Raw genomic sequence first — 48,052 nt, 5'->3', positions numbered from 1 at the left:
TCACTCTCACGCATCAAGATCTCGTCGCCCTGCATCGCCAACTCAAGACAGTTGGTGCCCGCCGCGTCGGTCGAGAACGAAGACTTCTGCCACTGAATATCCACTTCTCCCACGCCTTCATACTTGTTGAGCGATCTCATTGATGAAGTCACGCGACCGCACGGCGTCGAGCGACCTCTCCTCGGTCCGGTCCAGAACTGCTCGGAAATTTGCAAGGCGCGTCTCTGCATCAAGGAACGCAGGACCGTACGGGGTGTCCGTCTGGACCGTGTCGAGCTGTGGAACAGGCCCGCACGCATAGAGTGTCGCACTTCCAGCGTTCGGGAAGCCTCCTATGGAGAACGGAATCACGCGTACCCTCACGTTCTCCCGATCGGACTGCTTCAGCAGGTAGTCGAGTTGCGCGCGGGCGATCTTTCTCCCACCGAACTCCATGCGCAGTGCCGATTCGTGGATCAAAAAGGTGCACATGGGCGGGGTCGCCCGGTCCAGCACATCGCGACGCTTCAGCCGCAGTGACAGCTCACGACGCAGTTCGATGTCGCTCAGGGCAGGAACGGCCTCGGTGAACACCGCGCGGGCATAGTCCTCGGTCTGAAGCAGCCCAGGCATGTGCATGATCTGCACGGCTCGCAGAGCGCTGGCGTGGTGCTCAAGCTCGGACAGATCGAGAGCACCGACCGACAGAACCTCGCGATAGTCCTCCCACCACCCCTTTCTACGGTCCTCGGCCATGGCCGCCAACGCCTCGACGTACTCGGCGTCGGGGCAGCCGTAATGCGCGGCCCAAGTGCGTACACGCTCACCGCTCACCCCGAAGCGCCCCGACTCGATGTTGCTGACGGTCGTCCGGTCCGTGCCCAACTGGGCTGCGGCGTCAACGAGCGTGAGTCCGGCGCGCTCCCGGATCCTTCGCAGCTCCGCACCCAATCGGCGCTGCCGTGCGGTCGGCGCCTTCCTTGGTGGCATCGGTTCCCTCCTGTCGAGCCCTCAGTGTGGCCCGTATCCCCGGACAGAGTTAATCAGTAGCACCCTTTCGGGTTTCAGGTACTACAGGTGATACGCATACGCTACCGTCTCTCCCAACACCACCCAGCCACGACCGAGTTGGGAGACAGCGCCATGTCCACCACACCCCCCACCCCCACATCGCCAACCTCCTACCGCCTCACCACAGCCAACGCCCGAACCGCCCCCGGGGTACTGCGCAACCTCGTCGCCACGCTGCTGCGGTCCACCGGGCACGACGCGCTCGCCGAGTCGGCACGGCTCTGCACCAGCGAGGTCGTCACCAACGTGTACCGGCACACCCGTACGCCGCTCATCCACATGGAGGTCGCCGTCTCCGAGGCGTCCGTCACGGTGTGGGTGCATGACGATCTGCCGGGGGTGCTTCCGCTCCAGCCCGTCGGGAGGGATGGGGAGAGCGGGCATGGGCTCCATCTGGTGGAGGCGTGTGCCGATCAGTGGGGGAGTGCGGTGCGCGGCGGGCTGAAGGCGGTCTCGAAGGCCGTGTTCTTCACGCTCGACGAAGGCGGCAGAGGGACTTTGTGACTCACGTCCCCGAGCGCACGCCCAAACCTGAAAGCGGGGCTGCCCCGCCGACCAGGGGCAGCCCCGCTGCGCCGCCGGGGGGAGGTGTCGTGCGGGGGCCTTGCCATGACAGCCGTGGGGGTTGACCAACTGCCGGCGCCCCGCGCGTCCCGTCCCCTGGGTGGCAGGGAACAGCCTGCCGTGCCGGGGGTGGCGGAATGGTCGTGAGCGGGGAAGATCCGTACACCTACCGCTCGGGCGGCCCATACGTACGTACGCGGGGCGGGGGGCCGTAGGTCTAGCGAGGGCCTGCCAGCGCCGCGATCTCCGTCCTGGACGTGATGCCGAGTTTGGCCAGAATGTGTTCCACGTGGGCGTCCACCGTGCGCTTGGAGATGACCAGGCGCTCGGCGATCTCCCGGTTGGACATGCCCTGGGCGACGAGGGCCGCGACCTCGCGTTCGCGGCGGGTGAGGGAGTCGGCGGAGCGGAGGGGGGAGCGGGCCCCGGCGGGGGGAACCGGCTGGGGCGGGACCGGGATGTCCGTGTCCGTGCGGACGGCCTCCAGGATCTCCTGGCCCGACATCCGCGACCCCGCCTCCCGCCAGCGTTCGAAGTCCGCCGGGCCCAGGGCCGCGCGGACCGCCTTGTCCACCGCCTCCAGCTCCTCCAGCAGGCGGGGGAGCAGCGACACCGGGTCGCCGCCCAGGCGCCGGGCGTGCTGCGCGTATCCGAGCAGCCAGCAGGCCCGCACCGGGCGCCCGCGCTCGGCGGCGCACCAGGCCAGGCCCAGCGAGGCCAGCGCGGCCACCAGCACCTCGCCGATCTCGCTCGCCGCCTCCAGGCCGTCCCGGAAACAGCGCTCGGCATCCTCGTGATCGCCGCTCAGCCACAGGATCATCCCCTGGGTGCTCTGCGTCGACGCGTACAACTGGCGTTCGCCGACCCCGGCGAGGTACGCAAGGCCCGTGCGGCACAGCTCCAGGGCGCCCGCCGTGTCGCCGAGCACCGCCCGCAGCAACGCGCCCTCGTAGTGCACGACGCCGATGGCGAGGCCGTCGCCGGACTCGACGATCCGCAGCCGGTTGCGCTCCAGTTCGGCGAGGCCGTTCTCGACATCACCGCCGAACACGGTCATCGCGCCGAGATACGCGGCGGCCGACCGCTCCACCCGGTCCTCACCGATCCGCAGGGCCAGTTCGTGGGCGCGCGGGAAGCGGTCGGACGCGGTCTCCAGGTCCGCCATCCAGACGCCGAAGATGCCGGTCATCTGAAGGGCCCAGGCGCGTTCGGGGCAGTCCTGCGGTACGCGGCTCAGGCCCTTGTCGATCCAGTGCCGGCCCTCGGACAGGGTGCCCGCCGCCCGCCAGTACGCGCCCAGCCGGGTCGCCAGCCACAGCGCGTCCTTCGCCTGGGCGTCGTCCCGCGCGCAGCCCCACTCCAGGGCGGCCCGGATGTCGGCGATCTCCTCGCGCACCGCCCGGTGCAGCGCCACCTGCGCCGGGCTCAGGAACTCGTCCCAGAACCGGGCGACCAGGTGCTCGTAATGCGCGAAGTGGCGTTGCCGCACACCCGATCCGGCGTCCGGCGTGCGCTCCAGCCGGCCCGCGCCGTACTCGCGGATGGTGTCCAGCAGGCGGTAGCGTCCGCCGTCCTCGCCGATGCGCTGGACCACCGACTTGTCCACCAGGCCGATCAGCGCCTCGACCACCTGTTCGGCGCTCAGTTCGGCATCCGCGCAGACCCGTTCGGCCGCCGACAGTTCGAAGGACCCGGCGAACACCGAGAGCCGGGCCCACAGCAGGCGCTCCTCGGGGGTGCACAGGTCGTGGGACCAGTCGATCGCCGTACGCAGGGTCTGGTGGCGGGTGAGCCGGGTCCGCCTGCCGCCGGTGAGCACCTCGAAGCGGCGGTCGAGACGGGCGACCAACTCGGCCAGGGGCACCGCCCGCAGGCGTACGGCGGCCAGCTCCAGGGCCAGCGGGATGCCGTCGAGCCGGTCCACCAGCGCGAGGGTGCGTTCGCGGTCGGCGCCGGTGCCGGAGAAACCGGCGGTCACGGCGGCGGCCCGCTGCACGAACAGATCCGCCGCGTCCTCCCTGGCCAGCGGGGCGAGCGGTACGCAGTGCTCCCCCGGCACGTCCAGCGGCTGGCGGCTGGTGGCGAGCACGCTCAGCCCGCCCGCCTCGCGCAGCAGGATGTCGCAGAGCATCGCGCAGGCGTCCACCAGATGCTCACAGGTGTCCAGAACCAGCAGCAGCCGCCGTCCGCGCAGATGTTCCACCACCGCGTCCAGCGGGGTCATCCCCGGCTGTTCCGGCAGCTCCAGCACCCCGGCCAGGGTGGCCGGGATCAGCTCCGGGTCGCGCAGCGCGGACAGCTCCACCAGCCGCACCCCGTCCGGGTACCGGCCCGCGACCATCCCGGCCGCCCGCAGCGCCGTACGGCTCTTGCCGACCCCGCCGGGGCCCACCAGCGTGACCAGTCTCGACTGCTCCAACGCCGTGCGGAGCAGCGCGAGTTCCGCGCCCCGGCCGACGAAACTGGTCATCTCCACCGGCAGCTGCCCGCCCCGCCGCTGACCGAATCCGAACCCCATGCGACCCCCGATGCAGTCCATGCAGACCATCACAGCGTAGGCATACGGATGCCGAGCGTGAATGGCGTACGGGATGACGGGGTGGGGGAAGGGGCGCGAAGGTGACGGCGTACGGGTGTCGGCCCAGTTCAGGGGGCTGGGGCGGGTGGGGCAGGAGGGTGCGTGGCGGGCGGGGGGAGGGGGTCCGGAGTACGCCAGAACGAGTTCCTCCCGGACGAGTTCCTCCCGGACGGGAGTGCCGTACGCCGGGCGCGGTCCAGGTTCACCATCCGGGCGAACGGGACAGACTTCCCTTCCGTCTTCCCTTCTGTCGGACTCGCTGCGCAGAGGAGTTTGCGTGACCGTACCCCCCGTACCCCCCGTCACCTCCCCGCCCGATCCCTCCCCGCCCGATCTCTCGTCCAGGAACCCCGACTGGTGGCGGCAGGCCGTCGTCTACCAGGTCTATCCGCGCAGTTTCGGTGACGCCGACGGCGACGGGCTCGGGGATCTGAAGGGGATCACCGAGCGGCTCGGGCAGGTGGCCGCGCTCGGGGTGGACGCCCTGTGGCTGAGCCCGTTCTACCCGTCCGAGCCGGCCGACGGCGGGTACGACGTCATCGACTACCGCGATGTCGATCCCCGCCTGGGCACCCTGGACGACTTCGACGCGCTGGCGGCGAGGGCGCACCGGCTGGGGCTGAAGGTGATCGTGGACGTCGTCCCGAACCACACCTCGCATCTGCACATGTGGTTCCAGGAGGCGCTCGCGGCCGGGCCCGGCTCCCCGGCCCGGGACCGGTACGTCTTCCGGGACGGGCGCGGCGCGCACGGCGAACTGCCGCCCACCGACTGGCGGTCGGTCTTCGGCGGCAGCGCGTGGCGGCGGGTCCCGGACGGCCAGTGGTACCTGCACCTGTTCACCCCGGAGCAGCCCGATCTGAACTGGGACCACGCCGACGTCCGCGCCGACTTCCGCACCACGCTGCGCTTCTGGTCCGACCGGGGCGTCGACGGCTTCCGCGTGGACGTCGCCCACGCCCTCGTCAAGGATCTGGCCGATCCACTGCGCGACCTGGGCGATCCGGAGCTGAGCGCCGAGACGTCCCTCACCCACCTCCCGCCCGGCTCCCACCCCTTCTACGACCGCGACGAGGTGCACGAGATCTACCGCGACTGGCGGCGCGTCCTGGACTCCTACAGCCCGCCCCGGATGGCGGTCGCGGAAGCCTGGGTGCCGAACGCCCGCCGGGTCCACTACGCCCGGCCCGACGAACTCGGCCAGGCCTTCAACTTCGAGTATCTCCAGACCCCGTGGGACGCCGGGGCGCTCCGGCAGGTGATCACCGAGTCCCTCGACGCCGCCCGCGCGGCCGGTGCCTCCGCCACCTGGGTGCTGTCCAACCACGACGTGATCCGGCACGCCTCCCGCCTGATGCTCCCGCCCGGCACCGGCACCGACGACTGGCTCCTGTCCGGCGGGACCCGGCCGCCCGTCGACGAGGCCGCCGGTCTGCGCCGCGCCCGCGCCGCCACCCTGCTGATGCTCGCCCTGCCCGGCTCGGCGTACCTCTACCAGGGCGAGGAACTGGGCCTGCCCGAGGTCGCCGACCTCCCGCCGGAGGCCCTCCAGGACCCCGTCTGGGAACAGACCGGCCACACCCAGAAGGGCCGCGACGGCTGCCGGGTGCCGCTGCCCTGGACGTCGGCCGGACCGTCGTACGGCTTCGGCGCGGCCGGTTCCTGGCTGCCGCAGCCCGCGTGGTTCGGGCGGTACGCGGCGCAGGCGCAGGACGGGGTGGCGGGCTCGACGCTGGAGCTGTACCGCACGGCCCTGCGGCTGCGCCGCAAGCTGACCGAGGGCGAGACGCTGACCTGGGCGGCGGACCTCCCGCCCGCCGTCCTGTCCTTCGCCCGCACGGACGGCTGGCGCTGTGTCACCAACCTGTCCGCCACGCCCGTACCCCTGCCGCCCGGCGAGGTACTGGTGACCAGCGGCCCGCCGGCGGACGACGGACGGCTGGGGCCGGACACCACGGTGTGGCTGGGCTGAGCCCCGGCCGACGCGCCGACGCCCGCCACCGCGCCCGGATTCTCAGACTCCTCTCGTACCCTCCCCCTCGTCGGACCGGGGGAGGGTGGCTCTCATGGATCCGGCTAGGGGGACGAGTCCGTGTACAGCGTCATCGTCGTGCCTCCGGCGTGCGCCGCGCGCCCGGAGGAGCAGATCAGACTGGGTGTGGGGGAACGGCTGGAGTTCGGCCGCCGCCGGACGGGCGGGGGGCTGGTCATCGGGCACCCGGGGGTGCCCCGGATCGCCGGGGAGATCTCGGCGGAGGGCAGCTTCTGGCTGCTGAGCAACCGCAGTGAGCATCAGACGTACGTCGTGGAGAACCCGGAGGGCGCGGGCGAGCACATCAAGGTCGCGCCGGGCCGGGTGGACGCGCCCGTGCCGTTCGAGTTCTCGCGGGTGGTGCTGCCCGCGGCGGGCGATCTGCTCACCTTCGATGTGTGGGCGCCGCGCCAGGAGTTCCGCAGCGCGGCCCGGCACGGGCTGCCGGGACCGGTGACCGCGCCCGCGTTCACCCTGGACCGCACCAAGCGGTACTTCGCGGTACTGGCCGCGCTGTGCGAACCCCGGCTGCGCGGCGAGCCGCACGCCCCGCTGCCCGCGGTGGAGCAACTGGTGGAGCGGCTGCGCCCGGTGTGGCCGGGGGCGAGCCGCTCGGCGGTCTACTGGAACATCGACTATCTCGCGCTCAAGCTGCGGCTGCGTCCGGGCGCGGGCGTGGCGGAGCCGGGCCACCGGATCAACGGCAAGAAGGAGACGCTGGTCTCCCTCGCCCTGCGCTTCGACCTGGTCCGCGAGGACGATCTGGTGGTCCTGGCCGCGCCGACGCCGACGCCGACGCCGACGTCAACGCCGATGCCGACGCCGGAGCCCGAGCCGGAGGTGGTCCGGTGAGCGGTGGCGCGGCACGGCAGCCGGTCTCCGTGTCCGTCCCCCCGGGCTACCGGGTCGGGCCCTGGGAGGTGCGCGAGCGGCTGGCGGCGGGGGCGTTCGCGACGGTGTACGCGGCGCGGCCGGCCGCCCCCGGGGAGCACCCGGAGCGGCTGCCGGGCCGGGCGGCGCTGAAGTTCCTCCCGACCGGCACCCGCACCCCCCGCCAGCTGGGCCATCTGCGCGAACTGGCCGCCCGGGAGGTCGACTTCCTGGGCCGGTTGCGCTCGCCGCGGCTGATCCGGATGTACGACGCCCTGACCGTGGACGATCCCGGGCACCCCGAGATCGACGGCGCCACCGTCCTCGTACTGGAGCGGGCCGAGCGGTCGCTGGACGACGTACCGGAGCCCGGGCGGCCCGGTCCGGTGCTGGCGCAGATCTGTGAGGGGCTGGCGCAGCTGCATCACGCCGGGTGGGTGCACGGGGATCTCAAGCCCGCCAATGTGCTGCTGATGAAGGACGGTTCGGTGCGGCTGGCGGACTTCGCCATGGCGGCCGAGCTGGAGGGCACCCACGCCTACGCGCCCGCCTTCGCCACCCCCGACTACACCCCGCCCGAGCTGCTGTGGCCGGAGGTCGACGAGCGGGGCACGCGGGTGCGGCCGTCGGCGGACGTGTGGGCGTTCGGGGTGCTCGCGCATGTGGTGCTGACGGGGGCGTTCCCACTGCCAGGCGGCAGCACGCGGGCGCGCTGCGACGCGGCGGCCCGGTACGCGCGGGGCGCGGAGGAGCTGCGGCTGTCACCCGCGCTGCCCGACGGCTGGCGGGAGATCATCACCGCCTGTCTGGCCCGTGACCCCGGCGAGCGGATCACGGCGGGGGCGCTGCTGCGCCGGGTGGAGCCGGTCGCCGGGGTGGCCCGCTCGCCCCGGCTGCCACGGCTGCGCGGGCTGCCACGGCTGCGCGGGCTGCGGCGGCTGCGTGGCCCGTCGTGGCGCCGGCACCCGGTGCTGGCCGGGGCGCTGGCGACGGTCCTGCTGGTGGTGTCGGGCCTGGGCGTCGCCAGTTACGTGGCGCACCGCTCGGCGACGGCGTACGACGGCACGCCGGTGTACCGGTCGGTGCCGGTTCAGGGGGCACCGTCGGGCTACGGCTACGACCGCTGCCCGGCCGACAGCGTCTGCTTCTTCAGTGAGTTCGACGGCAACGGGGAGATGTGCCACTGGAGCGAGAGCGACCGGGACTGGCAGTCGGGGACGAGGACATGCGCGTGGGCGGCGACGGGCCCCGTGCGCTCGGTCTTCAACAACATCGCGGACACGCGGGAGCTGAGCGGGGTCGCGTACTACCGGGGCACCGACCACACGGCGGCGGGCTTCGACCGTGAGCGGACGGCCCAGCGCACCGGGTGCAGCGGTGTGAACAGCATGGGCAATCTGGCGGGCACGTACGCTCCGCTGTCGCACGAGCTGGTGAGCAGTTGCTCGTATCAGCCGTCGCTGTGGGGGGTGTTGCGCTCGCTGTGGTGACCGGGCCCCAGGGCCGCGCCTGCGCCTGCGGCTGCACCTGCGCCCAGCACGGACGCTCCCACCGGGGTGAGGGTGTGCAGCACGGCGGGGCCCTGGCGGCTGCTGGTGATCAGTCCGGCGTCGCGCAGGACCGTCGCGTGCCGGCTGGCGGCGGACGCCGACACCCCGGCGGCGCGGGCGATCTCGCCGGTGGTGGCGCCGTGCGCGACGGCCCGCAGGGCGGCGGCGCGGGCGGGGCCGAGCAGCGCGGCGAGCGCGGCGCGCTCACGGACGGCGGCGGTCGCGGGTGCCTCGTGCACGAGCGGATAGACGAGTACGGGCGGCAGCCCCGGGTCGGCGAAGGAGAGGGGCCGCTGGAGCAGGAAGTAGGAGGGCACGAGCAGGATTCCCCGCCCGCCGAGATACAGGTCCCGGTCCACGGAGGGCTGGTAGTCGGTGTGCAGCACCGGCCGTTCCCAGCGCGCCCATGGCCCGAGCCCGGCCAGCATCCCTTCCACGCCGCCGTCCCTGATCGCCCGCGCCCGCGCGGCCCGCTCGGCCTCGATCCGGGCGTGCACCTGATCCTCGTAGGGCGCTATGGCGGTGTCGTGGTACGCCCGCAGCAGCCGGACCAGGTCCTCGCGGGCGGCCCGTTCACCGAGCCCGGCCGCCCAGGCGGGCGCCCCGACGACGAGGTCGAGCGTGCCGATCTCGGCCCGCACGCGCGGTGCGGGCGCCGCGAGCACGGCCTCCAGCCCGGGGTCCAGGCCCTCGGAGGCGGCGAAGGGCGTCAGAAAGTCCGGAAAGTAGGCGGCCCGCGGATACAGCGGCAGCAGCACCCTGCGTACGGCCCGCTCCAGCCCCTGCCCACGCAGCCGCACCCGCACCGACCGGTACCACTCGGCGTGCGCCCAGCGCCCCTGCCGGGTCTGGAGCCGGTGCAGGCTGATCGCGATGTCCCAGAGCGGATCGGACACCGCACCCATCCGGGTCCGGGCCAGATCGGCATCGGTGAAATGGACGCGGAGCATCTGGCTCTCCCCCGGTGAACTGAGCCTTTGCGTTCAGCCGCAACAGCATGGCCGGACGGGGCCCGGTCAAGCAACAGTTGGGCCCGGCGGGCGCGGCACGCAGGCTGCGCCCGGGGGGCGAGTGCGGCACGCAGGCTGCGCCCGCCGATCGGTCGCGGCGCGCGAGTTGGCGTCCGCCGGGGGTTGGCGTGCGGGTGGCGTCCGCCGGAGGGTTGGCACGCAGGTGGCGTCCGCCGGGCGGTTGCGGCGCGCGAGTCGCGTCCGCCGGACGGTCGGCGCGCAGGTCGCGCCCGCCGGAAGGTTCCAGGGGCACGCCGCTCTCCGCCTCCACCACGGTGGCCGGAGGCACCACCCGGACAGTGGCGGCGCCCGGCGATCCGGGGGGAGGGCAGGGAGGCGTTCGGTACGGCATCCGGACACCGGCCGGGTCGACGACCCGAGCCAGGTGGTTCCGCGCCGCCGACGCCCGGTCCGCGCGGCGCCTTGGTCAGGCGCCGCGCGCCCTGTTCTGCCGGGTGGGCGGCCGGCTCGGTAGGTTCCTGCCGTGAGCGATACCGGCATGACAGAGATCAGACGCGCGGACGCGCCCGACGCGGCGGCGATCGCCCGCGTCCACATGATGTCCCGGGTGGCGACCATGCCGTATCTGCCCCCGCAGAAGCGCAGCCACGACCAGGTCACCCGGTGGGTCCGGGATGTCCTGCTGACGTCGTGCCGGACGTGGGTGGCGGTGTGCGGCGGAGAGATCCTCGGCTATGCCGCCCTTGAGGGGGACATGCTCGAACACCTCTATCTGCGACCGGAGGTCCGCCGCCGGGGCATCGGCACGCTTCTGCTGGACCAGGTGAGACGGCACAGCCCCGACGGGGTGTCCCTGCACGTCTTCCAGCAGAACACCGACGCCCGCGCGTTCTACGACCGCCACGGTTTCACGGTCCTCGACACCAGCGACGGCCACCGGAACATGGAGGGGCTGCCGGACATGACCTTGCGCTGGACGCAGGACTCCGACCCGACCGTCACCCCCACCCCCGGCCACACCCCCCGAAAACCCCTTTGCCGACCCCCCGCTCCCCCCGTACCGTCGTAACCATGCAGCAGGTACAGCCAGCCGTTCTCACGACGACGCCGGAGTCCGTCCCGGTGTGCTGACCGCTGATCCACGTGTCCGAAGCCCCGGGGCGAGTGCCCCGGGGTTTTGTCGTTCCCGGGTGCTCGCTCCACGCACCCAAGCGACAGGAGCCCGACATGGACGTAGAACCCGGCATGGACATGGACCCCGGCATGGACATGGAGAAGGAGCACCCCCAGGGGCACCCCGACCCCCACGATCACCGTCGCCTCGGGCGGCAGCTCGGCATCTTCGGTAGCGACCCACTCATCGGCGCCGGGCTTCCCTACTGGCTCCCGGACGGGGCGATCGTCCGGCACACCCTGGAGGAGTACGTCCGGGAGATCGAGCGCGCGGCCGGGTATCGGCATGTCTGCTCGCCCGTGCTCGGCAAACGGGAGCTGTACGAGATCTCCGGGCACTGGGCGCACTACAGCGAGGACATGTTCCCGCCCATGCGGCTCGGCGCCGAGGATCTCGTGCTGCGGCCCAGCCTCTGCCCGCACCACGCCCTGATCTACCGCTCCCGCTCCCACAGCTACCGCGAACTGCCCCTGCGCATCGCCGAGATCGGCGGCATGTTCCGCTCCGAGCTGTCCGGCGTGCTCGGCGGGCTCACCCGGGTCCGCGCCATCACCCTCAACGACGCGCACATCTTCTGCACCCCGGAGCAGGCCGCCACCGAGGCCAGGGCGGCACTCGAACTGATCGGCCGCGCCTACGCCGACCTCGGTATCCGCGCCGTACGGCATCGGCTCTCGCTGCCCGGGGAAGGGGGCAAGTACGTCGCCGACCCCGCGCTCTGGCGGCAAGCCACCTCGCTGCTCGAAACCGTCCTCGACGGGATCCCGTACGACGCCGTCGAAGGGGAAGCCGCCTTCTACGGGCCGAAGATCGACGTCCAGATCGCCGACCGCGCCGGACGGGAGTCCACCCTGTCCACCGTGCAGATCGATTTTCATCAGCCCGCCCGGTTCGATCTCCACTACATCGGCGCCGACGGCGGAAAACACCGGCCGGTCATGGTGCACCGCAGTGTCATCGGCAGTGTCGAGCGCGCCGTCGCGCAGCTGCTGGAGGTGCACGGCGGGGCCCTTCCCGGCTGGCTCGCGCCGGTGCAGATGGTCGTACTGCCGGTGAGCGAGGGGCAGGTCGAGCAGGGGGTGCGGCTCGTGGAGGAGGCCGGCCGCCTCGGGCTCCGCGCCGAACTCGCCGGGCCCGGCGACGGGAGTCTCGGTGCCCGGATCCGGGCGGCGCGGCTGGTGCCGTACCAAGCCGTCATCGGGGAGCGGGAGGCGGCCGAAGGGCTGGTCGCCCTGCGAGTGCGGGACGGGCGGCGGGACGGGCCCTTGCCCGGTGGGGAGTTGCTGCGCCGGGTCGGCGCGCAGGTGGCCGCACGGGGTACCGGGCTGTGGGACAGGATGTCGTAGTCCGCCCAGCGGCCCGCACGGGCCCGCAGTGAAGGAGTCCGCGTGACCGGTCAGCCCATCCCGGTGATCATCGACTGTGACACCGGCGTCGACGACGCCCTCGCGCTGCTGTTCGCCGTCCGGCACCCGGGGCTGGATCTGCGGGCGGTGACCTGCGTCGCCGGGAACACCGACGTCGACGGCGTGGTACGCAACACCCTCACCGTCCTCGAACAGGCCGGCGCCCCCGACATCCCCGTGGCGCGCGGCGCCGCCCGTCCGCTCATCGAGGCCGCCCGCTCGGCACAGCATGTGCACGGCGCGGACGGGATGGGGGATCTCGGGCTGCCCGCGCCCACCCGTACCCCCGCCGGCCTCGACGCGATCGGTCTGCTGCGGCGCGAGATCCTCGCCTCCCCCCGGCCCGTCACCCTCATCCCCACCGCCCCCCTCACCAACATCGCCCTGCTGCTGCGCACCCACCCGGAGGTCGTGCGCAACATCGAGCGGATCGTGTGGATGGGCGGCGCGGTGGCCGCCGGGAACGCCACCCCCGTCGCCGAGTTCAATGTCTGGCACGACCCGGAGGCCGCCGCGATCCTGCTCACCGCCGGGGTGCCGATCACCATGTACGGGCTCGATGTGTTCATGCGGGTGGTGGTGCCGGGGGAGGACGTACGGCGGTTGCGGGCCAGCGCGGAGCCGGGTGCGCGGCTCGCCGGGGAACTCCTCGCACACCGCCCCTCCGCCCCGGACCCCGACGGCGACGACCCGGCGGGCGGGCTCGGCGACGCCGGGGCGGTGTGCGCGGTCGCCGACCCGGGCGGGATCACCACCCGGCGGCTCCCGGTCGAGATCTCCCTCGCCCCCGGCCCCACCCGTGGCCAGACCATCGTCGACCTGCGCACCCGGCGCGGCGAGTCCGAACTCCACGAGGGTGAGCGGCAGCAGGCGCTGGTGGATGTGGCGCTGGAGGTGGAGGTGCGGCGGTACGTGGATCTGTATCTGACGGCTGTGGAGGGGTGGGGGGAGAGGGACGGGGAGTAGGGGCTCCGCCGGTCGGGGAGGCGTCGACGGGCAGGCCCCGGGGCTCCCCGCCGTCGCCTCCCTCACCCGGACGGACCGGGCTCGCTGGTGGGCGGGCGGCGGTGGTGGTGCCGTGGACAGGAACCGGAACAGGCAAAGGGCAGGAACCGGAACCCCTGGAGGCACCCCCGATGAACCGTGTCCCGCCCGTCCGGCTCCCCGTCGCCCCGCTCATCCTCGGCGCCGCGCTCGGCACGACCATCCTGCTGGTCGCGAGCGGCTGCGCGTACCAGGAGACGGCGCCGCCCCGCCCGTATCTGACCAGCGCCCCGGCGGCCCGGCCGTCGCCCCCCAAGCCCTCCGCCAGTCCCGCCGCACCGGCCACCACCCCCGCCCTGACCGACGCCCAGGCCCAGGCCGCGCTGGTCACGGACGCGGACCTGGGGGAACCCTGGACGCCGACCCAGGGCGCGGCGACCTGGCGCGACGGGTTCCTCAAGGCGACCGCGACCGCCCCGGACTGCCACCGGCTGCTCGACGCGCTGTACGCCGACGATCTGCTCGGCAGCCCCGCGCGCGCCGCGATCGGGCTGGACGACGAGTACGACGACGCCCAGCTCCGCTACCGGATCAGCACCCGGCCCCCCGCCGACGTGGACCGCGCACTGGCGTGGCTGAAGGGGCTGCCGCGCACCTGCGGCACGTTCAAGGCGGTCGGGCCGCGCCGCGAACCGGTCATGGTGACCGTCGCCGACGCGCCCCTGCCGGAGGCGGGCGACGCCCGGCAGGGCCTGCGGGTCACCCTGACCCGGGGCGGAGAGGGGGATGAGGGCGAGGGCGGTGAGCCGGTCACCCTCACGCTCGACGTGGCCGCCGTCCGCGTCGGCGACGACGCCCTCACCGTCACCAACGGCGGCCTCGGCGAGATCCTCGACGACAGCACCTGGGCGGCGGTGGAACTGGGCGCGGAACGGCTCACGCAGGTGCGTAAGCAGGGGCGGGTGCAGGTGTGACCCGCGCGCCCGGCGGCACGGGAGTGCGCGTCACACCGGCGGCTGTGCCGGTGCCGGGCCCAGCGTCGTCGTCCCCGGCGCCGTACGGTGTCCCAGCCCCGTCCGGTACGCGTCCAGCGCCGCTTCCACCCGGCCCGTGCGGCGCAGCAGATCGCCCAGCATCCGGCACAGGTCGGCGAGGTCACCGGCCGCGCCCGCGCGTTCCAGCAGGCTGAGGGCGCGGACGTAGTGCTCCTCGGCGGCCTCGGTGTCCCGGGCGTCCTCGGCGATGATGCCGAGCAGCCGGTGCGCGGCGGCGGCGTGCACGGCGCCGCGCTCGGAGGAGAGATCGCCGAGCACCTCGCGCAGCAGCGCCGCCGCCTCCCCGGACTTGCCGCGCCGATGCAGCACGTCCGCCAGCTCCACGGCGGCCTGGCTGCCGTACAGCGCGGCCCGGGTGGCCGACAGCATGGTCAGCGCCTCGCGCAACTCGCCCTCCGCGCGCTCCAGTTCACCGTTCTGCGCACACACATACCCGCGCATCCAGTGGCAGTTCGCGAGTTCGGTACGGAGCTGGAGCTGGCGGTACATCTCGGCGGCCTTGGCGAGCGAGGCGTCGGCCTCGGCGATCCGGCCCTCGGCGAGCAGGGTGCGGGCCACCTGCCGGTGCATCCGGGCGACCAGCGCCGGGTCCCCGGCCTGCGGGGCGACCGCCAGCGCGAACTCGGCGGCCTTGGCGGCCCGCGCGTGGGCGCCCATGTCCATGTACGGGCCGATCACGCTGGCGTACAGCAGCAGCAGCGCGTCCGGGTCGTGCAGTCCGCCCCGGTTCAGCTCGTCGAGGGTGGACTCCAGGAGGTACACGGCGTAGCGCAGTTCGCCCGCGAGGTAGTGGGAGATCGCCCGGCCGCGCAGTGCGGGCACCCGGGCGGGCAGCGGCTGATCGGCGTCGGTGAGCACCTGCTCCGCGCGCTCGAAGTGGCGCCGGGCGGCCACTATGTCGCCGGTGTCCAGGCCGCACTCGCCGAGCCCGAGCAGCGCGGTGGCCTGCTCGGCGGTCAGCGCGTGCGCCCCGGCCTCGGCGAGCAGCGCCAGGTACTGCTCGGCGGCCTCCTCGGCGGCGCCGGTGGCGAGCGTGCGCTGCGCCTCGGTCAGCCGTAGCCGCAGATCGGTGGCGAGGCGGGCGGGGCGGCCGGTGGCCAGTTCGTCGAAGCCGACGCCGAGCCGCCCGGCCAGATGCCGCAGCGCCTCGTCGGAGGGGCGGACCCGGCCGGCCTCCAGGGTGGAGATGTAGGCGGGCGTGTAGGCGGGCTCGGCCAACTGCCGCTGTGTCAGCCCGCGTTCGTGCCGCAGCCGCTGCACCCTGCGCCCGATGGTCTCGGGGTCGTCGCGGTTCGCCATGCGTTTAATGATGCCAGTAAGTCCAGTTACCTATACGGCACTTGAGGTCGCCCGGGGGGCGTCGCGATACGCCGTCCGGGCATCGGCGCTATGCCTTCCGGGTCGCCGGAGTTATGGCGCAACTCCCCATGTTCCCCTTCCGGTTGAGCCTCCGCAGGCCCTAAGTTGGGAACGGCATTAAGGGGGCTTAACCCGCCGCTGTCACCCTCGGTGCCGCCACCCCCCAGTGCCACCCCCCTGCGAGGTTCCCGTGCCCGGACCGCCATCCGCCCGCGACGGACGCCCTCCCGCCCGCTACGCCCGCGCCCTGACCGCGGCCCTGCTGGCCGCCGCCGCCCTGGTCACCGCCGCGAACGCAGGACCGGCGAAGGCGACGCCGGACGGGGACCGGGTGACCCAGTCGGTACGGCCTTAGAAACCGACCGCCATCACCTGGCTGGTGAGCCGGCACGGACCGCTCACGGACGTCGAGGACACCTCGGACACCGCTTGACCTTCAGGCTGGTCGAACCCCCACGATGACGGGGTGCCGCACGACGACCTGATGCCCATCGGCCCCTTCGCCCGCCGCAGTGGCCTGACCCCCAGCGCCCTGCGCTTCTACGCCGACTCCGGGCTGCTGCCACCCGCCCGGGTCGACCCCGTCACCGGCTACCGCCACTACGCCCCCGACCAGGTGCCCCGGGCGACCACGCTGCCGGCTCGGCTCGTTCGAGGCCGCCGAGGACCAGATCACCGCCGCCCGCAGGCACGCCCCCGCCCTCCCGCCGGACGCCTACGGCGACCTCCTCCGCACGGCGATCGACCAGGTCACGGAGGCCATCACCCGGCGGGACACCACCAGGCGGACCTCCGCCCCGGGACCGTCCGACACCGACGGCTGGACGCCCTAGCCCGGTGCCGGAGGTCACGCCTCCTGCAACTGCTCCAGCTGCCGCCGCACATGGTCCAGGGCGCCCGCGCGGCGCCCCGGCACCCGGCCGCGCAACTCCGCGAGCGCGGACCCGAGTTCCCGGGCCCGCGCCGCGTCACGAATACGCCCCCACTGGTGATGCGCCCGGTCGACGGCGGCCTCGACCGCGGGCGCGTCCACCGCCTGCCCCGCGCCCAGCCGGGCCGCCGCCACCGTCAGCCAGGTCCGGCAGCTGCGCACCGGGTCCCCGGCGAGCATCGCCAGATCGGCCCGCACCTCGGCCCAGTGCAGCGTCTCGTCCGACACCGCCCCGTGCGCCCGTAGCGCCGCCTGCTCCCACTGCGCCGCCAGCGCGTCGGCTTCCGTGTGCCGCCCGGCCCGTACGGCGTCGGCGAGCGCGGCGTGCGGATCGCCCCCGGCCGGACCACCCGTACCGAGCACCACCCCCACCCCCTTGTCGCCACTCTCCTCGGCGACCCGGGCGAGCGCCTGCTGGTGCAACTGCTCCAGCGGCGGCCGGTACCCGCCGCGCAGCAGCGTCGCGACGGCCTTCAGGTACGACGGCTGCCCGACCGTACGACGCCCCGGCGGCGGCGCGATCCGCCCGTACACGGCGTGTCCGCTGCCGCAGTCCAGGGGCTGGGCGCGCAGCAGCTCCCAGCACTCGCTGTCGGCATGCAGATCGAGGAGGAGGGTGGTGCTGCCGGGGGTGCGCAGCCGCAGTTCCTCCCGGAACCAGTGCCAGGGGAAGGCGGTGTAGCGGACGCTCGCCGGTGTGGTGCGGGCGAGCGCGAGATGCGGGAGCCGCTGGCGCCGGTCGAGTTGCAGTTGCCCGGCGACGAACACGGTGAGCGGGTCGGGCAAGGCGGCGGCGGCCCGCAGCCGGGTCAGCACGGCCTGCGGCTCCAACGGGTCGGCCAGTTCCACGACATACGCCGGATCCGCCCCGGCGAGCACGCCCGGCGCGACGGCCGACAGCACGGGCAGCACCCCGGCCGCCTCCACCAATCGCCCACGCCCCACCGGTGCCCCGGCGATCAGCAGCACGGTTCCACCCATGAGGCCCCTCCTCGACGATCACGTAACCCTCAGCACGGTAGCGCTCCCAGGACGGGGGGTGTCGGGGTACGGGTCCAGGTGCACCGGGTCGGTCAATGGCGACGCCGCGTTGACGCCGGCCTGCCCGGCGCGGGGAGGTGAGGGGAGGTGAGGAGGGCGCGTCCGCCCCGGAGATCAGCGGACGACGTCGAAGACCTGCTTCTGAAGGCCGTTGCCGTACGCCTCCTGCTCCACCAGCTTCAGGTGCTGGGTGTCCTTGTCCGCCGTGCTGAACAGGCGCTTCCCGGCGCCGAGCAGCAGGGGGAAGACGAGGAGGTGGTAGCGGTCGATCAGGCCCGCGTCCGACAGCGCCCGGTTCAGGGAGGCGCTGCCGTGGACGATGATCGGCCCGCCCTCGGTCTCCTTGAGGGCGGCGACCTCGTCGAGTGAGCGCAGGATCGTGGTGTCGCCCCAGTCCGGGACGAGGTCGGCGTCGGTGAGGGTGGTGGAGACGACGTACTTCGGCATCGCCTTGTACCCGGCGAACTCCTCCATGCCCGGCCAGACCGGGGCGAACGCCTCGTAGCTGACCCGGCCCAGCAGCAGCGCGGCGGCCTCCTCCTGCTCACGCCCCTTGATCTCGAAGGACTCGGGGACGAAGTCGATGCCCTTGAAGGTCCAGCCGGCGTTCCGGTATCCGGCCTCGCCGCCGGGGGCTTCCACGACGCCGTCGAGGGAGATGAAGGCGGTGCTGATCAGGGTGCGCATGGGGTCCTCCGTAGGTCGTTCCGGGTCACTCTCGGGCTCGGTTCTCCTCCAGCATCGTACCGACAGTTTTTTTTGTCAAGGAAGGGATAGTCGTCGGTGGGGTCGGGATGGCGAGGGTCAGGACGGTGGGGGTCAGGAGTCCAGCCCGGCGAGGAAGGCGGCGAGCAGGCGGTTGAACTCCTCCGGGCGTTCCAGGTTGGGCATATGGGCGGCGCCCTCGATGACATGCAGGGTGGCGTCGGGGAGGCCGGTGTGCAGGGCCTGGGCGTCGGAGACAGGGGTGAAGGCGTCGTCCGCGCCGACGATCACCAGGGCGGGGACGGTGACGCGGGGCAGGAGGGGCCGGTAGTCGGGCCGTTCGGCGCGGCCGAGGAGGGCGGCGGCGGCACCCTCGGACGGGGTCGCCGTCATCATGCGGTGGACGTGGTCCTTGACGTGCGCGGGGGCGTACGGCGCGACCATCTTCTCCAGCACCTCGTCGGCGTACCCGCGCATGCCCTCGTCCAGCAGCCGCCCGGCGGTCGTGCGCCGCAGGTTTCTGCCCTCGGCGGTGTCGGGGGCGGCGGAGGTGTCGGCGAGGACCAGGCCACGGACGCGGTCGCCGAAGCGGTCGTAGCAGGCGAGGGCGATCTGACCGCCCATGGAGAGGCCGACCAGGACGCATTCGGTGACGCCCAGGTGGTCGAGGAGATCCTCGATGTCCTGCGCGAACAGCGGGAGCGGGGTCTTGCCCAGGTTCACCGGGGAGGCGCCGTAGCCGCGCAGGTCGGGGGCGATGACCCGGCGGGACGGGGCGAACGCGGCGATCTGCGGGGACCACATCGTGCGGTCGAAGGGGTGGCCGTGGATCAGGACGAGGGGGAGTGGGACTTGGAGGGGGACGGGAACGGGAACGGGGACGGGGACCGGGGAATCGGCGCGGGTGAGCGCGGGATTTCCGGCGCCTTTGTCCTCGTATGAGAGGAAGGGTGCCATGGGACCGACCCTAGAGGGCGGGCTATTCTCGGTGCAATGAAATCTTTGCCCTCGGTGCAATGCGTTGGGCAGAAGGGGGCGGGGCAAGGTGGACGACTATCTACGGCTGGCCGATCGCATCGCCGGGGACATCGCGTCCGGGCGGCTCCAGCCGGGGCAGCGGCTGCCTCCGCAGCGGGCGTTCGCGCGGCGGCGCGGGATCGCGGCCTCGACGGCGGGGCGGGTGTACGCGGAACTCGTACGGCGCGGGCTGGTGGTGGGTGAGGTGGGGCGCGGCACCTTCGTACGGGCGAGCGCCCCGGCACCGGACGGCCGGGCGCTGACGGAGCCCGTGCGGTACGGGCACGCGCTCGGCGGCGGGGGCCGGGCCAGGCCCGTCAATCTGGAACTCAACTATCCCTCGGCCCCCGATCAGTCGGCCCTGCTCGCGCCCGCGCTGGCCCCGCTCCTGCGGCCCGACGTCCTGACGGAGGCGTTGCGGCCGGCCGCGCCGACGGGGACGCCGGAGGCGCGGGAGGCCGTCGCGGGGCTGCTGGGCTGTCCCCCGGAGCGGCTGCTGTTCACCGGGAACGCCCGGCAGGCCATCGCCGCCGCGCTGGCCACGCTGGTCCGCCCCGGTGGCCGGGTGGGCGTCGAACCCCTCACCTATCCGCTGGTCAAGGAGGTGGCGGGGCGGCTGGGGATCACGTTGGTGCCGTTGACGGTGGACGAGGGCGGGGTGGTGGCGGCTTCGGTGGCGGCGGCCCACCGTTCGGCGCCGCTGTCCGCGCTGTATCTCCAGCCGACGCTGCACAATCCGACGTCCCTGACGACGACGCCCGAGCGGAGCGATCAACTGGCGGACGTGCTGCGGGACTTGAGGATGCCCCTGGTGGAGGACCGGATCTGGTCGTTCCTCCGGCCGGACGCGCCGCCGTCGTTCGCCGAGCGGGTGCCGGAGCTGGCGTATGTGGTGGACGGGCTGTCCAAGCGGGTCGCGCCGGGGCTCACGGCCGGGTTTCTCGTCGTACCGGAGCGGCGGATGGAGAAGGTGGCGGCGGCCGTGCGGTCCGGGGGGTGGAGCGCGGGCCGGTTCGCGCTGGCGGCGGCCGAGCGGTGGATCGCGGACGGGACGGTGGCGCGGCTGGTCGCGGCCAAGCGGGCGGACGCGGGGCGGCGGCAGCGGATCGTGGCGCGGGGGCTGGCCGGTTTCCGCGTACGGTCCTATCCGCGCGCCTATTTCGCCTGGTGGGAGTTGCCGTCGGGGTGGCGGGCCGACGCCTTCGCCGGCGCCGCGGCGGCCCACGGGATCTCGGTGACTCCGGGCACCGCGTTCGCCGTGGACCCGAGCCGGACACCGGACGCGGTACGGCTGGGACTGGCGTCGGCGGAGGTGGGGGAACTGGAGTGGGCGGTGGGGGTGTTGGCGGGGGTGGCGCGGGGGGAGTGAGGGTCGGTGGGGGTGGGAGTGGGGGTGGGCTGATCCTGGGGGACGGAGGGGACCGTCGGGGGGCGGCGGCGTCGGAGGGGTGGCCCGAAGCGGCAGGCCAGGGCGACCGTGACGCCGAGGGCCAGGAGCAGCCAGGAGACCGTGCGCAGGGTGGCGGTCAGGGCGTCGTAGACCGCGCCCGCGGCGGGGGCCGGCACGCCCCGGGGCAGGTCGGCGAGGGTGAGGTGGCGGCCGAGGGCGACGGCGAGGGCGAGCAGCGCGCCGCCGAGGGCGATGCCGAGGGCCATGGCGAAGAGGGCGCGGCGGCGACGGGCGGCGAGGGCGATCCCGGTGACGGCGAGCGCGGCGGCCGTCAGCGGGAGCCAGACGGCGGCGACTTGCAGCACGTGGAAGCCCTTTCGGAGCGGGACGAGATCGGCGGCGGGCAGCACGGCGACCTCGGTGTGCACGACGCGGAGCCGGTGACGGCCCACGGTCACGTTGTCCTCGGCGAGCTGCCGCTGGACGGCGGCGGCGACGGGCGCGAGGTCGATGGTGACGGGGTCGTGGCCACGGCTGCGGCTGCGGAGCGCGTCGAGGACGGCGTCGTGGGTGGCCCGGTTGGCCTCGTCCCAGCCCACCTGGAACGCCTCGGTCCGGGTGAAGGAACGGACGGCGGCGCGGAGGAAGGGGGCCAGTTCGGCGGAGCCGGCACGGTCGGCGAGGCCGGTGCCGAGGGTGTCGGCGATGACGTCCTCCACGGCCGGGTCGGCGGCCAGCGGCGCCACCGTACGGACGTAGCGCTCGCTGTCGGCCAGGCCGTAGGTCACCCAGGTGGCGAGGGCCGCGAAGGGCACCAGCAGACAGGCCAGGGCGATCAGCGCGGCCGACAGGGCGCGGCGCAGGCGCGGGGGGCTCGGGCGCGGAGGGCTCGGGCGTCGCCGGCGTCTGGGGGACATGTCTCCAGGCAACGGGGTGGCGGTGGGGGGCGCGAGCGCTGTACGGCCGTACGGGCGAAGCGCGTTCACCGGACCGGGGACGGCGCTTGGCACGGCTGACCGCTCGGGTGATCGCTCGGGTGATCGCCCGGGTGATCGCTCTGCTGACCCTCGGGTGATCGCCCGGCGGTTCGCTCAACCGACCCGATGACCCTCGGCGTCCTCATGGGTGTAGTAGCGATAGAAGAGCACGACGAAGACGGTCGCCGCGATGACGAGGGACCACAGGACGGAGCGCAGGATGGAGGCGCCGGTCTCGCTGATGAGGAACCCGAAGGCGCAGCCGCCGAAGACGGACCACAGGACAGCATGCACTTCGCGCTTCAGGTGCGGGGCGAAGGTGAGCAGGGCGTGGCAGAGGACGGCGAAGACGAGGGCGGAGACGAAGCCGAGCAGGAGATTCCAGCCGGTGATGGCGTGACCGGCGCGGTTGTTGGCGGCGACCCAGTAGCCGTAGATGAGCCCGGTGCCGATGGGTATGGCCCAGCGGGCGACGGTGTGGGCGTGGGCACTGAAGACATCGGGCAGCCGGGTGCCCGAGGATGTGCCGGATGCGGACGCGGGTGCGGACGCGGGTCCGGATGCGGACGCGGATGCGGCGTGAGCCATGGAAGCGCTCCTTCCTCTCGCCCCCGACTACCAGGGCACACCTGTGCGGGGCGGCTGGCAAGTCCGCGGGGGGTGCGGTCGCGGGGCGGCGGCCGGATGCGCGGCGGGGCCGGGCGTGCTTCGCTGGCCCTATGAGGTCCGGGGGCGACCGGGCGCTGAGACCCGTGAGCGACGACGGGGCAGACCGGGGTCCGCTGGACCGGCTGCCCTGGGCGGGACGGTCGGGGCTGTGGCACCAGTACCGGGCGCTGCGGGTCCGCGGGTACAGCGTGACATGGGTGCCGCCGCTGGTGCTGCTGATCACGATCGTGCTGGTGGACTACTGGACGGGCACGGAGTTCCGGATCATCGCCTGGGTGGTGCTGGTGCCGGGGATCGCGGCGGCGCTGTGCCGGGTGTGGACGACGGCGGCGTTCACGGGGCTGGTGCTGGCGACGTATCTGTTCGTGGAGGCGGTGTGGCCGCAGCGGTTCAGTCCCCGGCTGTCCGACTTCACGCTGATCGCGATCGGCGGGGTGCTGGCGACGCTGGCGTGCGCGGTGCGGGTGCGGGGCGAGGAGCACGCGCTGCGGATGCGGGACATCCAGGAGACGGTCCGCCGCACGGTCCTGCGCGAGATGCCGCCCGGCTGGGGCGGGCTGGAGCATGCGGAGGTCTATCTCCCGGCGGACACGGAGGCGCGGGTCGGGGGCGACTTCTACGACATCCAGCCGGGCCTGTCCGGGACGCGGGTGCTGCTCGGTGATGTGCAGGGCAAGGGGCTGGGGGCGGTGGAGGCGGCGGCGGCGCTGCTGGGCACGTTCCGGGAGGCGGGGTATCACGAGCGGGATCTCGCGGTGGTCGGGGAGCGCCTGGGCATCCGCATGATGCGGCACCGGGGCCGGGTGCAGGAGCTGGGCCGGGAGGACGACGACCGGTTCGCGACGGCGGTGCTGCTGGCGTTCCCGGACGACGATCCGGGCGCCGTCCATGTGATCAACTTCGGCCATGAGCCCCCGCTGCTGGTGGGCCCCGGCGGGGTCCGCACCCTGCGCCCGGGCGGCGCCCTGCCCCTGGGCCTGGCCGAACTGGAACCCCCGTCGACGGCGAGACCCCTGACCGCGCACCGGGTGCCGCTGTCCCCCGGCGAGACCATCCTCCTCACGACGGACGGGGTGACGGAGGCCCGGGACACCGAGGGCGTGTTCTTCCCCCTGGAGACAGCGGTCACCCAGGCGATCACCAAGGACGCCCGCTGCGTGGAGCCCGCCCGGCTGGTGGCGGTGGTGCGGGAGGGGGTGCTGCGGCATTGCGGGGGGAGACTGGCGGACGATACGACGATTTTCGCTGTGCGGAGGGTGTGAGGGGCGGGGGGGATTTGGCGGCGGGGCCCTGGTGCGAGGCCAGCCCCTCAGCCCCCGTCGACGTCGACTGAGTCTGCCTGGCCGAACGGAGCGGGAGTCTGACCACCACGTCGGCAGGCGCACCATTCGTGGCACGCTTTCCGTGGCCGCCGGGCGAGGGTGAGCGCGAGGGTGACGGACCCGGCCCAGAGGGCGACGAAGAGCATCCCGGCGAGGGCGCACACGGCGGACACGCTGGCCTGGACCTTCACGAGGGTCATCGCGGCAGCCCTTCGTCGAGCCAGAATCGGCAGACTTTCCCGCCACCGGCGACCGGAACGACCTCGAAGCGCGAGGAGAGCGCGGCTACGAGGAGGAGCCCGCGCCCATGCTCGTCATCCTGACCCGGCTGCCGTAACTCCGGCACCGCCGGCGACCCGTCCCGTACGCCGACACTGACCGGCGAAGCCCACAGGATGACTTCGAACTGATCGCCCTCGGCGTACTCGACGGCGTTCGTGGCGAGTTCACTGACCAGCAGCGCACAGGTCTCGGCCTGTGCCCCGCCGGTCAGTCGATACGCCCGCCGAGCCCAATCACGGGCCGACCGCACGGCTTCCCGACTGCGCGGAAAGACGCTGCTCGCCACGATCGTGCCGTGCTCGTGGTCCTGATCTGTGCGCATGGCAGCCTCCGGGGCGCGGCCGTGGGGGGCCGCACAGGATGGATTACGCACCGCGACTGTCCATGCTCGGTGCGTGATGGAGAGTCCGTTACTTGCGTAGGTGCGCGCGCAACCTAAAGGCTGGAACTTCCCTCGCAAGGACTGCCCTGTGCACCCATCGCGCTACGCTGCGTGGGGCAACTGGCCACAGAAGGGAGGGGTGAACATGGCAGTCAACATTGCGACCATCGCCGCACGGGAGAGGTTCGGCCGGGATCTGAAGGGCGTCCGCGTCGCAACGCTTCTTGACGGCGAGCCAGTCGGACAGCGGCAGGTGGCCGACGCCTTGGGACACAAACACCACGACCGCTACTCACGCATCGAGCGCGGCGCGACCTGGCCGAACGCCCAGGAGTGGGACGTCATCTGCTCCTTCCTCGGGATGGACGAGGCGACGCGCGCCCGGCTCTCGAAGAAGCGCAAAGACGGCATGGCCAACAGCAAGGCGTGGTGGACCGCCTTTCAGGGCGAATTCCCGGCCAGCCTCTTCGAGTTCATCTCCTACGAGGACTACGCCGATCGCGTCACCACATGCGCGGGCAGCCTCGTCCCCGGCCTTCTCCAGACCCCGGACTACGGACGGGCCGTCACCGGCCGACTGTCCAGAAGAACCCTGTCGGAGGAGATGGTGGAGCGGTCACTGGCGCTGCGTGCCAACCGCCGACGCATCCTGGAAAGGCCCGATCCGCCGATGGTCGAGGCGGTCATCGGAGAAGCCGCTCTTCACCAAAGAGTGGGCGGAGCCAACGTCATGGTGGGACAACTCGACTCCCTCACCGAGGACATCAGACAGCGAAACGTCATCGTTCGTGTCATCCCTTTCAGCGCGCCCGCACCCCTCACCTACCTCTTCCACCTGTTCGAGTTCAACGGGACAAGCGAAGACCCGATCGCCGCGTACGACGGCGTAACGGGTATGTCCTTCGAGAAGGGCGCCAAGGAAGTCCGGGGCATCCGGTCGCTCCTGGACTCGGCGAAGGAGTTGGCCCTGTCCTCGCAGGACACTCTGGAACTCATCCAAACTCTCAGGAAAGAGATGGCCCGTGACCAAGACTGAGGCCCTCAAGGCCCTGATGAACCAGGACCTCACCCACGCTGCGTGGACGAAGTCCGCGCTCTCCGGCGCGGGCGGCCCCGGTGACTGCCTGGAAGCCACGCAGATAGACGGCGGCTGGGTCCTCCGCCACTCCCTCAACACCGACCAGAAGATCTGGCTGACCGACTCCGAGTACGCGGCCTACTGCGGCGGCGTCCAGGCGGGACAGTTCGGTCTCGTACCCCGTACCTGAGCAGGCGTACGGAGGCCCATCCAGCGGAATGGGCGGGGTGCTCGGGGATGCTCCGAGCACCCCGTCCGCGATGTTCAAGGTGACACCGATGGAGATCTGGACGGATCACCCCGCCAAGACCGCAGTCGAAGGGGTCGTTCGCCGCTACTTCGGCCTCCTCCGGGCCGAGAAGATCCCTGAGGCCGTACAACTCATCGATCACACGCCGGTCCGGCATGTGCTCCAGCGGCTGTGGGTCGGCTCGGTCGGAGCGAGCGTCGAAGGGGACGACGCCGATGACCGGCTTGCCGCCGACGAGTGGGAACGGGACCTGTCCTGGCTCGGCGAACTCACCCTCGGAGACTTCCACTGGGGCCACACCGGCAGCGGCTTCTACGTCCAGATCACCTACAACGCGCAGACGATCGAGGTGTCATTGGGCTTCTGGGTCAAGCCCACCGACACCGGCTGGGTCGTCTCGGGACCGTCCACCCTCTGGTAGGGCGCACGCAGGACCAGCACGACCCGGGCGCCGGCTGAATCTCCCGCTGCCGAACGATCACCCGCCGCCAGGTCGGTCGGTGCCGGGCGGCACCAGCGAGTCCGCCGCTCGGCGGATCAGCGCGCGGGCCCGTGCACCGTAGACCGCCATCTCCGCGAGCGCGGAGAACGTGTCGGCGTACATGGCGACCTCGCTGGGGGTCAATGTGAGGTGTCCGGAGACCAGCTCGACGTTGACCTGTGCTCTGTCGAAGATCCAGAAGCCCTCCACGGGCATACGCGATCTGCCGAGCCGGGTGGGCACGATACCGACGCCGATGTGGGGCAGAGCGCCGACCGTCAGCAGACGCTCAAGCTGTTCGGTCTGGGCCTCCGCGTCGCCGAACCCATGGCTCAGCACGGATTCCTCGATCAGAAAGGAGAAGGTGCGCGGAGCGTCGTGGAGGACGCATTGGCGCTCCAAAGGACGCGCCGGGCCTGCCGAACGCTCGATGACGGGGAAGCGGACATGATTCAGGTCAGCTTGTAGTCCTCGTGGGGAGTAGCCCGCTCCCAGACTGCGGTGAAGGCACGGGTCACCAGGTCCAGTACCGCGGGCTCTTCCCGCCATTCCCGGTCCACCACATCCCCGTCCCCGGAGAAGAAGGTGAACAGCACAGCCGACTCGTCGAACATCCACAGGTCGGTGCCGGACAGCGCGATGTCCGCCGCCACGCGCCGAGGGAGCCAGCGCACCAGCTCACCGGCCGCGATGTTGGCGAACGTCAGGTCATGCTCGTACCGGATGTAGTCGGTCACCGGTTCGGCGACGATACGGGCCCGGCGCATCACCACCCCACGGGCCGTCGTCTCGCCCACCACGTCCCGCCACGAGCCCCACCCGTCAGGGAGTTTCGCCGGATCGCCGTCGTAGCGGTGACCTGCCCGCCAGCGGGCGAACGCGGGGTCGTCCGGGGTATACCGGTCCCGCGTCTCCAGGTGGACCGCCGAGTGCCGCGCTCTCGCCAGTCCGTCACGTACGGGGTGCTTCACCCTGGCCGCCCTCGGGTCGCGGAAGGTACTTCCTCATCACTGCCGGAGCCCGGTGATCGTTTCATGGTCCGGGACGTCTGCGGAGTGTCCGGGAATGGAGCCGACCTGTTGGCACGCCTTCACCTCCGCCTCGGTCGCCCTGTACGACTGGATCAGCAGGTCTCCGGTGCTCTCGTCCAACCAGCTGGTCGGCGAGTCGTCCACCGGAGTGCTCGGGATGATCCCGAGGAAACGTAATGGCATGCCGCCGCCTCCCACTATCGCTGCGATTGCTCGTGATTGCTCGACCATCAACCCAGCGGGGTACGCCGTCAAGTACCGCCAATCAGCCGGATCCGCGCAGGTGAATCGGCCTGCAATCGCGTGCAATCCTCTCGGAGTTGACGGGCCGGAGTCCCTAGCGTTGTCGTCCCCGCCAACCGGAGTCAGAGAGAGACGACCATGGCCCCAGCCCTCGGACCGTGCGCCCAAGCCGACGCCGTACTCCGTCTGAAGGTCAAAGGGGACACGGCTGCTACCGCTACCGGGGCCTTCACCCTCCCGACCGAGTTCATGAAGCTCCGCGCCCAGCGCGACCCCGGGATCGACCACGCCCACTACCTCTCCGCAGGACCCTTCGAGGACGCGGACCGGACCGCCACCGACCTCACCGAGTACGACTTCGTCACCGGCCGGTTCACCGACCTGCCGTTCGTGCTCGGTCTCCGGGTGCCCCAGTGCCGTCAGGCGGTCGCCGACAGACGCGAGGGCGCGCGGCCCGTCTGGTTCTACGGGCTTACGGACACCTCCTGGGCCTGCGTGATGTTCCGCGACGGGCAGCGATCCGCCCCCGTCCGGCAGTCCGGGCCCCGGCGCCTGTGGGACGAGGTGACCGACGCCTACCGGTGGGTGGAAGGAAAGAGGCGCACCCGGTCCGGCCCGGCTGGGGCTCACGGTCGACGCGTACGGCGGCCAGCGCGCGTGCCTCGACGACCCGGCGTACGAGTCCTGGCCGGTCCATAGCCCCGGATGAGCCTCCCGCCCGCCAGACACCCCCACACAACCCCCATCCACACCCCCACGTCCTTGAGAGGGGCTACTGAGCAGTGGCCAGCGTCAGCTCCACGCTCGCTGCCACCCCACTACGAGCGGCTCACGCATCGAAACGAGGTGTCGTTGTCCTGCATCGCGGCGTTCGCCGCGTTCTGTAAGCAGGGCGCTGCCCGTTCGAACGGGCTGGTGAACGCCGAGCCCTTCAGTTCGTAGCGGTCGGCCTCCTCCTCCGTGGAGCACCACTCCCAGGTGTTGCCGCACAGGTCGAACACCCCGTACGGGCTGACGCCGGACTGGTAGCGCCCGACGGGAGTCGTCCTCCCTATCTCCGCTTCGGCGACATTGCACTTGGCGGCGGTGGGCTCGTCGCCCCAGGGGTACATCCGTCCCTTCGCGCCGCGGGCGGCCTTCTCCCACTGCCGCGCGGTGGGAAGGTGCTTGCCGGACCAGCGGGCGTACGCGACGGCGTCGTGCCACGTCACCCAGATCACCGGATGGTCGAACAGGCCCTCGGGGCAGCGCCCGTTCGTCCAGTGGCGCGGGGGCCGGTGTCCGGTGACCCGGACGAAGCGCTCGTAGTCCAGGTTGGTCGTCGGGTAGACGTCGATGTGGAAGTCGTCCAGCCAGGTCGCCGTGTTCCCGGGGCCGGACAGGAAGATGCCCTCCTCGACCGGCACCATGATCTTGCCGTCGACGGGGTGCTTGACGGCTCGCGGGTCGCGGCGTAGCAGGGTCTCGGCGCGCTCGTCGTGATCGGCCGCCGCCCGTTCGGTCAGGAGTGTCGCGAAGCGTTGCTGGACTGTAGCGCCGGCGCGGACGAGCAGGGTGTCCAGAGCCTCCTGATTGCCGGGGCGGAGGCTGATGCTCTCGCCACGGCATTCCCAGGTGGCCAGTTGCCGCTGGCTCACCGGGACGATGGCCGCGAAGTCCCGCCCGGTCATGCGCATGGCCGTGCGCAGGAGCAGGACTTCTCGGCCGGTCCACCTGGTGACCCCGCTCATGCTCGGCGCTCCTCTTCTCTACCTTCTCTACAGCTCCTCGCCCGGGATGGACAGGTACGTCTCGCGCAGGGTGTTCAGCGTCGGGTGTTCGGCCGTGAGCGGTGTGTCGTCGATGGCCGAGAGGGCGCGTACGCCGATGGAGGTGTTGGTGGCGAAGGCGACCGGCATGGTCTTGGCCTCGTCGAGGGTTACTGGGGCGACCTTGTAGTCCGTACGGTCTCGTAGGAGTGCCGCTGTGACGCCGGGGAGGACCGGGCCCTCCGGCCAGATGATGGTCCCCGTCTCGTCGATGAAGCCGACGTTCCAGGTGCCGCCCTCGGAGACGTGGTGGTCGGGGCCGATGAACAGGGCGTCGTCGAAGCCCTTGAGGCGTGCCGAGCGGCGGGCGTGCAGGGCGCCGAACAGGCCGCAGTGCTTGACCTCCGGGAGGTCACGCTCGTAGCGCACGCTCATCACGGACATCGGCGGCGGAGGCAGTTGTCCGGCGGGACGTACGGTCACCATGATCTGCGGAGCGGTCGCCTTCTCGGGGTGGCCCATGTCCACTGTCGGGTCGAAGTGGGTGACGCGGACGACGCAGGGGCCGCCACGCCGCCCCCGCAGGGCCTCACCGATCAGATCGCGGACCCTGCCTGTGTCCACGGGGACACCGAACACGGCCGTACTGTCCCTCACCAGCCGCTCCAGGTGCAGGGAGAGGCCCCGGATGCGGTGATCGGCGTCGACTCGCATGGACGTGAAGTGTCCGTAGGAGGTCAGCGCCAGGGGAAGCAAGTCCTCTGCGCTCACGGGCTGTTCGTTCGAGGTGGCCATGGCGCCAGCATGGCAGGACGGGCGTGGAGTACGGCACACCCAAGCGCGTTACTGACGAGTCAACTTCGTCGGGACTTCATTCCCTCACCCGCCATCATTGCTGTTCTCTGGTCACCGTCCGGATACGCCTGGTGATCAGCACTGTGGGTGTGGGGCCGGACGTCCGATCCGTGACCGCGCTCCGGCGCAACTCCACGACGTGCCACAGGAGGCCGCTTGACACAGACCTCCGCCGTCACCGCCATCGCCATCGCCCCGACCGCTTCCCACCCGGGCGGCCTCCGTCCCACGGCGCGCAGCCGCCCGGCAGCACCATCCGGCTGGCTGACGTCCCAGCCGACCAGCACGCCGCGCCGTCTCCCGAGCGGGATCGCGGTGTCCGCCAGCCCCGACAGAGATCAGGAAACCCGATGACCTCCATCGACGACCCGAACGACGACTCGAACGCCCGCGACCCCGACGCGCTCCGTGCGGAGATGGTCCGCGCCCTTCGTGACCAGGACGCGATCACCTCCGATTCCGTCGCCGCCGCCTTCGCCGCCGTACCCCGGCACAGTTTCGCCCCCGGAGCGCCTCTGGGCCTCGCCTACGATCTCCACAGCACTGTGCCGGTCAAGAAGGACGAGCACGGGCTGGACACCAGCGTCATGTCCGCCGCGCATCTCCAGGGCGTCATGCTGGAGCAGGCGGACATCGAGCCCGGCATGAAGGTCCTGGAGATCGGCTCGGGCGGTTACAACGCGGCGCTCGTCCAGGAGCTCGTGGGCGCCGAGGGCGTGGTCACCAGCGTCGACATCGACCGGGACGTGGTCGATCGCGCCCGCCATTGCCTGGACACTGCCGGGTACGGCCAGGTGAAGACGGTCCTCGCGGATGGCGAGGCCGGCGTCCCCGAGGGCGCGCCGTACGACCGGATCATCGTCACGGCAGCCGCGTGGGACATTTCCTCGTCGTGGATCGGCGGGCTCACGGAGAGCGGTCGGCTCGTGGTCCCGCTGACCGTACGGGGCACCACCCGGTCGATCGCGTTCGACCGCGAGGGCGAGGGACTGCGCAGCAGCTCATACCGTCTGGCGCGCTTCGTCCCCATGCAGGGAGAGGGCGCGGCCAAGGAGGAGCGCAAGGTACTGCTCCGTGAGGGCGTCGCCGTACAGACGGACGACGACCAGGTGCACCTCGTCGCGGAGGCTCTGGACCGCGCGCTGGATTCGCCGCGTCTGCTGCGCTGGTCGGGAGCCGCGTACGACCTGCCGGACGAACTGGAGCTGTACCTCACCCTGAATCTGTCGAGCGCGGCCCGGCTGCACGCGTCCAAGGACGTTGTCGGAGCGAGGCTCGTGGAGGCGTCGGCCCTGCTCGGTGTACCGGCGCTGGTCGACGGGGGCAGCCTCGCGTACCGCACCCGTCGCGAGAACGAGGACACCGGGGGCTTCGAGAGCGGTGTGGTCGCCCATGGCCCGCGGGCCGATGTCCTCGCGGACGAGTACCTGGGGCTGTTGCGGGACTGGGCGCGCCACCACCGGCGGCGAGGAGCCGCCACGATCCGGTACCTGCCCGGTCCCGCGCCGGCCGCCCTGCCCCGGGCCGCCGTGGCGAAGCGACACGGCGTCGTCACGGTGACCTGGAACTAGATCCCCGGCGCCGCAGACCCGGCGCGGGGCGCGGACGCCCGTTCGCGCGCCCGACGCCCAGCGGCACCAACCACCCATCACACCAAGGAGGCAAGCATGACCCTTCAGTTGGAACAGCCGTTCGTCCAGCCGACCGCCGAGCAGGTAGGGATCGGAACCCCAGGCGATTTCGACCTGGACATCACGATCGTCGAGGGCGGCCCGGCCGCCGATCAGCTCATCCGGCTGACGAACGACGGCTGCGGCGCGACGTGCGCGTCCGCGTGTACGAGCTGCCCGTAACACCAGGGATCACGTCTATCGCGGTGTCTGGTCGCGTCCGTGCTCGCGGCGCGACCAGACACCGCGGCCATAGGAGGGGTGCGTGTATCGCCACCTTGACGCGGCGGTGGTCCGAGCAGCCGCGGTGCACTTCGAGCGTCCGGTGATCTGGCCGGAACTGACCGGACCGGCCGCGAATCCGGCGTCCTGGCAGGCATGGCTGGGGCAGATGTGGCAGATCTCCGAGTTCAAGGCGGCTGTGGCAGCCGCGAGTCCGGTTCTCGCCCGGCGAGTGGGCGAGATCTGCTCCGGACGGCTGGTGGCGGAGACCGCCGTTCGCCGTACGGTGCTGTCCGTGCTCCGGTATCTGCTGCGGGCACGTACCCGTGCCACCCCCTTCGGCTTGTTCGCCGGAATCGCTCCGGCGAGGATCGGCGCTACGGCGGCGCTGCGTACGGGCCGTGCGCACCGGTCTGCCGCCAGACCGGACGCGGCGCTGATCACCGCCCTCGTCGACCGCTTCGAACAGCACCCCGAGCTGCGGCAGCACCTGACGCTGCGCACCTCCTGTCTTGTCATCGACCGGGACGGCCACGCGGTGATCGAGCACCGCCGTGGCGGCACGGGTGACGGGGCTTCCGAGCACGTACGGATACGCGTGACCGAGCCGGTCCGCGAAGCCCTGGACGCCGCGCGGGCTCCGATTCTCTGGAGCGATCTCGCCGCGAAGCTGGCCGCCGGTTTCCCGGCCGCCGCCCACGCGACGATCGAGCAGTTGCTCGCCGGGCTCGTCCGTCAACGGTTCCTCACCACCAGCCTGCGTCCCGCGATGACGGCCACCGACCCGCTGGCCGCGCTCATCGAGTTCACACGGCCGCTCCCGCCCACCGAGACCGCTGCACTGCGGGTTGTTCCCAAGACCGCTCTGGATCTTCGGGTCGACTGGGACTTGGTCATACCGGAGGCGGTCGCCGAGGAGGCGGCAGCCGCCGCCCGCGTGCTCACCCGCCTGGCACCCCGCCCTGCTCTGACCGGCTGGCCCGAGTGGCATGGCCGGTTCCTGGAGCGGTACGGACCACGGGCGGCCGTCCCCGTCATGGATGCGATCGAGGCGCTGGGCTACCCACCTGGGTATCTCGGCTCCACCGCCGCACCGGCCACAGTGCCGCTGCCCGATCGCGACAGCCGCCTTCTCCAGCTCGCCTACGCCGCCGGCGTGCGGCGATGTCTGGAGGTCGAACTCGATGACGCGACGATCGAGAAACTGGCCACCACGGCTCCCGGCCACCCGGTACAGCCGAGCACCGAAGTCACCGTCCGTATCGCCGCAGTGAGCGTTCCAGCGCTGGAACGGGGCGAGTTCACGCTCCACGTCGTCGGAGTGGCACGGTCGGCCGGAACGACCACCGGTCGCTTTCTGCACCTCCTCGACGAGGATGACCGCCACCGCATGTCCACGGTGTACGCCGGGCTGCCCGGCGTACACGGCAACGCGCTGCTGGCCCAGATCAGCGCCCCTCCCTTGTCCTTACGCGCCGAGAACGTCGCGCGGGCCGGGCTGGTGACCGACCTCGTGATCTCACTCGGCGACCACCCCGGGACGGAGAGCGGCATCGTTCCGCTGTCGGACCTGGCGGTGACCGCCGACGCCGAGCGACTGCATCTGTACTCGCTCTCCCGCCGCCGCCCCCTTCACACGCTGCTGCTGAACGCCGTGGACCTGGGCCACCATTCACATCCGCTGACCCGCTTCCTGGCCGAGGCACCCGTCGCTCTGACTGTCCCCTGCACCGGCTTCACGTGGGGAGCCGCGGCCTCCAGCCTGCCGTTTCTGCCCGCGCTGCGATACGGACGTACGGTGCTGTCGCCAGCTCGCTGGCTTCTCGGCGGGAGTGATCTCCCGGGGCCGTCGGCCTCCTGGTCGGAGTGGGAGGAGGGCCTCTCCCTGTGGCGCCGGGATGCGGGAGTCCCCGTCAAGGTCACCCTGAGCGAGGCCGACCGGGCCATCGGTCTCGATCTCGCGGAACCATCGCATCGAGCCCTGCTGCGCGCCCACCTGGACCGTGCTGGAAGCCTCACCCTCCACTCCATACCCTCACCCGAGACTGCGGGATGGACCGGAGGGCGCGCCCACGAGGTTGTCGTCCCGCTGATCGCGGAACAGAACGTGCCTCCCGTCAGGGCCGGGGCGCACGTCGTCCGCCGCGAGCACGGGCACCCGCCCGGCTGCGACAACCGCGTCTACCTCCAGCTCCACGGGCACCGAGACCGCCAGAACGCGGTCCTCACCCGCCACCTTCCGGCCCTCCTGAAGGAGCTGGGGAACCCCCGGTGGTGGTTCGTCCGGTACCAGAGTCCCGGAGACCATCTGCGGGTGCGGCTGAGCTGCGAAGCCGGTGCGTTCGGCTCCGCCATCGAGCGGATCGGCCGGTGGGCCAGGCGGCTCCAGGGCGTCGGCCTGATCACTCATACCGGCCTGGAGACCTATCACCCGGAGGTCGCGCGGTTCGGCGGCCCGGCGGCGATGACGGCCGCCGAGCGGTACTTCGCCACCGACTCCGATGCGGCGCTGGCCCAGCTCACCGCCGAGGTCGGCAAGGGCTCCTCGGACATCCGGGCGGTCACCGCCGCGAGCATGGTGGACATCGCGGTCGCCCTGCTCGGCGACGACGAAACGGCGATGCGCTGGCTGATCGCACACACCCGCACCGACAGGACAGCTCCGCCTCGGGACCTCTACTACCGAGCCGTCGCCTTGGTGAGCAACGGCTCGTCCACCTTGGACGAACGCGTCACCGGCGCTTGGTCCGAGCGCCGCGTGGCTCTGGCGGACTACGCCCACGCCCTCAGGGATGCGGCAGCAGATCCGCGAGACCTGCTGCCGGATCTCCTCCACCTCCACCACGTCCGTATGCAGGGGCCAGGGCTCCCCGAGGAACGCGTACACCTGCACCTGGCCCGAGCCGCCGCCCTGAGCTGGACGGCCCGGCAGAGGAGAACAGCGTGAGTACGACAGCCCGGGTCCCGGTCCGCGACGCGCTCTCGGCCGCCGAGCACATCGCGTGCACCCTCTCCTCCCCCGGCGCCGTCCGGCCCGGTGGCCCACCCGACGAGGTCCGCGCTTGGCCGCAGTCACTCGCGGGCGGAGCCGCCGGCATCGCCCTGCTCCACATCGAACGTGCCCGGACCGGTCACGGCGATTGGGACACCGCCCACGCCTGGCTGACCACGGCCGCCCGCGGCGAGATCAGCGGAGCCGCGAACGCGAACCTGTACCTCGGGGCTCCCGCCCTCGCGTACATCACCCACCGTGCGGCCGGCGAGTCGAGCCGCTACGCCCGCGCCCTGCGTCGTCTCGACGCGGCGACGCTCGGCATCACCCAGGACCGCCTGGCCGAGGCTCACCAGCGGATCGACCGTGGCGACCGCCCTCCCATGGAGGAGTTCGACCTGATCCAGGGCCTGTCAGGGCTCGGCGCACACCACATGAGCCGCCACCCCGACGCCCAGATCACCCGAGACGTCCTGACCTACCTGGTCCGTCTGACCGAGCCCCTGCCCGTCGCTGCCGAACTGCCGCCCTGGTGGATGGACGTCTCGCCCACCGGCGCCCCGCACGCCGACCATCCTGGCGGGCACGGCAACGTCGGACTCGCCCACGGGATCGGCTCCGCCTTGTCCGTCCTGTCCCTGGCCGTGCTGTGTGGCCTGCGGGTACCCGGCCTGACCGATGCGATCGAGCGGGTGTGCGTCTGGACCGACCGATGGCGCCAAGGAAGTCCCACGGCCCCATGGTGGCCGGGCTACCTCTCGATGCGGCAGGCCACGGACAGCCGGGGCCACTCGGCTCTCCGCCCCCGCCCCTCCTGGTGCTACGGAGTCAGCGGCACCGCCCGCGCCCAGCAACTGGCCGCCCTCGCCCTCCGGGACCCGACGCGCCTACGGACGGCCGAGAACGCGATCCTCGCGACGCTGCGTGACCCCCACCAGCTCGACCGCTTGCCCGAGACCGGGCTCTGCCACGGCATGGCCGGCCTGCTCCTCGCGGCGTGGCGGATGGCTTCCGCGACGGGCAATACCGAGATAGCCAACGAGCTGCCTCCCCTGGCCACTCGCCTGATCACGGCACTCGACAGGCGCGCCTTCGACCCCGAACTCCTCGACGGAGCCGCCGGAGCCGCGCTCGCCCTCCACACCCTGGGGGCGGGCACCACACCCGCACCCCACTGGGACTCCTTCCTCGCCCTCGCCTGATCGCCGCCGGAGACCTGCCCATGAACCCAACCGCCTGGCATCAGACCAACCTCACCTTCCCGGACTGGGAAAGGGCCGAGGCCACCGCCTTGATCCACCTCGCCCCGCTCCTGCGTACCAGGGAAGATGAAGGCACCATCACCGCCTGGTTCATCATCCGCAAGCGTCCGTGCTGGCGCGTGCGCTACCTGGCCACCCCCCCCCGGACACGACCGACTCGGCCAGGATCTCGACGCACTGATCACCGGGGGAGCCGTCACAGCGTCGGCCGAGATCGTCTACGAGCCCGAGACCCACGCCTTCGGCGGCCCCGGCGCCATGGCATCGGCGCACCGGCTCTTCCACCGGGACAGCCGGAACCTCACGCACTTCCTCCGAGGCTATGCGGGCCGACACCGACGCGAGACGTCGCTCATGTTGTGCAGCCTCATGATGCGCTCCGCCGGACTGGACTGGTACGAGCAGGGCGACGTCTGGGCGAAGGTCGGTGCCCATCGCGCCCTGCCCGACGGGCATCGACGGGCCCTGCGTGACGGCTCGGGGCAGGGAGGTGAAGAACGTCTGCTCGCCGCCGTACGCCGCCTGATCTCCGTCAACGGCGAGGATCTCATGCGCGTGGACGGACCGATGGCCGATCGTGCCCAGTGGGCCGACGCCTACAGCAAGGCCGGACGAGAGCTGGCCGATCTTGCCGATACCGGCCGGCTCCACCGCGGGCTCCGTGACGTCCTGGCCCACCACGTGCTCTTCGCCTGGAACCGCATCGGACTGCCCTACGACGCCCAAGCCGCTCTCGCCGCCGCCGCGAAGGCGGTTGTCTTCGGACCGGACCTCATGGAGGGAAGGAGCGCCGCGGATCATGTGGACACTGCCTGACACCTTGGCCCGGCGATTCCCTCTCGTCGCCCGCCCTCGGCCCGTCTGTCTCCCCCTGCCCCGGCGTCTCCACCAGCTCGCCGAACTCGCCGGCACCGCAGGCGAGACCGGCGACCCGGGGGTGGCGTCCACGGTGTTCAACCGTGCCGCACTGATCGCGTCCGACGTCGGCGACTCGGACGCGGCGGCGGCAATGTGCCGTCAGCACGCCGCCGCCTATCTGCACGCCGCGCCTCTGACCGCAGGGGCAGCGATCCGCGCTCTCGAACCGGTCGTCAACCTCGCACGCCTCCGCCTTCGCGGCGGGCGGGCCGACGACGGCCGCCGAGATTTGCTGGCTGTGTTCGACGCGGTGAGCACCGGGATGCCGGTAGAGGCCGGGGGCGTCGCCGTCCCCGCGGACCTCGTGGCCGATACCGCTGACCGTGACGAAGTGCGTGCCTGGTTGTGGAGGATTCTCCTCGCGGACGGCACCCGTGCGCTGACCTCGGCCGGCCGGTGGGCGGAAGCCCTCGCCCATGTCGAGATCCACCGGGGTATCGGGCGTCGGATGCTCGACGGCCGCCAGGTCGCCGTCCTCGCGGCTCTGTCCCGCGGGAGGACCGGCGACGCCGATGACCTGCTCGTGGCCACCGTGCCCGAAGAAGCATGGGAGACCGCAGTCACGGGCTGCCTCTCCGGCCTGTGTCACCGCATGTCGGGACGCCCATGGCGCCACCAGATAGAAGACCTGGCGACCGCATACGCGGAAGGCCCCGGGCGAGAGGACCTGGCCGTCTTCGACGCGAGACTGGGCCTCGCGCTGCTGGACATCGTCGGTTCCGCCGAGGATGCGGTGGCAGGCCTGGTGGTCGCGCGGTTGCACCACCGGGCGATGCACACGAACGACGGGCACGCCGCCCGAGAGGCCCTCTCGCACCCATCCTTCAGAGCAGGTGCGACGCGTGATCAGGTGCGGGACTGCCAGGCGATCGTCGAAGCCTGCGCCCTTGGATCGGGAAGGCTCCTTCCCGAAGTGGAGAACCTGCTCGCCGCGTCCTTGTCAGCCAGTGAGGAGGTGATCCGCCGAAGCGTCGATCTGGCCAGCGGTTCACCGGTGTGGAGTCGAAGGCCACCACCACCGTGGCCTTCGACTTCGGCCGGATCGGCCTCGGTGACCTGGGACTGCTCCTGTTCGGCGCACCGGGCCAGGCGCGATTCGTAGACCTGTGGCACGACCTGGCCGTTCCGCGACGGGCAGCGGCCCGCCCCCGTCTGACAGTCCGGCCCCGGCGCCTGTGGGACGAGGTGACCGACGCCTACCGGTGGGTGGAAGGAAAGAGGCGCACCCGGTCCGGCCCGGCTGGGGCTCACGGTCGACGCGTACGGCGGCCAGCGCGCGTGGCTCGACGACCCGGCGCACGAGTCCTGGCCCGTCCGCCGCCCCGGATGAGCCTCTCGGCAGGACGTGCCGGGGGGCGATGTACGCGGCACGATATACGGCCTCACCTCGCGCATCCGATGCCGCCGCCGCCCGGGGAACTGGACGTACGGCGGCCGGAGTGACCGCAGATACCGGCCACCGGCCTGGCCATAATGTGCCCATGCCTCGCGAGTTCCCCATCGGCCTCACCCCTCCCGACTGGCTGGTCCGGAACCTGAAGCCCCAGCAGGCGCCGGTCAACCGGCCGGCCGTCGCCCGCGCCGCCGTCGCGATGACCCTGCCGCTGGCGATCGGGCTGGCCGTCGGGCAGCCCGCCTACGGGGCCCTCGCCTCCATGGGCGCCCTGTCCGGGGTCATCGGCGACACCGCCGACGCCTACCGGATGCGGATCCTCAACATCGCCATCCCGCAGCTGTTCGGCGCGATCGGGGTCACCCTCGGCTCACTCGCCTTCGGGCACGGCTGGCTCACGGTCCTCGCCGTCACCGCCATCGCCCTGGTGTCCGGCATGATCTCCACGATCGGCGCCGTCGCCTCCGTGTCCGGACTCCTGCTGCTGCTCAACGCCGTGATCGGCGCCGGGCTCCCGATGCCGGGGCCCTGGTGGGCGGCGCCGCTGCTGATGACCGGCGGCGGGCTGCTGGTCCTGCTGCTCGCGCTGCTCGCCTGGCCGCTGCGCTCCGGCGTCCCCGAGCGTGCCGCCGTCGCCGACACCTACCGCAAGGTCGCCACGCTGCTCGCCGGGAGCGCCTCCGACGGCTACGAGGACGCCCGGCACGCCGCCACCCAGTCGCTCAACCAGGCGTACGACCTCGTCCTCGGCCACCGCACCCGCCACCACGGCCGCAGCGCCGACCTCACCCGGCTGATCGCCCAGCTCAACGCGATCACGCCGGTCATCGAGGCCGCCCCCGCCGCCCATCTGTCCGGCATCCCGCTGCCACCGCAGATCCCCTCCGCCGCACGGCACCTCGCCGACGCCGTCGAGACCGGCTACCGCGGACCGATAGGACTGGTCCTCCCCGGACCGCAGAGCGAGAGCGCTCGCGCCGTCGACCATGCGCTGCGGCACGCCGCCGATGTCGTCACCAGCCCCGATGTCGACCCCTACGGGATCGACGACGGGATCGACGACGGCCTCGGCCGCCCGGCCGGCCCGCGCGTCCGCGCCGCCCGCGCGACCCGGACCGTCGTCCTGTCCTCCGGCTCCTGGCGCTACGGCCTGCGCCTCGCCCTGTGCATCGGCCTCGCCCAGGCACTGGTCTCCCTGGTCGACGTCCCCCGCTCCTACTGGGTCGCCCTGACCATCACCTTCGTCCTCAAGCCCGACTTCGGCTCGGTCTTCTCCCGGGCCCTGCTGCGCGCCCTGGGCACGGTCGCCGGACTGGTCGTCGCGGCGGCGGTCCTCTCCCAGGTACCACGCGGCTGGTGGGACGTACCGGTGATGCTGCTCCTCGCCCCCCTCATCCCCGCCCTCACCCCACGGGGGTACGGGTATCAGACCGCCGCCATCACCCCGGTGATCCTCCTGCTGTCCGACACCCTCAACCGCGAGGGCACCGCCCTGCTGCTGCCCCGGCTCCTCGACTCCCTGATGGGCTGCGCCATCGCGCTGATCGCCGGGTATCTGCTGTGGCCGGAGAGCTGGCACACCCGCGTCGGCGACCGGCTCGCGGACGCCGTCGCCGACAGCGCGCGCTACGTCGAATCCGCCTTCGGCAAGGCCACCGACCCGGCCGGCCGCGCCCGGATGCGGCGCCGCCTGTACCGCGATCTGTCCGTCATCCGTACGGAGTTCCAGCGCGCCCTGACCGAACCGCCGCCCACCGGACGCCACGCCGCCGCCTGGTGGCCGCTGGTCGTCGCCGTGGAACGGATCGTCGACGCGACGACCGCCGCCCGGGTCCGGGTCGAACACGGGGCCGACCCACCCGCGCGGGCCGAGGTCGACCAGGTGGCGCTCCAGTTGCGCGAGCTGTCCGAGGGGCTGCGGGAGGTGGAGGTGCTGTTCCCGGTCCGTACGGATCTCACCGGGCCCGCGGACAGTGTGCTGGAGCCGCTGCGTCAGGAGGTGGCGGCGGCACGGGCGATCACCTCCCCGAGGTGACCGCCCGACGGACCTGAGGTCGCCCGACGGACCTGAGGTCGCCCGGCAGACACAGCCGCAGACACAGCCGCAGACACAGCCGCAGGCACCGGCGTACCGGGAGTGGCTGGAACGCGACGGCGTACGGCAGCCGCCGCCGGTCCCAGCCCCCGCGCACAGCGTCGTGCGGGTGACTCAGACTCCGATGTCCTTGCCGTCGGTGCGGTAGACCGCGACGACGGCGGGACGGTTGATCTTGCCGGGTCCGTCGGGCCAGGCGCTCAGCGGGTTCTCGGCGGAGGCACCGTCCAGCTCGCCCGGGTGCTGTACGGCGACCAGCACCCGCCGGTCCTGGATGATCGGGCCGCAGGTCTCGGCGCCCTTGGGCACGGTGAGGAACTGCTTCAGCTCACCCTTGCGGTCGCCGCGGGTGGCGACGCCGAAGAGCCCGTCATGGGTGCCGAGCTGATTGCCGTCGGTGGAGATCCACAGGTTGCCGTGGTCGTCGAAGGCCACGTTGTCCGGGCAGGAGATCGGGCTGACCTTGTCCTTGGGGAACCCGGCGAAGTAGGTCGCGGGGTCCGTGGGGTCACCGGCGACCAGGAACAGCGTCCAGGCGAAGGTGGTGGACTCGGCCTTGTTCCAGCGCTCGGTCAGCTCCAGGATGTGCCCGTGCTTGTTGGCGTTGCGCGGGTTGGCCTCGTCCGCCTTGGCGTTGGTGCCGATACCGCGGTTGGTGTTGTTGGTGAGGGCGATGTAGACCTTGCCGGAGTGCGGGTTGGGCTCGACGTCCTCGGGGCGGTCCATCTTGGTGGCGCCGACCTTGTCACCGGCGAGCCGGGTGAAGACGAACACCTCGTCGGCGGTCATGCCCTCGACGTGCGAGACGGCGCCCTCGCTGGTGGCGGTGGCCAGCGGGATCCACTGACCCGAACCGTCGAACTCGCCGTCGCTGGGGAGCTTGCCGGTGCCGTCGATCTCGATGGCGGGCGAGTCGCCGGTGAGCTTGGCGACGTAGAGGGTGCCCTCGTCGAGCAGCGTCAGATTGTGCTCGCGCACGGACCGGCCGCTGCCCTTCTTCATCCGCTTGGTGCCGACGAACTTGTAGAAGTAGTCGAAGCGCTCGTCGTCACCGGAGTAGACGACGGGACGGCCGTCGTCCGTGAGGCGGACGGTCGCACCCTCGTGCTTGAACCGGCCCAGCGCGGTGTGCTTGCGCGGGGTGGAGTCGGGGTCGGTCGGGTCCAGCTCGACGATGTAGCCGAAGCGGTGCGGCTCGTTGGGCTCCTGGGCGACGTCGAAGCGCTTGTCGAAACGCTCCCACTTGCGCTCGCTGGCGGCGGCGCCGAGACCGTAGCGCTTGTCGTTGGGGCGGGTGGCGTTGGCGAAGTACTGGTTGAAGTTCTCCTCGCCGTGCAGCGTGGTGCCCCAGGGGGTGACCCCGCCGGCGCAGTTGTTGAGCGTGCCGAGGGCCTTGGTGCCGGTCGGGTCGACGGAGGTCTTCAGCAGCGGCGACCCGGCGGCGGGCCCGGTGACCTTGAACTCGGTGGTGGCGGTGATCCGCCGGTTGAGCGAGTGCCGGGGTACGACGGTGAGCTTCCCGCTCTTCTTGTCCTCCTCCACCACGACGGCGGACAGCCCATGAGCGGCCCAGGCGATCTCGACCTGCTCGCGGGTGGGGTTGGCGGAGTCGTAGCCACGGAACATGAGCACCTCGTCGGTGTACTCATGATTGGCGACGAGAATCTGCCGGTCCTTCTCGCCCGGCACCGGCAGCAGCGCGAGGAAGTCGTTGTTGTAGCCGAACTGTCCGGCCTGCGCCTGGGCGGTCTGCTTGTCCGGGTCGAAGGCCGGGGCGCCGCGCAGAATGGGCTCACCCCACCGGATCACGATGTTCTGGTTGTGCCCCGTGGGGATGGTCACCGCGTCGTTGGTGTTCGGCGCGACGGTCGTGAAGCGCAGCCCGCGGGCGGACTGGGCGGACTGGCCCGCGCTGCCGCCCGACCCGGTGGCGGGCGCGGCCTGCGCCTGCGGGGCACCCGCCACGGAGACCGCACTCCCGGCGGCGGCAGCGGCGGTGACGACCGCGGCGGCCCGCATCACGGAACGGCGGCTCAGCGCGGTGGCGATCACATCACCGACGTACGGGTTCGCGGTGGTGTTGGGCACCTCGTGGAAACAGGCGTCACCACAGCGGAAGCGGCACGTGAGCGCGGCGCGGCCACCGGGGTGCGAGTCGTTCGAGGTTCTGATGATGGGCAGTTGCATACGCACTTGGTTCTCCCCTTGCTTCCCCTTTTATCCAGCGTGACGGACGGTAGGAGCACGTTTGTGCGGGAGCGGAGCCGTCGGGTGAACGGCGAGTGAACTAAAGGTATCCAAGGGAGAGTTGACGCTAGGCGCGTAGACCGGCCAAAGGTGTGGCCGATGTGCGGCTGGTGCACAAGGTGACATTGCGTGACATTGCGCCGCCCGCGCCACACGACGTCCGCGCCACGACGAGAGCACACCGAAGCCGCTGCTCCGAGGCCGCCCGCGCGATCGAAGTGGCGGCCGGGTGAACCCACCCCAAGATCACCCCATGAGGCCGCTAACCTTACGTGTCCGTCCTGGCCAGGGATCGGCTGGCATCAACTCACACGAAGGGTTGCGCACATGGGCATTCTCACTCTCCTGCGGAACGCATTCGGCCGCACGCGCAGAGCGCGATCCGCCGAGGCAGAGGGTACGGGGACGCCTGCGGCGGCCACGGTGGAGCCGGGGCCGGTGGAAACAAAACCGGCCACACCGACCATCCCGGGCCCGGCGCCGGCACCGGACTCGGAGCGGGCACCGGTAACGGTTCCGGCTGCGCCTGCGGAGGCGGCTGCGGCTGCGGTTTCGCCATCGGGGGCGGCTGTGGCTGCGGGGGCGGCTGCGGTTTCGTCGTCGGAGGCGGTGGCGGGCGGGGCCTCGGGTGGGGCCTCGACGGTGGTCACGGAGGCGGCGTCGGCTGTGGTGACGGATACGGGTCCGTCCTCGACGGTGGATGAGACTCCGGCTACGGCTACGACTGCGGCGCCGGACGCGGTGCAGGTGCAGGTCCCGGAGCCGAGGGTCTCCTCGCCGGAGGCGCATGACCTGGTGGCGGCGGCCTTCGACAATGTGGCGGTGCCGGTCGTACCCAGGCCGGCGGGGGAGCCGAGGCTGGAGCAGTCGGGCGGGGCTACGGAGACGGAGGTCTCGGAGGCGGAGCCAACGCCTGCGGAGCAGCCCGCCGACGGGGAGCCGACGCCGGTCGCAGCGGAGGCCGAGGCAGCAGAGGCGGAGGCCGGGGAGCCGGAGGCAACGCCAGCGGCCCAGCCGGCCGACGAGCAGCCCACGCCGGTCGCAGCGGAAGCCGAGACCGAGGAGCCGACGACTTCGGCGACGCCCGCAGAACAGCCCGCCGCCGACGACTCGACGCCGGTCACGTCAGAAGCCGAGATCACCGAACCGGAGACCGAGGCCACGGCCCCGGAGACTGCCGCCGCACCTGCGGAGCAGCCCGCCGAGGAGCCCACGCCGGTCACGGCTGAGACCGAGGAGCCAGTGGCCGCGGCTGAAAAGCCGGAGGCTGCGGCAACGCCCGCCGAGGCGGAGACGCCCACGGAGGAGCCCGCCGCCGAAGAGCAGACGCCGGTCGAGGCGGAGCCCAAGGCCGAGGAGCCGGTGATCGCGGCGACGCCGCCCGCCGAAGAGGCCGTGACCGAGGAGACCCCGGTCGCCGCCGAACCCGTAGCGGACGAGGCGGAGCAGCCCGTACGGGAGACGGCCGAGGACCCACAGCCGGAACCGGAGCCGGCGAAGCCGGAAACGGAGCCGAAGGCTGAGCCGACGGCGACGGCGGAGCCGGACGCCCAGACCGAACCGGAATCGAAGCCAGACCCGGAATCGGAGCCCGAGCCCACCCCGGAGCCGGAGCCCACCCCGGAACCGGAAGCCGCGTCCCAGCCCGAATCCACCCCGGAACCCGCAGCCACCCCCACCCCCGAGGCCGCCGAGGCCCCCGAGGCCGCCGACGGCGAGCAAGCCCCACAGGGGCCACCCGCACCCGACGACGAAAGCGGTACGGGTGGTGCGGGTGGGAACACCCCCGGCGATGGCGAAGCCGAGCCGTCCCCCCTCCCCCCAACCCTCGTCACCGCCCACACCTCCGCCGCCACCGCCCTGGCCCAGGCCGGCCGCACCACCACCCGAGCCCACACCTACCTCGTCCTCGACCGCTCCGCGAGCATGCGCCCGTACTACAAGGACGGCTCGGCCCAGGCCCTGGCCGACCAGACCCTCGCCCTCGCGGCCCACCTCACCCCCACACCAGACACCCCCACCGTCCACGTCACCTTCTTCTCCACGGAAGTGGACGGCACCACGGACCTCACCCTCACCGACCACGAGACAAAGATCGACGACACCCACGCGACCCTCGGCCGCATGGGCCGCACCAGCTACCACACCGCCGTAGCGGAAATCCTCACCCACTACGACACCCACTACGACAAATCCGGCACCCGCACCCGCACCCCCACCCCCACCCCCACCCCCACCCCCACCCCCGCCCTCGTCGTCTTCCAGACCGACGGCGCCCCCGACGCCAAGACCCCGGCGACCCAGGCCCTGACCGAGGCGGCGAAGACCCACCCCCAGATCCACTTCGCCTTCGTGGCCTTCGGCGACCCGGAGAACAAGGCTTTCGACTACCTCCGCAAGCTGAAGACCCCCAACACCTCCCACTTTTTGGCCGGCGAGACCCCCCTGGAACTCACCGACGCGGAACTCTACGAAGGCATCCTCAAGGGCTGGCGCCCGTAACCAAGCCCCACCCCCGAACCCATACCCGGCCGCCCCCTCCCCACCACCAAAACGGGAGGCGGGCGGCCCACCCCTGTCGGCTACGATTTCAAGGTTCGCGAAGAGAAAAACCACCCTTGGAGCAGCCGCCATGGCTCGACACCTCATCACCAGCGCCCTTCCCTACATCAACGGGATCAAGCACCTGGGCAACATGGTGGGGTCCATGCTCCCGGCGGACGTCTACTCCCGTTACCTCCGCCAGCGCGGCCACGAGGTCCTCTACATCTGCGCGACGGACGAACACGGCACCCCGGCCGAACTGGCGGCGAAGGAGCAGGGCCTCCCGGTCGCCGAATTCTGCGCGCAGGCCCACGACGCGCAGAAGGCGGTGTACGACGGCTTCGGCCTGTCCTTCGACTACTTCGGCCGCAGCTCCTCCCCCCAGAACCGCGAGATCACCCAGCACTTCGCCCGCCGCCTCAACGAGAACGGCTTCATCGAAGAGCGCGCGATCCGCCAGGTCTACTCCCCCACCGACGGCCGCTTCCTCCCGGACCGCTATGTCGTCGGCACCTGTCCCCACTGCGGCTACGACAAGGCCCGCGGCGACCAGTGCGAGAACTGCACGCGCGTGCTGGACCCGACCGACCTGATCAACCCGCGCTCGGCGATCTCCGGCTCCACGGACCTGGAGGTCCGCGAGACCAAGCACCTCTTCCTCCTCCAGTCCAAGCTCCAGCACGAGGTGGAGGAGTGGATCGCTGCCCACGAGAGCGACTGGCCGCAGCTCGCCTCCTCCATCGCCCGCAAGTGGCTGACCGAGGGCCTGCACGACCGCGCGATCACCCGCGACCTGGACTGGGGCGTCCCCGTACCGGCGGACACCTGGCCGGAGCTGGCGGCCGAGGGCAAGGTCTTCTACGTGTGGTTCGACGCCCCGATCGAATACATCGGCGCGACCAAGGAATGGTCGGACAAGGCCCCCGCCGGGGAAATCCGGGACTGGAAGTCCTGGTGGTACGACGTGGACACCACCGTCCGCTACACCGAATTCATGGCGAAGGACAATGTCCCGTTCCACACGGTGATGTTCCCGGCGACCGAACTGGGCGTACGGGAGCCGTGGAAGAAGGTGGACTACGTCAAAGCCTTCAACTGGCTGACGTACTACGGCGGAAAGTTCTCCACGTCCCAGAAGCGCGGCGTCTTCACGGACCAGGCGCTCGCCATTCTGCCCGCCGATTACTGGCGCTACTTCCTGATCGCCAACGCCCCCGAGTCGGACGACTCGTCGTTCACCTGGGAGCATTTCACGGCGACGGTGAACAAGGACCTGGCGGACACCCTCGGCAATTTCGTGAACCGCGTCCTGTCCTTCTCCAAGAAGCGCTTCGGCGAAGAGGTCCCGGCGGGCGGCACCCCCGGCGAGGCGGAACAAAAGCTGGGCGAGGAGATCAGCCGTCTTCTCTCCGAGTACGAGCAGCAGCTGGAGTCCCTGCAATTCCGCAAGGCGGCGGCGGCGCTGCGCGCGCTCTGGTCGGCGGGCAACTCCTACTTGGAGGAGAAGGCCCCGTGGCTGGAGATCAAGACCGACAAGGACGGAGCGGCGCTGACACTCCGAACCGCCATGAACCTGATCCACCTCTACTCGGTGGTGTCGGAGCCGATCATCCCGTCGGCGTCGGCGGAAATGCGTAGCACCTTCACGCTCCCCCAGGACACGGCAACCTGGGTCACCGAGTCCGCATCCCGTTCCCTGACCACGCTCCCCCCCGGCACCCCTTTCACGGTCCCCCCGGTCCTGTTCGCCAAGCTCACGGACGACGACCTGGAGACGTACAAGGAGCGCTTCGGGGGCGACACCGCCAACGGGAATTGACACCGAGCAACGGGAAGTAACCCTCCCCCCATGGCCAAACCCCCCACCGTCAAGATATACATTCCGGACGATCACAAGTGGGGGGATCCACCATGGCTCTTTTCGGAAACGCGCATGCCATCGACCCGGCGCAGGCGGCCCAGGACTACACCCGTCTGCTGGGCCAGGGCGAGCAGGTCCACGCCGCGTACCAGCTGATACGCGACACCATCCTGTTCACCGACCGCCGCCTGATCCTGGTCGACAAGCAGGGCATCACGGGCAAGAAGGTCGAGTACCACTCGATTCCGTACCGCAGCATCACCCACTTCGCGGTGGAAACGGCCGGCACCTTCGACCTCGACGCCGAACTCAAGATCTGGGTCTCGGGCTCCGCGGCCCCGATCCAGAAGACGTTCACGAAGGGCGTCGACATCTACGAGGTCCAGGCCATCCTGACCCAGTTCGTGGCCCGCTGAGCAAGCCTTTCTCGCCTCGGAGAGTGACTTCCACTCTCCGAGGCGAGACCAGCTTTCCTCGCCCGCTCCCGTCCACAGCCGAGCAGTCAGCTACCCGATGCGTACGCCGCGAAGCCCGCCCACGCCTCCGGACCCAACGCAAGCCGAGGACTGCCGTCCAGGTACTTGGAGTCACGGACGTGGACGGTGCCGGGCGAGGCAGCGACCTCGACGCAGGACTCACCATTGGTGCCGCTGCTGTAGCTGCTCTTGAACCACGCCAGATCGGAGGCGTCCGGGGCGGAGACCTTGCGAATCATGTTTCTCCCAGTCATCTCAAGACCGGAGACCAGCCAGGCCCCCGGTCACAGTCAGGGAGTCAGCTACCCGACGCGTACCCCACGAAGCCCGCCCACGCCTCCGGACCCAACGCAAGCCGAGGACTGCCGTCCAGGTAC

The 48,052-nt window shown here is 71.7% G+C and carries 41 protein-coding genes and 2 pseudogenes; 26 read left to right on the top strand and 17 right to left on the bottom strand.

Annotated features, from left to right (window positions below):
- Positions 1–140: DUF397 domain-containing protein (locus ACFRFC_RS10575; RefSeq protein WP_383112614.1), on the bottom strand; the 140-nt coding region annotated here is incomplete at its 3' end.
- Entirely contained in the window at positions 118–969 is an 852-nt protein-coding gene (locus tag ACFRFC_RS10570; protein ID WP_382680678.1) for a helix-turn-helix domain-containing protein, read from the bottom strand. The genes ACFRFC_RS10570 and ACFRFC_RS10575, both read right to left, overlap by 23 nt.
- A gap of 153 nt (positions 970–1,122) precedes the next feature.
- Here ACFRFC_RS10570 and ACFRFC_RS10565 point away from each other — a divergent pair, with 153 nt between their 5' ends.
- The gene (locus ACFRFC_RS10565; protein ID WP_382680677.1) at positions 1,123–1,554 is read left to right on the top strand and encodes an ATP-binding protein; all 432 of its coding nucleotides are present in this window, start codon (positions 1,123–1,125) and stop codon (positions 1,552–1,554) included.
- Between the two features lie 277 nt (positions 1,555–1,831).
- On the opposite strand, the gene ACFRFC_RS10560 is transcribed toward ACFRFC_RS10565, so the two are convergent.
- Entirely contained in the window at positions 1,832–4,132 is a 2,301-nt protein-coding gene (locus ACFRFC_RS10560) for a LuxR C-terminal-related transcriptional regulator (protein ID WP_382680676.1), read from the bottom strand.
- 337 nt (positions 4,133–4,469) lie between these two features.
- On the opposite strand from ACFRFC_RS10560, the gene ACFRFC_RS10555 reads away from it, so the two are divergent.
- The 3 genes from ACFRFC_RS10555 (at position 4,470) to ACFRFC_RS10545 (ending at position 8,584) form a co-directional block, all read left to right on the top strand.
- Positions 4,470–6,164: a glycoside hydrolase family 13 protein gene (locus ACFRFC_RS10555; protein ID WP_382680675.1), complete on the top strand. Its 1,695-nt coding sequence runs from the start codon at positions 4,470–4,472 to the stop codon at positions 6,162–6,164.
- Between the two features lie 120 nt (positions 6,165–6,284).
- Complete coding sequence (locus ACFRFC_RS10550; RefSeq protein WP_382680674.1) at positions 6,285–7,076, top strand: FHA domain-containing protein; 792 nt, start codon at positions 6,285–6,287, stop codon at positions 7,074–7,076.
- Between the two features lie 29 nt (positions 7,077–7,105).
- Positions 7,106–8,584 (top strand): serine/threonine-protein kinase, encoded by a 1,479-nt coding sequence (locus tag ACFRFC_RS10545; protein ID WP_382680673.1) that lies wholly within the window; start codon positions 7,106–7,108, stop codon positions 8,582–8,584.
- Here ACFRFC_RS10545 and ACFRFC_RS10540 read toward each other — a convergent pair.
- The gene (locus ACFRFC_RS10540; protein ID WP_382680672.1) at positions 8,545–9,594 is read right to left on the bottom strand and encodes an ArsR family transcriptional regulator; all 1,050 of its coding nucleotides are present in this window, start codon (positions 9,592–9,594) and stop codon (positions 8,545–8,547) included. The genes ACFRFC_RS10545 and ACFRFC_RS10540 overlap by 40 nt on opposite strands.
- A 559-nt stretch (positions 9,595–10,153) precedes the next feature.
- Between ACFRFC_RS10540 and ACFRFC_RS10535 the strand changes: the two genes are divergently transcribed.
- The 4 genes from ACFRFC_RS10535 to ACFRFC_RS10520 all read left to right on the top strand — a co-directional run bounded on the left by ACFRFC_RS10535 (position 10,154) and on the right by ACFRFC_RS10520 (position 14,153).
- Entirely contained in the window at positions 10,154–10,684 is a 531-nt protein-coding gene (locus ACFRFC_RS10535) for a GNAT family N-acetyltransferase (protein ID WP_382680671.1), read from the top strand.
- A gap of 200 nt (positions 10,685–10,884) precedes the next feature.
- Complete coding sequence (thrS, locus tag ACFRFC_RS10530; protein WP_382681057.1) at positions 10,885–12,135, top strand: threonine--tRNA ligase; 1,251 nt, start codon at positions 10,885–10,887, stop codon at positions 12,133–12,135.
- A 42-nt stretch (positions 12,136–12,177) separates the two neighbouring features.
- On the top strand, positions 12,178–13,161 hold the full coding sequence (locus tag ACFRFC_RS10525; RefSeq protein WP_382680670.1) for a nucleoside hydrolase: 984 nt from the start codon (positions 12,178–12,180) through the stop codon (positions 13,159–13,161).
- A 170-nt stretch (positions 13,162–13,331) separates the two neighbouring features.
- A complete protein-coding gene (locus ACFRFC_RS10520; RefSeq protein WP_382680669.1) occupies positions 13,332–14,153 on the top strand; it encodes a hypothetical protein in 822 nt (273 codons plus the stop codon).
- A 30-nt stretch (positions 14,154–14,183) separates the two neighbouring features.
- On the opposite strand, the gene ACFRFC_RS10515 is transcribed toward ACFRFC_RS10520, so the two are convergent.
- Positions 14,184–15,533 (bottom strand): helix-turn-helix domain-containing protein, encoded by a 1,350-nt coding sequence (locus ACFRFC_RS10515; protein ID WP_382680668.1) that lies wholly within the window; start codon positions 15,531–15,533, stop codon positions 14,184–14,186.
- Positions 15,534–15,783: 250 nt separating this feature from the next.
- Between ACFRFC_RS10515 and ACFRFC_RS10510 the strand changes: the two genes are divergently transcribed.
- Together ACFRFC_RS10510 and ACFRFC_RS10505 are read left to right on the top strand one after the other, a co-directional pair.
- Positions 15,784–15,948: a hypothetical protein gene (locus ACFRFC_RS10510; protein ID WP_382680667.1), complete on the top strand. Its 165-nt coding sequence runs from the start codon at positions 15,784–15,786 to the stop codon at positions 15,946–15,948.
- A 111-nt stretch (positions 15,949–16,059) separates the two neighbouring features.
- Positions 16,060–16,230 (top strand): annotated as a pseudogene (locus ACFRFC_RS10505) (MerR family transcriptional regulator); the annotation flags it as partial.
- Between the two features lie 210 nt (positions 16,231–16,440).
- On the opposite strand, the gene ACFRFC_RS10500 reads toward ACFRFC_RS10505, so the two are convergent.
- The 3 genes from ACFRFC_RS10500 to ACFRFC_RS10490 form a co-directional block, all read right to left on the bottom strand.
- Positions 16,441–17,505 carry a hypothetical protein gene (locus tag ACFRFC_RS10500; RefSeq protein WP_382680666.1) on the bottom strand — a complete coding sequence of 355 codons (1,065 nt, stop codon included), beginning with the start codon at positions 17,503–17,505 and terminating at the stop codon, positions 16,441–16,443.
- Positions 17,506–17,679: 174 nt separating this feature from the next.
- Positions 17,680–18,252 carry a dihydrofolate reductase family protein gene (locus ACFRFC_RS10495; RefSeq protein ID WP_382680665.1) on the bottom strand — a complete coding sequence of 191 codons (573 nt, stop codon included), beginning with the start codon at positions 18,250–18,252 and terminating at the stop codon, positions 17,680–17,682.
- 132 nt (positions 18,253–18,384) lie between these two features.
- Positions 18,385–19,227, bottom strand: a complete 843-nt coding sequence (locus ACFRFC_RS10490; RefSeq protein WP_382680664.1) for an alpha/beta fold hydrolase — start codon at positions 19,225–19,227, stop codon at positions 18,385–18,387.
- An 88-nt stretch (positions 19,228–19,315) separates the two neighbouring features.
- On the opposite strand from ACFRFC_RS10490, the gene ACFRFC_RS10485 reads away from it, so the two are divergent.
- Entirely contained in the window at positions 19,316–20,656 is a 1,341-nt protein-coding gene (locus ACFRFC_RS10485) for a PLP-dependent aminotransferase family protein (RefSeq protein ID WP_382680663.1), read from the top strand.
- 1,112 nt (positions 20,657–21,768) lie between these two features.
- Here the strand turns inward: ACFRFC_RS10485 and ACFRFC_RS10480 are convergent.
- Positions 21,769–22,242 carry a hypothetical protein gene (locus ACFRFC_RS10480; protein ID WP_382680662.1) on the bottom strand — a complete coding sequence of 158 codons (474 nt, stop codon included), beginning with the start codon at positions 22,240–22,242 and terminating at the stop codon, positions 21,769–21,771.
- Between the two features lie 164 nt (positions 22,243–22,406).
- On the opposite strand from ACFRFC_RS10480, the gene ACFRFC_RS10475 reads away from it, so the two are divergent.
- Positions 22,407–23,585 (top strand): PP2C family protein-serine/threonine phosphatase, encoded by a 1,179-nt coding sequence (locus ACFRFC_RS10475; protein ID WP_382680661.1) that lies wholly within the window; start codon positions 22,407–22,409, stop codon positions 23,583–23,585.
- Between the two features lie 256 nt (positions 23,586–23,841).
- On the opposite strand, the gene ACFRFC_RS10470 is transcribed toward ACFRFC_RS10475, so the two are convergent.
- The gene (locus ACFRFC_RS10470) at positions 23,842–24,249 is read right to left on the bottom strand and encodes an ATP-binding protein (RefSeq protein ID WP_382680659.1); all 408 of its coding nucleotides are present in this window, start codon (positions 24,247–24,249) and stop codon (positions 23,842–23,844) included.
- A 205-nt stretch (positions 24,250–24,454) separates the two neighbouring features.
- On the opposite strand from ACFRFC_RS10470, the gene ACFRFC_RS10465 reads away from it, so the two are divergent.
- From ACFRFC_RS10465 to ACFRFC_RS10455, 3 genes are all read left to right on the top strand, one after another.
- A complete protein-coding gene (locus ACFRFC_RS10465; RefSeq protein WP_382680658.1) occupies positions 24,455–25,345 on the top strand; it encodes a DUF5753 domain-containing protein in 891 nt (296 codons plus the stop codon).
- A complete protein-coding gene (locus tag ACFRFC_RS10460; protein ID WP_382680657.1) occupies positions 25,332–25,577 on the top strand; it encodes a DUF397 domain-containing protein in 246 nt (81 codons plus the stop codon). The genes ACFRFC_RS10465 and ACFRFC_RS10460 overlap by 14 nt, the downstream gene beginning before the upstream one ends.
- Before the next feature lie 88 nt (positions 25,578–25,665).
- Positions 25,666–26,058, top strand: coding sequence for a hypothetical protein (locus ACFRFC_RS10455; protein ID WP_382680656.1), 393 nt, complete (start codon positions 25,666–25,668; stop codon positions 26,056–26,058).
- Positions 26,059–26,115: 57 nt separating this feature from the next.
- Here the strand turns inward: ACFRFC_RS10455 and ACFRFC_RS10450 are convergent, their stop codons facing one another.
- From ACFRFC_RS10450 to ACFRFC_RS10440, 3 genes and pseudogenes are all read right to left on the bottom strand, one after another.
- Complete coding sequence (locus ACFRFC_RS10450) at positions 26,116–26,520, bottom strand: Scr1 family TA system antitoxin-like transcriptional regulator (RefSeq protein ID WP_382680655.1); 405 nt, start codon at positions 26,518–26,520, stop codon at positions 26,116–26,118.
- Positions 26,521–26,570: 50 nt separating this feature from the next.
- Positions 26,571–27,089, bottom strand: a complete 519-nt coding sequence (locus ACFRFC_RS10445; RefSeq protein ID WP_382680654.1) for a DUF6879 family protein — start codon at positions 27,087–27,089, stop codon at positions 26,571–26,573.
- Positions 27,070–27,332 (bottom strand): annotated as a pseudogene (locus tag ACFRFC_RS10440) (hypothetical protein). The gene ACFRFC_RS10445 and the pseudogene ACFRFC_RS10440 overlap by 20 nt, the downstream one beginning before the upstream one ends.
- Before the next feature lie 198 nt (positions 27,333–27,530).
- On the opposite strand from ACFRFC_RS10440, the gene ACFRFC_RS10435 reads away from it, so the two are divergent.
- On the top strand, positions 27,531–28,091 hold the full coding sequence (locus tag ACFRFC_RS10435) for a hypothetical protein (RefSeq protein WP_382680653.1): 561 nt from the start codon (positions 27,531–27,533) through the stop codon (positions 28,089–28,091).
- 119 nt (positions 28,092–28,210) lie between these two features.
- Here the strand turns inward: ACFRFC_RS10435 and ACFRFC_RS10430 are convergent, their stop codons facing one another.
- Both ACFRFC_RS10430 and ACFRFC_RS10425 read right to left on the bottom strand, forming a co-directional pair.
- Entirely contained in the window at positions 28,211–29,122 is a 912-nt protein-coding gene (locus tag ACFRFC_RS10430) for a formylglycine-generating enzyme family protein (RefSeq protein WP_382680652.1), read from the bottom strand.
- Between the two features lie 27 nt (positions 29,123–29,149).
- Positions 29,150–29,935, bottom strand: coding sequence for an aminotransferase class IV family protein (locus ACFRFC_RS10425; RefSeq protein ID WP_382680651.1), 786 nt, complete (start codon positions 29,933–29,935; stop codon positions 29,150–29,152).
- Between the two features lie 410 nt (positions 29,936–30,345).
- Between ACFRFC_RS10425 and fxlM the strand changes: the two genes are divergently transcribed.
- The 7 genes from fxlM (at position 30,346) to ACFRFC_RS10390 (ending at position 40,487) form a co-directional block, all read left to right on the top strand.
- The gene (gene fxlM, locus ACFRFC_RS10420) at positions 30,346–31,566 is read left to right on the top strand and encodes a methyltransferase, FxLD system (RefSeq protein WP_382680650.1); all 1,221 of its coding nucleotides are present in this window, start codon (positions 30,346–30,348) and stop codon (positions 31,564–31,566) included.
- A gap of 96 nt (positions 31,567–31,662) precedes the next feature.
- On the top strand, positions 31,663–31,848 hold the full coding sequence (locus ACFRFC_RS10415) for an FxLD family lanthipeptide (protein WP_382680649.1): 186 nt from the start codon (positions 31,663–31,665) through the stop codon (positions 31,846–31,848).
- A gap of 82 nt (positions 31,849–31,930) precedes the next feature.
- On the top strand, positions 31,931–34,834 hold the full coding sequence (locus ACFRFC_RS10410; RefSeq protein ID WP_382680648.1) for a lantibiotic dehydratase: 2,904 nt from the start codon (positions 31,931–31,933) through the stop codon (positions 34,832–34,834).
- On the top strand, positions 34,831–36,081 hold the full coding sequence (locus ACFRFC_RS10405) for a lanthionine synthetase C family protein (protein ID WP_382680647.1): 1,251 nt from the start codon (positions 34,831–34,833) through the stop codon (positions 36,079–36,081). The genes ACFRFC_RS10410 and ACFRFC_RS10405 overlap by 4 nt, the downstream gene beginning before the upstream one ends.
- A 126-nt stretch (positions 36,082–36,207) precedes the next feature.
- A complete protein-coding gene (locus ACFRFC_RS10400; protein ID WP_382680646.1) occupies positions 36,208–36,957 on the top strand; it encodes a thiopeptide-type bacteriocin biosynthesis protein in 750 nt (249 codons plus the stop codon).
- A complete protein-coding gene (locus ACFRFC_RS10395; protein ID WP_382680645.1) occupies positions 36,941–38,161 on the top strand; it encodes a hypothetical protein in 1,221 nt (406 codons plus the stop codon). The genes ACFRFC_RS10400 and ACFRFC_RS10395 overlap by 17 nt, the downstream gene beginning before the upstream one ends.
- A gap of 379 nt (positions 38,162–38,540) precedes the next feature.
- Positions 38,541–40,487 carry an FUSC family protein gene (locus ACFRFC_RS10390; protein ID WP_382680644.1) on the top strand — a complete coding sequence of 649 codons (1,947 nt, stop codon included), beginning with the start codon at positions 38,541–38,543 and terminating at the stop codon, positions 40,485–40,487.
- 174 nt (positions 40,488–40,661) lie between these two features.
- Here the strand turns inward: ACFRFC_RS10390 and ACFRFC_RS10385 are convergent, their stop codons facing one another.
- On the bottom strand, positions 40,662–42,740 hold the full coding sequence (locus tag ACFRFC_RS10385) for a PhoX family protein (protein WP_382680643.1): 2,079 nt from the start codon (positions 42,738–42,740) through the stop codon (positions 40,662–40,664).
- Positions 42,741–43,121: 381 nt separating this feature from the next.
- On the opposite strand from ACFRFC_RS10385, the gene ACFRFC_RS10380 reads away from it, so the two are divergent.
- The 3 genes from ACFRFC_RS10380 to ACFRFC_RS10370 all read left to right on the top strand — a co-directional run bounded on the left by ACFRFC_RS10380 (position 43,122) and on the right by ACFRFC_RS10370 (position 47,615).
- Positions 43,122–45,296 (top strand): VWA domain-containing protein, encoded by a 2,175-nt coding sequence (locus tag ACFRFC_RS10380; RefSeq protein WP_383112607.1) that lies wholly within the window; start codon positions 43,122–43,124, stop codon positions 45,294–45,296.
- 130 nt (positions 45,297–45,426) lie between these two features.
- Complete coding sequence (metG, locus tag ACFRFC_RS10375) at positions 45,427–47,157, top strand: methionine--tRNA ligase (RefSeq protein ID WP_382680641.1); 1,731 nt, start codon at positions 45,427–45,429, stop codon at positions 47,155–47,157.
- Positions 47,158–47,249: 92 nt separating this feature from the next.
- On the top strand, positions 47,250–47,615 hold the full coding sequence (locus ACFRFC_RS10370; protein WP_382680640.1) for a PH domain-containing protein: 366 nt from the start codon (positions 47,250–47,252) through the stop codon (positions 47,613–47,615).
- A gap of 86 nt (positions 47,616–47,701) precedes the next feature.
- On the opposite strand, the gene ACFRFC_RS10365 is transcribed toward ACFRFC_RS10370, so the two are convergent.
- Complete coding sequence (locus ACFRFC_RS10365) at positions 47,702–47,914, bottom strand: DUF397 domain-containing protein (protein ID WP_382680639.1); 213 nt, start codon at positions 47,912–47,914, stop codon at positions 47,702–47,704.
- Positions 47,915–48,052: the final 138 nt, after the last annotated feature.

Source organism: Streptomyces sp. NPDC056734 (assembly GCF_042790455.1).
Lineage (GTDB): Bacteria > Actinomycetota > Actinomycetes > Streptomycetales > Streptomycetaceae > Streptomyces.
The sequence above is the reverse complement of the archived record's forward strand: the minus strand, read 5'-3'. Positions and strand labels throughout refer to the sequence as shown.

Coding starts and splice junctions, on each gene's coding strand:
- ACFRFC_RS10570 (WP_382680678.1), bottom strand. CDS start 969: ATGCCACCAAGGAAGGCGCCGACCGCACGGCAGCGCCGATTGGGTGCG.
- ACFRFC_RS10565 (WP_382680677.1), top strand. CDS start 1,123: ATGTCCACCACACCCCCCACCCCCACATCGCCAACCTCCTACCGCCTC.
- ACFRFC_RS10560 (WP_382680676.1), bottom strand. CDS start 4,132: ATGGGGTTCGGATTCGGTCAGCGGCGGGGCGGGCAGCTGCCGGTGGAG.
- ACFRFC_RS10540 (WP_382680672.1), bottom strand. CDS start 9,594: ATGCTCCGCGTCCATTTCACCGATGCCGATCTGGCCCGGACCCGGATG.
- ACFRFC_RS10535 (WP_382680671.1), top strand. CDS start 10,154: ATGACAGAGATCAGACGCGCGGACGCGCCCGACGCGGCGGCGATCGCC.
- thrS (WP_382681057.1), top strand. CDS start 10,885: ATGGAGAAGGAGCACCCCCAGGGGCACCCCGACCCCCACGATCACCGT.
- ACFRFC_RS10520 (WP_382680669.1), top strand. CDS start 13,332: ATGAACCGTGTCCCGCCCGTCCGGCTCCCCGTCGCCCCGCTCATCCTC.
- ACFRFC_RS10515 (WP_382680668.1), bottom strand. CDS start 15,533: ATGGCGAACCGCGACGACCCCGAGACCATCGGGCGCAGGGTGCAGCGG.
- ACFRFC_RS10500 (WP_382680666.1), bottom strand. CDS start 17,505: ATGGGTGGAACCGTGCTGCTGATCGCCGGGGCACCGGTGGGGCGTGGG.
- ACFRFC_RS10495 (WP_382680665.1), bottom strand. CDS start 18,252: ATGCGCACCCTGATCAGCACCGCCTTCATCTCCCTCGACGGCGTCGTG.
- ACFRFC_RS10490 (WP_382680664.1), bottom strand. CDS start 19,227: ATGGCACCCTTCCTCTCATACGAGGACAAAGGCGCCGGAAATCCCGCG.
- ACFRFC_RS10480 (WP_382680662.1), bottom strand. CDS start 22,242: ATGGCTCACGCCGCATCCGCGTCCGCATCCGGACCCGCGTCCGCACCC.
- ACFRFC_RS10470 (WP_382680659.1), bottom strand. CDS start 24,249: ATGCGCACAGATCAGGACCACGAGCACGGCACGATCGTGGCGAGCAGC.
- ACFRFC_RS10465 (WP_382680658.1), top strand. CDS start 24,455: ATGGCAGTCAACATTGCGACCATCGCCGCACGGGAGAGGTTCGGCCGG.
- ACFRFC_RS10455 (WP_382680656.1), top strand. CDS start 25,666: ATGGAGATCTGGACGGATCACCCCGCCAAGACCGCAGTCGAAGGGGTC.
- ACFRFC_RS10435 (WP_382680653.1), top strand. CDS start 27,531: ATGGCCCCAGCCCTCGGACCGTGCGCCCAAGCCGACGCCGTACTCCGT.
- ACFRFC_RS10430 (WP_382680652.1), bottom strand. CDS start 29,122: ATGAGCGGGGTCACCAGGTGGACCGGCCGAGAAGTCCTGCTCCTGCGC.
- ACFRFC_RS10425 (WP_382680651.1), bottom strand. CDS start 29,935: ATGGCCACCTCGAACGAACAGCCCGTGAGCGCAGAGGACTTGCTTCCC.
- fxlM (WP_382680650.1), top strand. CDS start 30,346: ATGACCTCCATCGACGACCCGAACGACGACTCGAACGCCCGCGACCCC.
- ACFRFC_RS10415 (WP_382680649.1), top strand. CDS start 31,663: ATGACCCTTCAGTTGGAACAGCCGTTCGTCCAGCCGACCGCCGAGCAG.
- ACFRFC_RS10400 (WP_382680646.1), top strand. CDS start 36,208: ATGAAGGCACCATCACCGCCTGGTTCATCATCCGCAAGCGTCCGTGCT.
- ACFRFC_RS10395 (WP_382680645.1), top strand. CDS start 36,941: ATGTGGACACTGCCTGACACCTTGGCCCGGCGATTCCCTCTCGTCGCC.
- ACFRFC_RS10390 (WP_382680644.1), top strand. CDS start 38,541: ATGCCTCGCGAGTTCCCCATCGGCCTCACCCCTCCCGACTGGCTGGTC.
- ACFRFC_RS10380 (WP_383112607.1), top strand. CDS start 43,122: ATGGGCATTCTCACTCTCCTGCGGAACGCATTCGGCCGCACGCGCAGA.
- metG (WP_382680641.1), top strand. CDS start 45,427: ATGGCTCGACACCTCATCACCAGCGCCCTTCCCTACATCAACGGGATC.
- ACFRFC_RS10370 (WP_382680640.1), top strand. CDS start 47,250: ATGGCTCTTTTCGGAAACGCGCATGCCATCGACCCGGCGCAGGCGGCC.
- ACFRFC_RS10365 (WP_382680639.1), bottom strand. CDS start 47,914: ATGATTCGCAAGGTCTCCGCCCCGGACGCCTCCGATCTGGCGTGGTTC.